Source organism: Streptomyces sp. A18 (assembly GCF_059026065.1).
On the sequence record NZ_JBWLKL010000023.1, the window covers coordinates 1 to 57,188 of the forward strand.

Below are 57,188 nucleotides of genomic sequence, written 5' to 3' on the forward strand. Positions count from 1 at the left end.
GAACGTGGTCTTGCCCACGCCGAAGCCGCCCGCCACCACGATCTTCGCGGAGGTGGTGGAGCGGGCTGTTGCTCCGCTGCTAGAGCTTGCGAAGTCCACTGAGCACCCTTTCGAGCAGTGTCACGTCAGGCTGACCGCCGGCGTTCTCGTCGCCGCCGGGCTGGTGAATGGCGACGAGCCCGGCCTCGGCCAGGTCGGCCACGAGGATCCGGGCCACGCCGAGGGGCATGGAGAGCAGCGCCGACACCTCGGCCACCGACTTGACCTCACGGCAGAGGTGGCAGATGCGCTGGTGCTCCGGGAGCAGCCCCATCAGCTGCGCCGGGTCGGCCGTCGTGCTTACCAGCGCCTCTATCGCGAGCTGGTAGCGGGGCCTGGTCCGGCCGCCGGTCATCGCGTAAGGACGCACCAGCGGCTGGTCGCCTTCAATGCCGTACGACGCGTGAGAGCCGTACGGGTCGTGAGAGGCGTTGGGCGGGGTCATGGATCCTCCGGGCGGGACAGCAGGTGGTCTGCGTGCCGTCTGATAGAGCCGGTGGGGGGCACCAGGTTGGCCGGACGGTGGTCAGTACGTTCGGTCGGTGGGGCGGCCGATGGAGAGAGCTAGTGCAACAGGCTGCCCTGCAGTTCGGCGCGGAGGTCCGGGGTGAGGACGGCGCCCGCGCGGTCGACGAGGAGCGCCATCTCGTATCCGACGAGGCCGATGTCGCACTCGGGGTGCGCGAGCACGGCCAGGGACGAACCGTCGGAGACCGACATGAGGAAAAGGAACCCCCGCTCCATTTCCACCACGGTCTGGGTGACGGCCCCGCCCTCGAAGATCCGGGAGGCCCCGGCGGTGAGCGAGGTCAGGCCCGACGCGACCGCGGCCAGCTGGTCGGCGCGGTCACGCGGGAAGCCCTCGGACATCGCCAGAAGGAGGCCGTCGGCGGAGACCACGACCGTGTGGGACACCCCGGGGGTGTTGTCCACGAAGTTCGTGATCAACCAGTTCAGATTCTGTGCCGCCTGGCTCGGACTCAACTAACGCTCCTGCTGGTGAGTGGGGAAGCTGCCGGTCTGGCCGGTACCGGCCTGGCGACCCTGCTGGATGCCCCGACGGAGATTCGTCAGCCGGCCGCGCACGTCGTCGGGCGCACGCGAGACCTGCGGACCTGTGCTGTCCTGCTGCTGCTGTGCCGTACCCGCGACGAGGTTGGCGCGCGGGACGCGGCGCGGCAGGCCGGACGTGGTGACGCCACCTGCGGACGGCTGCCGGACGCGCTCGGCCTGTCGGCCCAGCTCGTCGTTGGGCGAGGTGCGCCAGGATGCGGCGCTGCCGTTCGTGACGTGGTTGCCGTTCCCGGTTCCGTTGGACGCGGGGGCGGGAGCTGCGGCCGGGCGCTGCGGCGCGGCCGGGTTCTGCGGCTGCTGACCCTGGGGCCGCGACGGAAGCGGCGACGAGGGCTGCGGGCGCTGCGGACGCTGGGGCTGCTGCTGCTCGGGGGTGCCGGGCGCGGGGGTGCCGTTGCCGCCCTGCGGGCTCTGCTGCCCTTGCTGCTGCTGCTGCTGCTGCTGCTGGAACCAGTTGGTCTCCAGCGTGTCGAACAGCGGGGTGCGGCCGTCGCCGGGACCGGCGGGCGGGAGCCCCTCCGGCTGCACGGGCTGCTGGGGCTGCGCGGGCTGCTGGGGCACCGGCGGGAGACCCTGCTGACCCGGGCCCTGACCCTGACCCTGAGCCGGGCCCTGACCACGCCCAGGCGCGTCGCCCGCGTCACGGCCACCGCGCTGCTGCGGGGCATGCGCACCGGGAGTACCGCCGTTGTAACCGGGGGCGCTGGTGCCGGGACGCTGGAACTGCCCCGTACCGGAGGACGAGGAGGCGTCCTGGCCACCGAAGACGTCCGGACGGACGAACTGACCGGTGCCCTGCTGGCCGTCCTGACCCTGACCCTGACCCTGACCCGTGCCGGGCGGCGGCCCGTTGAAGTCGGGCCGCGCGAACTCGGCGGTCGAGCCGGGGCCCTGCGCGCCTGCCGCGGTGTGCGGGAACTGCCCGGTGGACTCCGGCTCCTCGTGCCCGCGCGGGGTGTCGAAGGGCTCGCGCGAGACCTGCGGCTGGGCGTTCTCGTCGCTCCAACTGGGCACGCGCGGCTGCGGGTTGCCCCCGGGAAGCTCGGCACGCGGACCACCGCGCGGCGGCAGCTGCGGCCTGCGCCCCTGGTCACCGGCGTCGTGCGCGGCGGGGTTCACGGGCCCTGCGGGGTTCACCGGATTCGTACGCTGCTGAGGTACGGGAGGCTTCGGCGCGGCACCCTGACCGCGGCCACCGCCCTGCCCGCCCCCGAAGAGACTGCCACCGGAACCGCCTGGGGCACCGGCGCCCTGTCCGGGCGGCCCCTGCCGGGAAGGCTGCTGGCCGGAGGGACCTGCCGGAGCGGACGGCGAACCGGTCCGCGCGCCGGCGTCACGCGCGGGCAGCGCGGCCCGCGGCCCCGAACCCGTGACCTGACCACGGGGCGGAGGACCGGCGCCGAGCCGGCCCGCGGAACCCGCCGAGCCGGGCGCGCCGTTGCCGCCGCCGTTCCCGGCACCGACTCCACGACGCGCTGCCGCGGCACCGGCGGATGCCTGCGCGGCTACGGGGCCACCGCCCTGGCCGGGCGCGGGAGCGCCGGGCTTGTTCGGCGCCTTCTTGCCGCCCTGGGCGACATCGATGGGCAGCATGACGAGCGCGGTGGTGCCGCCGGAGTCCGAGGGACGGAGCTGGATGCGGATGCCGTGACGCTGCGACAGACGGCCGACCACGAACAGACCCATGCGGCGCGAGACCGAGACGTCCACGGTGGGCGGCGACGCGAGCCGCTCGTTGATCGCGGCGAGGTCCTCGGGCGAGAGGCCGATGCCGGTGTCGTGGATCTCGATGAGCACACGCCCGTCGGGCAGCGCGTGACCGGTGACCTTGACCTTGGTCTGCGGCGATGAGAACGACGTCGCGTTCTCGAGCAGCTCGGCGAGCAGGTGCACGAGGTCGTTGACCACGCGGCCCGCGACCTCGGTCGTCGGCACGGCGGAGAGCTCGATGCGCTCGTACTGCTCCACCTCGGACGCGGCGGCACGCAGCACGTCGACGAGCGGAACGGGCCGGGTCCAGCGGCGGCCGGGCTCTTCACCGGCGAGAACGAGGAGGTTCTCGCCGTTACGGCGCATGCGGGTCGCGAGGTGGTCGAGCTTGAAGAGCGAGGACAGCTGGTCCGGGTCGGCCTCGCGCGACTCCAGCTCGGAGATGAGCGAGAGCTGGCGCTGGATGAGGCCCTGCGAACGGCGCGAGAGGTTGGTGAACATCGCGTTGACGTTGCCTCGCAGGAGCGCCTGCTCGGCGGCGAGGCGGACGGCCTCGCGGTGCACGTCGTCGAAGGCCGCGGCCACCTGGCCGATCTCGTCCCGGGAGTGCACACCGACGGACTCGACGGAGGTGTCGACGTCCTGCGGGTCGGCCTCGGAGAGCTGCTTGACCAGCTCGGGCAGGCGGTCCTGGGCGACCTTGGTCGCGGTGTCCTGGAGGCGCCGCAGCGAGCGGATCATGGACCGGGCCACGACGAAGGCGCCGACGAGCGAGACGCCGAGGACGAGCAGGATCAGCGCACCGTTGAGGATGGCGGCCTGCTCGGACTCGTTGCGCAGCTCGCGGGCCTTCTGCTCCATCTCGTTGAGCAGCGTGAGCTCGATCTTGGACATCGCGTCGATCTTGGTGGTGTCCTCGTCCACCCAGTCCTTGTACGACCGCTTGTCCTGGAGCTTGATGCCGCCCTCCTGCTCAAGCACGCGCTTGGCGTAGGAATCGGCGCCCTTGATGGCGGCGTTGCCGCCGTCGATGGGCTTGGTGAGCTCGTCGGGATTGCCCGCGTAGATGCCCTTGAAGGCGTCCAGCTGGGAGTTCTCCTTGTCGAGCGCGGAGAAGCCGTAGCGACGGTCGGTCTCGGAGATCTTGCCGAAGGTCGAGTCGCCCGCCGGAAGTGCCGCCGCGATCACGGCGCGCTGCACCGACGCGTACTCCTTGGCGGAGGAGAAGGCCGTCAGAGCACGGGTGCGCTGGATCATGTCCGGGTTGCTGGTCGCCTGCGCCATGTCCGAGGACAGCGAGAGCAGCTGCTCGATGAGCTGGCTGTAGGCGTCGACCGTCTGGGAGGTGGAGCCCGCGTCGTCGTAGGCGTCCTTGCGGACCCTGTTGATCTGCTGGAGCTGCTGGGTGATCTCGACGGTGTTCGCCCGTACGCCGAGGAGGCCCTTGTCGCCGTCGGTGTTGTCGAGGTCCTGCGTCTCCTGGAGGAAGCGGTTGTAGGCGCGGTCGGTCTTCTGCCGGGCGCCCTTGACCACGTAGTCCGAGGAGTTCGCGCCGTGCGCGAGGGGGCCTGCCGAGCGGTCGCGCTCCTCCTGGAGCGCGGAGGCCAGCTCGGTGGCCCGCTTGGTCATGTCCGTCAGCAGCTTCATGTTGTTGAGCTGCTGGATCTCGTCCATCGACTCGTTGATACGCAGAGCGCCGAGGGAGGTCGCGGTGATCACGGGGAGCGCGAGCAGCGAGACCAGTCGGGTGGAGATGCGCCAGTTGCGCAGGGCTATTCGGGAGCCGGGGCCTGTGGGCGACTTCACCGTGCCCGTCGTGCCCGTCGAGCTGCCGGAGTTCGAGGCGGTCGTGGACAGACTCCCGCCGCCGGCTCCGCGCACGGCTCCGAGGCCGTTGTCGCCGGACGGTACCTGCCCGGGGTTCTGGGCGTGCTGGGGCGAGGAGCCGCGGTCGGTCCCGCCGCGCTCCGGCTCCGCCGCAGCGCTGCTGCCATCCCTCTTGAAACGTCCCTGCACTAGCGTCGCAACCTCTGGACCAGGCGTCCCTCCGCACAAACGGCGGGACGGTGTCGGCGTCGTGGGGCGCAAAGCGCCCCATGGTGGTCGTGAGTGACCGGCGCTGCTCCCCTTTCCCGCCGCCACTCGGCGCTGCGTTGCGCCCCTGCGCGCCGGTTCGATCCCGCGGCGGTCCCGGGAATTCCAGCACAGTGCAGGATCTCCAACAAGGCCCGTGTGTCGCGTCGCGACCTCCGTGACAGGGCGTGAGTGCCGCGTCACGAGACGTAGAAAGTGATCCGGGGCAAAACGGTCGATTGGGCCCAGGAAAGCTATGGGTGTGGGGTGTCCCAGTCTTCATGATCGGGAGCGGAATGATGGGTTCAGTAGTGCAATGTCCGATTCCAACAAGCCCTTCACCGGCCTGAATTGACCCATTTGCCCGCTCGGTCGTGAGCAAACTCACATCAAGATCAAGGCCTCATCCGGGCTTTGGCCGGGAATTGGATGTTTAGCCTGACGCTTTACAGGGATGGCGAATCCGACAACCCGCGTCCTCCGTACGACGCCTCAACTGACAGGGCACGAACAGCAGATGAAGACTGTGAAGTCGGCGATGTTCCGCAACATAGCCAACCCGCGCCGCACCACCCTCGCCCACCTCACGGACGCACAGGAGGTCGCCCCGGCCGCCGAGCAGCCGGACCACGCCCTGGAGCTCCCCACGGTGACGGCGAACCCCCGCCGCACGGTCCTGATGGACGCCCCCGAGGCTTTCAGCCCGTCGGCGGCCTGAGCCTCGACGCGCCGGGGGGCAGCCCGTCCGGAGTCCGAGGACGAGCGCGCGGCGTGATCGACGGCGGTCGAAGCCGCAGGGTCACGGGAGGCTTGGCGGCACACGGCCACGTTAGCCTGGGGTGTCAGACTCTCCCTCCAGCAAAGGGCACCGCTCTTGCGCATCGCCAGGTTCTCCATCGACGGCAACGTCGCCTTCGGCGCGGTCGAGGGCGAAAGTCCCCCCGGAACGACCGATGGGCTCGTCCTCGACATCATCAAGGGCATCCCGTTCGCGGACTTCGAGCTCTCCGGCACGAAGGTCCCGCTGAGCAAGGTCAGGCTGCTGCCGCCGGTGCTCCCCAACAAGGTCGTGGGCATCGGCCGCAACTACGCGGACCACGCGGCGGAGCTCGGCAACGAGGTCCCGGACACCCCGGTCGCCTTCTTCAAGCCGTCCACGTCGGTGATCGGCCCCGGCGACTCCATCGCGTACCCCTCCTTCTCGCAGGACGTGCACTACGAGGCCGAGCTGGCCGTGGTCATCGGCCGCATGTGCCGCGAGGTCCCGCGCGAGCGTGCCCGTGACGTCATCCTCGGCTACACCTGCGCGAACGACGTCACCGCGCGTGACGTCCAGAAGCGCGAGAACCAGTGGGCCAGGGCCAAGGGCTTCGACAGCTCCTGCCCGCTCGGCCCCTGGGTGGAGACCGAGCTCGACCCCTCCGACCTCACCATCCAGTGCACGGTCAACGGCGAACAGCGCCAGCTGGGGCGTACGGCCGAGATGGTCCGCTCCATCGAGGACCTGATCGTGCACATCTCCGAGGCCATGACGCTGCTCCCGGGCGACGTCATCCTCACGGGCACCCCGGCAGGGGTCGGCCCCCTCAACGTCGGCGACGAGGTCGCCGTCACCATCGAAGGCATCGGCACTCTCACCAACAAGGTGATCAAGCGTGGCTAACGCGACCCCCGTACGCGTACGGTTCTGTCCCTCGCCGACCGGCAACCCCCACGTGGGCCTGGTTCGCACCGCTCTCTTCAACTGGGCCTACGCCCGGCACAACGAGGGCTCCCTGGTCTTCCGCATCGAGGACACCGACGCGGCCCGCGACTCCGAGGAGTCGTACGAGCAGCTGCTCGAGGCGATGCGCTGGCTGGGCTTCGACTGGGACGAGGGCCCCGAGGTCGGCGGCCCGCACGAGCCGTACCGCCAGTCGCAGCGCATGGACATCTACCAGGACGTCGCGCAGAAGCTCCTGGACGCCGGCCGCGCGTACTACTGCTACTGCTCCACGGAGGAGCTGGACACCCGCCGCGACGCCGCCCGCGCCGCCGGCAAGCCGTCCGGCTACGACGGCCACTGCCGCGACCTCACGACCGAGCAGCGTGCCGCGTACGAGACGGAGGGCCGCAAGCCCATCGTCCGCTTCCGCATGCCCGACGAGGCGATCACGTTCACGGACCTGGTCCGCGGCGAGATCACGGTCCAGCCGGAGAACGTCCCGGACTACGGCATCGTCCGCGCCAACGGAGCGCCGCTCTACACCCTGGTGAACCCGGTCGACGACGCCCTGATGGAGATCACCCACGTCCTGCGCGGCGAGGACCTGCTCTCCTCGACCCCGCGCCAGATCGCGCTGTACGCCGCTCTGGCCGACCTGGGCATCGCCAAGGAGACCCCGGCCTTCGGCCACCTCCCGTACGTGATGGGCGAGGGCAACAAGAAGCTGAGCAAGCGCGACCCCCAGGCCTCGCTCAACCTCTACAGGGAGCGCGGCTTCCTCCCCGAGGGCCTGCTGAACTACCTCTCCCTCCTGGGCTGGTCGTTCTCCGCGGACCAGGACGTCTTCTCGATCCCGGACATGGTCGCGAAGTTCGACCTCGCGGACGTGAACGCCAACCCGGCCCGCTTCGACCTGAAGAAGGCCGAGGCGATCAACGCCGACCACATCCGCATGCTGGACGTGAAGGCGTTCGCGGCGGCCTGCGAGCCGTGGCTGAAGGCCCCGCACGCCAACTGGGCCCCCGAGGCGTTCGACCAGGCGGCCTGGGAGGCCATCGCCCCGCACGCCCAGACCCGCATCAAGGTCCTCTCCGAGATCACGGAGAACGTGGACTTCCTCTTCCTGGACGAGCCCGTCGAGGACGAGGCTTCCTGGACGAAGGCCATGGGCAAGGGCGACCCGGCCGCCCTCCTGACGACGGCCCGCGCCAAGCTGGCCGACGCCGACTGGACGGACCCGGAGTCCCTCAAGAACGCGGTCCTGGCCGCCGGCGAGGAGCACGGCCTGAAGCTCGGCAAGGCGCAGGCCCCGGTCCGCGTCGCAGTCACCGGCCGCACCGTCGGCCTGCCCCTCTTCGAGTCCCTGGAGATCCTGGGCAAGGAGAAGTCACTGTCCCGCATCGACGCGACCCTGACGAAGCTGGCCGCGTAGGCGCGTAAGCACGTACGCACAGAACGAAGGGCCCGGAAGCCTCCACGGCTGCCGGGCCCTTCGCGTACGTTCAGAGCATGCCGATCAAAGCCGTGGTCTGGGACGTAGACGACACGATCTTCGATTACGCGCACGCCGACACCACCGGCATGCACGCCCACCTCACCGCCGAAGGACTCCTCGAGCGGTACGAGACCGCGGAGCGCGCCCTCGTCCTGTGGAAAGAGATCACCGAGCGCCACTGGGCACGCTTCAGTGCCGGAGGGATCGAATTCGAGGCCCAGCGCCGCGACCGCGTACGCGATTTCCTGGACGCCGTCCTGACCGACGAGGAGGCGGACGCCTGGTTCGGGCGTTATCTCGGTCACTACGAATCCGCCTGGTCCCTCTTCCCGGACACGCTCCCCACCCTGGACGCCCTCGCGGGGGACTACCGCCACGCGGTCCTGTCCAATTCCGCTCTGGTCGTCCAGGAGCGCAAGTTGAGCGTCCTCGGGGTACGCGACCGCTTCGAAGCCGTCCTGTGCGCGGCCGAACTCGGCGTCTCCAAGCCCGCGGCCGAGGCCTTCCTCGCGGTGTGCACGGCGATGGAGCTGCGGCCCGACGAGATCGCCTACGTGGGGGACCAGCCGGAGATCGACGCCCGAGGCGCCCGTGACGCGGGACTTCTCGGGATCTGGCTCGACCGCAACAGCGCATCCCAGGAAGGGCCGTCGGGCGTGCACCGCATTACGCGTCTCGCCGAGCTGCCGGCGCTGCTCCGCGCCGATACCCGTTTTGGAGCGCCGTCCACCTTCGGGTAATGTTCTTCCTGCGCCGCCCGAGAAGGCCGAAAGGTCCGAACAGGAAGCGCAAGTCGAGCAAGACTCCCGCAAGGGGTTGCGTATCGATGGCCTATGGTGTAATTGGCAGCACGACGGTTTCTGGTTCCGTTAGTCTAGGTTCGAGTCCTGGTAGGCCAGCTCGCAGAGCTTATCTGCAACGCCCCCGTTGTGTAGCGGCCTAGCACGCCGCCCTCTCAAGGCGGTAGCGCCGGTTCGAATCCGGTCGGGGGTACAGATCCTTCCCATGGAAGCAGTCCGGGTCGCACCCACTGCTACCGATGCAGGATCGCTAGGGCCCCCGTTGTGTAGCGGCCTAGCACGCCGCCCTCTCAAGGCGGTAGCGCCGGTTCGAATCCGGTCGGGGGTACGCAAGGTCTAGCTGGTCTAGACCACTGTGGGCTATGGTGTAATTGGCAACACGACGGTTTCTGGTTCCGTTGTTCTAGGTTCGAGTCCTGGTAGCCCAGCGCAGTACAGCAGCAAAAGCTAGCCCCCGTTGTGTAGCGGCCTAGCACGCCGCCCTCTCAAGGCGGTAGCGCCGGTTCGAATCCGGTCGGGGGTACGCGAAGTGCAAGGGGCCTTCCCGCAAGGGAGGGCCCCTTCGCCGTTCCCGCTCCCGGTCTTCCGTGTGGTCAACCCTCTTGCCCGTAGCGGCGGTTGGACTCCTCGGCCTGGGCGAGCCTGCGCAGGCTCAGCAGGACCGGTTCGTACAGCACGGTGAGGGCGACCGCCGCCTCCAACTGCTCGTCGGGCGACTCGTACCGCTCCACCAAGTCCAGGTCGGCGACGGCCAGTTGCCCCGCTGAGCGCGCGTAGGGCGCCAAGTCGTCGACGGCGCAGGGGTATCCGAGCCTGCTGAGCGTCGCGACCGCCGTCACGAGCATTCCGTACGCCGGTGAATCGGGCCCGTAGCCCTGTCCGTACTGCCAGCCGATTCGCTCGAGGAGTGCGTCGGCCGTGTGGCGTGCCGTCGTCGTCGCCGGATCGTCCTCGACGGGCTCGGGGCCGTGGGGGAGCGCCCAGACCGCGGTGCCCAGGCGGGAGTTGTGGTCCAGGGAGTCGTCCTCCAGGGCCGTGAGCACCTCCCGGGCGGACGCGATCGGCACCCGGCCCACCTGGATGAGCGCCCGTACGAGGCGCAGCCGCTGCAGGTGCTTCTCGTCGTACTCGGCCTGCGTCGCGCTCACGCGGCGGCCCGGCGGGAGCAGGCCCTCGCGCAGGTAGTACTTGATCGTGGCCGTCGAGATCCCGCTGCGCGTGCTGAGTTCCGCCAGTCTCATCGGCTCGCTTCTCCTCTTTCCCTCTTGCACATCCGCTTGGGTAGTGACACTATCCAATCATGGATAGCGGAGCTATCCAACGCTCTCTGAAGGGGGAACCATCGTGAGCACCAAGCCGATCGAAGGGCGCATGACCGCCGACGCGCAGGGCGGTGTCACCGTCTTCCACATCGGGATGCGCATCAACAACTTCCGTGCCGTGCGCAGCTGGTGGCCCGTCTTCCTGGCGATGCCGCGGATGCTCAAGGAGCTGTCCAAGGACCGGGAGAGCGGCATGCTGGGCTACCGGCTGCTGTTCGGCGGACTGCGGGTGATCTACGTCGTGCAGTACTGGGATTCCTCGGAGAAGCTCCTCGCCTACGCGTCCGCCCAGGGTAAGGAGCACCGGCCCGCCTGGGCCGCCTTCAACCGGCGGATACGGGAAGGCAAGGGGAAGGTCGGCTTCTGGCACGAGACGTATGTCGTGCCGGCCGGCGCCCATGAGGCCGTGTACGTGAACATGCCGGAGTTCGGCCTGGGCCAGGCCATCGGTGTGGTGCCGGTCGGCCGCCGCGGAGACAGGGCCGGTGACCGCCTCAAGGCGGCCTGAGCACGGACAGGGAACGCCCGAGGGGCCGCCGCGGCGTTGAGGCGGCTCCTCGGGCGTTCTGTCTGCGGTCTGTGGGTGGTGCGGTTCAGCCCGTGCGGCGCAGCGCCTCGGACAGTCGCCCCGCGGCGTCGATGATGGCCTGGGCGTGCATCCGGCCGGGGTGGCGCGTGAGGCGCTCGATCGGCCCGGAGACCGAGACGGCGGCGACCACGCGGTTCGAGGGGCCGCGCACGGGGGCGGAGACGGACGCGACGCCCGGCTCCCGCTCGCCGATCGACTGGGCCCAGCCACGGCGGCGTACACCCGAAAGGGCCGTGGCCGTGAAGCGGGCGCCCTGGAGGCCGCGGTGCAGGCGCTCCGGCTCCTCCCAGGCCATCAGGATCTGGGCGGAGGAGCCGGCCTTCATCGTGAGCGTCGAGCCGACCGGGACCGTGTCCCGCAGGCCCGAGAGGCGCTCGGCCGCTGCCACGCAGATGCGCATGTCGCCCTGGCGGCGATAGAGCTGCGCGCTCTCGCCCGTCACGTCACGCAGGTGCGTGAGGACCGGGCCCGCCGTGGCGAGCAGGCGGTCCTCGCCGGCCGCCGCCGCGAGTTCCGCGAGCCGCGGGCCGAGAATGAAACGGCCCTGCATGTCGCGCGCCACCATCCGGTGGTGTTCCAGTGCCACAGCGAGGCGATGTGCCGTGGGTCGTGCGAGTCCGGTGGCCGCGACCAGACCCGCGAGGGTGGCCGGGCCGGACTCCAGGGCGCTCAAGACGAGAGCCGCCTTGTCGAGAACGCCGACGCCGCTAGAGTTGTCCATGCGTCGATACTCGCGTCTCACTCTGTGAAACGCAAGTTCAATTTTCCATGGAACACGTCACCCTGTAGGTGCGATCCGCGGACCAACGGAAAGCGGTCCACGCACGGCACGAGGGGTACGGGCGTGGACGAACAATTCTCTAGTTGGGCCGGCCCAACACAGCCGGTCGGAGGGAAAGCGATGGGTAGGACACTCGCGGAGAAGGTCTGGGACGACCACGTCGTCCGGCGCGCCGAAGGCGAGCCCGACCTCCTCTTCATCGATCTGCACCTGCTGCACGAGGTGACGAGCCCACAGGCCTTCGACGGCCTGAGGCAGGCAGGCCGACCGGTGCGGCGGCTCGACCTCACCATCGCGACCGAGGATCACAACACCCCGACCCTCGACATCGACAAGCCCATCGCGGACCCGGTCTCGCGGGCGCAGTTGGAGACGCTGCGCAAGAACTGCGCGGAGTTCGGCGTGCGTCTGCACTCGCTGGGCGACGTCGAGCAGGGCGTCGTCCACGTGGTGGGCCCGCAGCTGGGCCTGACCCAGCCCGGCACCACCGTGGTCTGCGGCGACTCCCACACCTCCACGCACGGTGCCTTCGGCGCGCTGGCGTTCGGCATCGGCACCTCCCAGGTCGAGCACGTCCTGGCGACGCAGACGCTGCCGATGGCGCCCCCGAAGACCATGGCCATCACCGTCGACGGCGAACTGCCCGACGACGTCACGGCCAAGGACCTGATCCTCGCCATCATCGCCAAGATCGGCACCGGCGGCGGCCAGGGCTACGTCCTGGAGTACCGCGGCTCGGCCATCGAGAAACTCTCGATGGAGGCCCGCATGACCATCTGCAACATGTCGATCGAGGCCGGTGCCCGCGCGGGCATGATCGCCCCGGACGCGACCACCTTCGACTACATCGAGGGCCGCGACCACGCCCCGAAGGGCGAGGAGTGGGACGCGGCGGTCGCGTACTGGAAGACCCTGAAGACGGACGAGGACGCGGTCTTCGACGCAGAGGTCTACATCGACGCCACCAAGCTCGCGCCGTTCGTCACCTGGGGCACCAACCCGGGCCAGGGCGCGCCGCTCTCGGCGCAGGTCCCCGATCCTGCTTCGTACGAAGACGCGTCGGAGCGGTACGCCGCTGAAAAGGCCCTGGAATACATGGGGTTGACCGCAGGGCAGGCGCTGCGCGACATCAAGGTCGACACCGTCTTCGTAGGTTCGTGCACCAACGGCCGCATCGAGGACCTGCGTGCGGCGGCCTCCATCGTCGAGGGCCGCAAAGTCGCCGACGGCGTACGGATGCTGGTCGTTCCCGGCTCGGTCCGGGTCGCTCTCGAGGCCGTCGCCGAGGGCCTGGACAAGGTCTTCACCGCTGCGGGCGCCGAATGGCGGCACGCGGGCTGCTCGATGTGCCTGGGCATGAACCCCGACCAACTGGCTCCCGGCGAGCGCTCCGCGTCGACGTCCAACCGCAACTTCGAGGGCAGGCAGGGCAAGGGCGGCCGGACCCATCTGGTGTCGCCCCAGGTGGCCGCGGCCACCGCGGTGACGGGCCACCTGGCCTCGCCCGCCGACCTGACCGACGCCCCCGCGACCGCCGGAGTCTGAGAGCCATGGAAGCATTCACCACGCACACCGGCCGGGCCGTACCGCTGCGCCGCAGCAACGTCGACACCGACCAGATCATCCCCGCCCACTGGCTGAAGAAGGTCACCCGGGACGGATTTGAGGACGGGCTCTTCGAGGCCTGGCGCAAGGACGGCGAGTTCGTCCTGAACAGGCCCGAACGGCAGGGCGCGACCGTCCTGGTCGCAGGTCCCGACTTCGGAACGGGCTCCTCGCGCGAGCACGCCGTGTGGGCGCTGCAGAACTTCGGCTTCAAGACCGTCATCTCCTCGCGCTTCGCCGACATCTTCCGCGGCAACTCGCTGAAGAACGGCTTGCTGACCGTCGTACTCGACCAGCAGGTCGTGGACGCGCTCTGGGCGCTGACGGAGGCCGACCCGCAGGCCGAAATCACCGTTGACCTGCAGGATCGCCAGGTTCGCGCCGAGGGGATCACCGCCGACTTCGACCTCGACGAGAACGCCCGCTGGCGTCTTCTGAACGGCCTGGACGACATCAGCATCACGCTCCAGAACGAGCCGGCCATCGCCGCGTACGAGTCGAAGCGCCCCTCGTACAAGCCGCGGACGGTGCAGGTCTGACACCCCCGCAACACCCCGGTGTACCCCCAATCGTGGACGGTTGGGGGTACATCTGTGTCTGCCCCCTGTGACCTGCCCGATGACCTGAACGGGTGGTCTCAACTCCCTTGATTCGGCAGGCAGAAGAGGCTTGAAATCCCCTTGTACTCGCATCGACCGGGTACCCTCAGGAGGGCGCCGGATGTGGGTAGTTACCCCCTGCGGAGGCGACAACTCGCCCCAGATGGCACAATCGGTGCATGGAACGTGACAGCCAACTCGAGCTCTACGGGCTTGTTGCGGACCAACTGAAGGAAGCGCACTCAAGGGTGCGTGCACTGCAAGTCCCGGAGGGCGTACGGATGGCGCTGACCCGGAAGCTGCTGGTCATTACGGCCGCGGCCAAACACGATCTCGCCGATGCGGCAAGGCGTCTGGAGCGATTGATGGAGTCCATCGACGAAGCTGACGAGGGCCGATTCCCCGAAGACACCTGAGCCGCAAGGCTCAAACGACCCTTCGAGGAGCCCTTCGAGGAACTCATGGACAGTCGAGTTCGTTGCGGCACAAGGGTGATTAGCCCGTTTCGTGTTTGATTTGCGGTATATATCTGCCTAACGTGCGAAAAAGCCTGGCGAATACGCTCGGGCGAGGTCTCCGAAGGGGAAGACGTGAACAAGGCGCAGCTCGTAGAAGCGATTGCCGACAAGGTGGGTGGCCGCCAGCAGGCCGCCGACGCCGTGGACGCGGTTCTGGACGCGGTCGTCCGTGCCGTGGTCAGCGGAGACCGTGTTTCGGTCACCGGATTCGGCTCGTTCGAGAAGGTTGACCGTCCGGCCCGTTACGCCCGCAACCCGCAGACCGGGGAGCGCGTTCGGGTCAAGAAGACCTCGGTTCCGCGCTTCCGCGCAGGACAGGGCTTCAAGGACCTGGTCAGCGGCTCGAAGAAGCTCCCGAAGAACGACGTCGCGGTCAAGAAGGCGCCCAAGGGCAGCCTTTCGGGCGGTGGCGCTTCGGCGACCGTGAAGAAGGCCGCGGCCAAGAAGGCCACCGCCAAGAAGGCGACGGCCAAGAAGGCCGCCACCGCCAAGAAGGCCACCGCCAAGAAGACGACGGCGACGGCGAAGAAGGCGACCGCCAAGAAGACCACGGCCAAGAAGGCGACGGCCAAGAAGGCGACCACGGCCAAGAAGGCGACGGCGAAGAAGACCACCGCCAAGAAGGCCACCGCCAAGAAGACCGCGCCGGCCAAGAAGGCCACCGCCAAGAAGGCGCCCGCCAAGAAGTCGACGGCGCGCAAGACCACCGCCAAGAAGGCGACCGCCCGCAAGAAGTAAGGGCACGAGGGCACTCACGCGCCGGGCCGGGCTCCCAGTGGGGAGCCCGGCCCGCGGCGTGTGCGGGGCCCGGATGGGGCTCCGAGGAGCCCCGAGGAGCCTTGGCTCAGAACGTCTGCAGCGTCACCAGGGTGATGCGGCGCTGCTCGCCCTCTCCCTCGACCTCGATCCGCACCCGCTGGCCGGGCCTCAGCAGCCGTAGGCCGCCCGCGTCGAACGCCGGGGGGTCGAAGGGCACCGGAGTGCCGTCGTCGAGCAGCACGCTGCCGCTGCGGGTCTCGGGGTCGTACGTGTACGCGGTCGCCTGCATGGGCGAAGCGTACTCAGTCGGCGATCTCAGTCGGCGATCAGCAGCCTCGCGGCGGCCGTCGCCGTGCGTGGTCCGACGCCCAGTGCGAGGGCGGCCCGCAGGTCGTCGCCGGTGTCCACGTCCTGGCGTACGGAGTCGACGCCGTCGAGTGGTAGTTCCACCGCCCCGGAAGCCGCGTGGCGGGAACGGGAAGCCTCTCCGAATGCGGGGCGCAATTCCATGCCGGGGGCCGCGGACAGCAGAGTCGTCCCGATTCCTGCGGCATCCGTGAGGAATGAGCGGGGAAATCGGGCCGCGCCGTCGAGTACCCGGGCCAATTCCAAGGGTCGCAGCGCAGGGAGATCCGCATTCAGTGCCGCGACGGCCGATTCGGGGCGCACGACGCGCACGGCCGCCGTTCCGTGCCGCAGGGCGGCGTTGAGGCCCCCCGAGGGCTCGTCCCGTACGATCCGGGCCCCCAGCGACCCGAGCTCGCGCCCGGCGAGGTGGTCGTCCGTGACGACCACCACATCCCGTACCGCGGGACAGGCGACCGCGGCGGCCACGGTGTCCTGCGCGAAGGCGAGGGCGAGGCCGGGGCGCAGGGTGTCGCCGGTGGTGGCGGTGAGCCTGCTCTTGGCGCGCTCCAGCGGTTTCAGGGGTATCACCAGGGTCCACTGCACGGGTGGCGGCTCCGTCCTTCGCGTCGGGCCCATTGTGACCTGCTGGGCGGGGCACTACCGGGGCCGGGTTGCGGGGGCGGGCGTACGGTGTTCTCGACAGACAGGCAGCCTGGGGCGACACTTGTGCGGCCGACCAGGTTCATGGAGGAAGGTGTCCGAGTGTCCCGCCGCAGAATCGGCTTCTGGTACCGCTTGGCGGCGGTCATCGCCAAACCGCCGCTGGTGGTTTTCTTCAAGCGGGACTGGCGGGGAATGGAACACATTCCGGCCGACGGCGGATTCATCACGGCGGTGAATCACAACTCGTATATCGACCCCCTGTCGTACGCGCATTTTCAGTACAACACCGGACGAGTGCCGCGTTTCCTGGCAAAGGACGGCCTTTTCAAGGACGGTTTCGTCGGCAAGGTCATGAAGGGCACCGGCCAGATCCCGGTCTACCGCGAGACCACGAACGCGCTCGACGCCTTCCGTGCCGCGGTCGACGCGATCGAGCGCGGTGAATGCGTGGCCTTCTACCCCGAAGGCACCCTCACCAGGGACCCCGAGATGTGGCCGATGACGGCCAAGTCCGGTGCCGCGCGGGTCGCCCTGCGCACCAAGTGCCCGGTGATTCCCGTCGCCCAGTGGGGCGCCAACCTCGCGCTTCCGCCGTACAGCAAGAAGCTCAGCCTCTTCCCGCGCAAGAAGCTCCAGGTGCTCGCGGGCGAACCGGTCGACCTCTCGCGCTTCTACGGCAAGGAGCCGACCCCCGAGACCCTGCGCGAGGTGACCGAGACCATCATGGCCGCGGTCACCGAACTCCTGGAGGAGATCCGGCAGGAGAAGGCCCCCGCGACCCCGTACGACCCGCGCAAGGCGCGGCTCGCGCAGCGGCGGAAGGCGGCGGACCGCAGCGGCCGGAGCATCGTGCAGAACATCCCCGAGAACACCACCACCCCCAAGAACACCACCACGGAGGACAGCAAGTGACGAACCCGGTGAAGGCCGCCGTCTTCGGAACGGGCTCTTGGGGTACGGCCTTCGGCATGGTGCTCGCCGACGCCGGGTGCGACGTCACCCTGTGGGGCCGTCGCGCCGAACTCGTCGACGCCGTCAACTCCTCGCGCAGGAACCCCGACTACCTCCCCGGTGTCGAACTCCCGGCGAACATCAGGGCGACCACCGACCCGGCCGAGGCCGCGGCCGACGCCGACTTCACCGTGCTCGCCGTGCCCTCGCAGACGCTGCGCGGCAACCTCGCCGAGTGGGCGCCGCTGCTCGCCACCGACACCGTGCTCGTCTCCCTCATGAAGGGCGTCGAACTGGGCTCCGCGATGCGGATGAGCGAGGTCATCGAGGACGTCACGAAGGTCGCCGCCGACCGCGTCGCCGTCGTCACGGGACCCAACCTCGCCCGCGAGATCGCCGCACGGCAGCCCGCTGCCGCCGTGGTCGCCTGCCGCGACGAATCGATCGCGCAGCGCCTCCAGACCGCCTGCCACACCCCGTACTTCCGCCCGTACACGAACACGGACGTCGTCGGCTGCGAACTCGGCGGCGCCGTCAAGAACGTCATCGGTCTCGCCGTCGGCATCGCGGACGGCATGGGCCTGGGCGACAACGCCAAGGGCTCGCTCATCACCCGCGGCCTCGCCGAGACCACTCGCCTGGGCCTGGCGATGGGCGCGGATCCGCTGACGTTCTCCGGGCTCGCGGGCCTGGGCGACCTGGTGGCCACCTGCTCGTCACCGCTCTCGCGCAACCACACCTTCGGCACGAACCTCGGCAAGGGCATGACGCTGGAGGAGACCATCGCGGTCACCAAGCAGACCGCCGAGGGCGTCAAGTCCTGTGAGTCGGTGCTCGATCTGGCCCGCAGGCACGGCGTCGACATGCCCATCACCGAGACGGTCGTGGGCATCGTGCACGAGGGGACGCCGCCGGTGGTCGCCCTCAAGGAGCTGATGTCGCGCAGCGCCAAGCCCGAGCGCCGCTGACTCCGCGCGGGGCCAGCGGGTACCCTCAAGCCGATATGAGCAGCGAGAACCTCCCCCAGAGCCCCGAGCCGCACCCCGAGCAGAGCTCTGAGCTGCCGCTCCGCAAGCCGCGTGTGGCCGTCGTGTTCGGCGGCCGCAGCTCGGAGCACGGCATCTCAGTCGTCACGGCGGGCGCCGTACTGCGTGCCATCGACCGCACCAAGTACGACGTCCTGCCCATCGGCATCACGACGGACGGCCGCTGGGCCCTGACCGCCGACGATCCCGAGCGTATGGCGATCACCGACCGCCAGGTGCCCAACGTCGACGCGCTCGCCGAGTCGGCGGACGGCGGCGTCGTGATGCCCCTGGACCCGGGCAACCGCGAGGTCGTCTACAGCGAGCCCGGCTCCGTGCCCAAGGCCCTCGGTGAGGTCGACGTCGTCTTCCCGATGCTGCACGGCCCCTACGGCGAGGACGGCACGCTCCAGGGGCTCCTGGAGCTCTCTGGAGTGCCCTACGTGGGCGCCGGAGTGCTCGCCTCGGCCGTCGGCCAGGACAAGGAGTACATGAAGCGGGTCTTCACCTCCTTCGGGTTGCCCGTCGGCCCGTACCTGGTGATCCGCCCGCGCGAGTGGGACCGCGACCAGGAAGGCGCCCGCAAGAAGATCGCGGAGTTCGCCGGCGACCACGGCTGGCCGCTGTTCATCAAGCCCGCGCGCGGCGGCTCCTCGATGGGCATCACGAAGGTCGACTCCTTCGAGGGCCTCGACGACGCGATCGACGAGGCCCGCCGCCACGACCCCAAGATCCTCGTCGAGTCGCTCCTGCGCGGCCGCGAGATCGAGTGCGGGGTCCTGGAGTTCGAGGACGGACCGCGCGCGAGCGTGCCCGCCGAGATCCCGCCGGTGCAGTCGCACGACTACTACGACTTCGAGGCGAAGTACATCGACTCGACGCCCGGGATCGTGCCCGCCCCGCTGACGCCCGAGCAGACCGCCGACATCCAGCGGCTCGCGGTCGACGCCTTCGAGGCGACGTCCTGCGAGGGCCTGGTGCGCGCGGACTTCTTCCTCACCGAGGACGGGCAGTTCGTGATCAACGAGATCAACACGATGCCGGGCTTCACGCCCATCTCGATGTACCCGAAGATGTGGGAAGCGAGCGGCGTCAGCTACCCGGAGCTGGTGGACCGCCTCGTGCAGGCGGCCCTCAACCGCTCCACGGGTCTTCGCTAGCCCTCAGGGGGCCTACGCGATCCCCTTGGGGATCGTCTTCTTGATGGGGGCGGCGAAGTCCGTCAGCGGGCTCACGCCGCTCCCCGCACGCTCATTGGGCAGCGTGACCTCCACGTACGCCTTGCGCAGCGTGGAGGTGAAGCGGAACGAGCCGTCGTCCTGCTCGTCGAGCAGCCAGTTGACGCCGTCCGCCGTCACGCCGTCCGCCTCGGGGTTGTTCATCTCGGTCGGTCTGGCGACACCGCAGCGCAGTATGATCGCCGGGTCTCCCCACCCGGCGGTCAGCTCCGACTTCGGCTCGGGATCAACGCGTCCCAGACCGTCCACCTTCTTCGGCAGCTGCTTGTCCAGGTTCCGGCACAGTTCGGTGACCTTGCTGTCCGGGGTGGGAACCGCAGCCTTCACCGCTTCGTCTGCTGAGGAGCAGCCCGCGGACGCGATCAGCAGTGCGAGAGCGGGGGCCGAGACGAGGCAGCGACGCCGGCGACGGGAAATCTTCACCGGCCAAGGGTAGACGGGGGCTACAGGTGCACGACGGGGCAGGTCAGGGTCCGGGTGATGCCGTCCACTTGCTGGACTTTGGCGACCACCATGCGGCCGAGTTCGTCCACCGTGTCCGCCTGGGCGCGCACGATGACATCGTAGGGTCCGGTCACGTCCTCGGCCTGGATGACTCCTGGGATCTTGCCGATCAGCTCGGCGACGGTCGACGCCTTGCCGACCTCTGTTTGGATCAGGATGTACGCCTGTACCACGGAACCTCCAGGGCGGCCACGAGGATCATGTGGGGAGAAGGGACGCCACGGTACCGCGTCGCCGCTTCTCACGGGGAGACCCGGGTGAGCTGTGGCGCGCACATCGCGGTGGACGGGCAACAGAAGTTGACGGTCATATCGACCGTACCTATGACAGTGACGGCTCGCGACCGCAAGCCGAGCAGCGTGAAAGGGCATGGTGAGTCCCGGTGAAGGGAACCGTCGGCGAGTTGGGGGAGTTCGGGCTCATCAGGGAACTCACATCGCGGCTCACCTCCACTCCGGCCGTCCGGCTCGGTCCGGGTGATGACGCCGCCGTCGTGTCGGCGCCGGACCGCAGAGTCGTGGCCAGTACCGACATCCTCCTCGAAGGGCGGCACTTCCGCCGCGACTGGTCGACCGCGTACGACGTGGGCCGCAAGGCCGCCGCGCAGAACCTCGCGGACATCGCCGCCATGGGCGCCGTACCGACCGCGCTCCTGCTCGGCCTGGTCGTGCCCGCCGAACTCCCCGCGAGCTGGCCCACCGAGCTCATGGACGGCCTGCGGGACGAATGCCAGGTCGCGGGAGCGGCGGTCGTGGGCGGCGACGTCGTACGCGGCGACACGATCACCGTCGCGATCACCGCGCTCGGCGATCTGCGCAACCACGAACCGGTCACCCGCGCGGGCGCCCAGCCCGGCGATGTCGTCGCCGTCACCGGCTGGTTGGGCTGGTCCGCCGCAGGGCACGCGGTCCTCTCGCGCGGCTTCCGCTCGCCCCGCGCCTTCGTGGAGGCCCACCGCAGGCCCGAACCGCCGTACCACGCGGGCCCCGCGGCGGCCGGCCTCGGCGCGACCTCGATGACGGACGTGAGCGACGGGCTCATCGCCGACCTCGGCCACATCGCCGAGTCGAGCAAAGTACGCATCGACATCCGCTCCGGAGACGTCGACGTGCCCTCCCAGATGAACGACATCGGCCAGGCCGTCGGCGTCGACCCCCTGCAGTGGGTGCTCAACGGCGGCGAGGACCACGCGATCGTGGCGACGTTCCCGCCGGACGTGAAACTGCCCGCCCGCTGGAAGGTCATCGGCGAGGTCCTCAACCCCTCGGCGCTGCCGCAGGTGACGGTGGACGGGGCGCCCTGGACCAGCAAGGGCTGGGACCACTTCGGCGACAACCTCGAGGACTGAGCATGACGGTGTCCTCAGCGTCCTCAGCGTCCTCAGCGTCGTCAGCGCCCCCGCGCGTCCTGACCGTCGCCGGGTCCGACTCCGGCGGCGGCGCGGGCATCCAGGCGGACTTGAAGACGATGCTGGCGCTCGGCACGCACGGCATGAGCGTCGTCACCGCCGTCACCGCGCAGAACTCCCTTGGCGTACAAGGCTTTTGGGAGCTGCCGGTGGAGGCGGTGCGCGCGCAGTACAGGAGCGTCGTCGACGACATCGGCGTCCAGGCCGTGAAGACCGGCATGCTGGCATCGGCCGAACTGGTCGAGACGGTGGCCGAGTTGATCGCCGGGACGGACGCCCCCTCGGTCGTCGACCCGGTGGGCGTCTCCAAGCACGGCGACTCGCTCCTCGCCGCATCCGCGCTCGACTCGGTCCGTACGAAGCTGCTCCCGGTCGCCACGGTCGCGACCCCGAACCTCGACGAGGTCGCACAGCTCACCGGCGTCCAGGTCGAGTCCGAGGACGGGATGCGGCGTGCGGCGGCGGCCCTCCTCGCGTACGGCCCGCAGTGGGCGCTCATCAAGGGCGGCCACCTGCGGGGCGACGCGGTGGACCTGCTCACCGACGGCTCCGACGAGCACTGGCTGCGCGCCCCCCGCCACGACAACCGCCACACGCACGGCACGGGCTGCACCCTCGCCAGCGCGATCGCCTCGCACCTGGCGAAGGGCCTGCCGGTGCCGGAGGCCGTCGCGGCGGCGAAGGAGTACGTGACCGGGGCGATCGAGGCCGGGTTCGCGCTCGGGGGCGGGATCGGGCCTGTGGATCATGGGTGGCGGTTCCGGGAGCGGTAAGTACTGGCGGGTGCTTTCGGGCACACAGACGGGTGCTTTCGGGCACACAAAAGAGCCGGTCCCCCGAAGGGGACCGGCTCTTTTAGCAACCAGCTAGGTGGCCGCGCTTACTTGCGTCAGCGCGAGACCTTGCCGGCCTTGATGCACGAGGTGCAGGCGTTGAGCCGCTTCGGCGTCCCGCTGACCACGGCACGAACGCGCTGGATGTTCGGGTTCCAGCGACGGGACGTACGGCGGTGAGAGTGCGAGATGTTGTTGCCGAAGCTCGGCCCCTTGCCGCAGACGTCGCAGTTGGCAGCCACGGGTCACTCCAAGACTTCAGATGCACTTACGGTTAATCCCGGCATGCCGGGATCAGTGCAATGATCGTGGGTGGCGTTGCCAGGAGGAATGGCCCGATGGGTATCGGGCAACCGGAGCAGCATACAACGACTGCTTCGGTAGAACGAAACTACCATGTCTCGCCCCGGCCCCGCCCCGGGCCCTTCGCCCGTCCCGGTCTACGCTGCGTCCATTCCGGATGCCTTTAGGAGGCGAGCAGGTGCCGCAGAACCTCGACGCCGTCGCGGTGCGCGCCTGGTGCGGCCTCGCTCTGGACGCCCTGGGAAGGGCTCGCGAGGAGATCGACGCGATCAACGTCTATCCGGTCGCGGACGGGGACACCGGAACCAACCTCTATCTGACCGTGGAATCGGCTTCCCAGGCGGTCGACGCGGTCTTCACGGGCCTGGAGCCGACCCGCCCCGCCCTGGCCGAGGCCGTGCGGGCGATGGCGCACGGCGCGCTGATCGGGGCCCGCGGGAACTCGGGCACGATCCTGTCGCAGCTGCTGCGGGGGATGGCGCAGGTCCTCGGGGCCGACCACGACACGGAGCACGCCGACGGCCGGGCGCTTGCGCTCGCGCTGCGGCGGGCCGCGGAGTCGGCTTACCAAGCGGTCGTGCACCCCGTCGAGGGCACCGTCCTGACGGTGGCCGCCGCCGCTGCCGAAGCGGCTTCGGGTGTCGGCGGCGACTGCGGGGCGGTGGCGCGGGCCGCGTACGACGGTGCGTGCCGGGCGCTGGACGCGACTCCGGAGCAGCTCGCGGTGCTCGGCCGTGCGGGAGTGGTGGACGCCGGAGGGCGCGGGCTCGTGGCGGTGCTCGGGGCGCTCGTCGAGGCACTGTCCGGCGAGACGGTGCTCCTGAAGGCGACCGCGGGCCTCCACGCGCGCGTGGAGGCCCCGCAGGACGCCGTCGAGTGCCAGGACGTCCCGGCGGACGCCGCGGCCCCCGCCTTCGAGGTCATCTACCTCCTGGAGGCCGACGACGCGGCCGTCACGCGGCTGCGGACGCGGCTCGACGGGCTCGGTGACTCGCTCGTCGTCGTCGGCGGCGACGGGCTGTGGAACGTCCACGTCCACGTGGACGACGCTGGCGCCGCCGTCGAGGCGGGCGTCGAGGCGGGGCGGCCCCACCGCATCCGCATCACCCACTTCGGGGTGGGCGACGCGCACACCGCGGGCGCCGCGCAGCCGCCCCGGGAACGGGTGCAGCGCGGCATCGTCGCCGTCGTACCGGGGGAGGGGCTCGCGGGTCTCTACGCCGATGCCGGTGCGACGACCGTGCCCACGCGCCCCGGGGAGCCGCCCGCCAGCGGAGAGCTCGTCGACGCGATCCGGCGGGCCCACGCGCGCGAGGTGGTGCTCCTGCCGAACGACGCCGAGCTGCGCCACACCGCTGCCGCCGCCGCGGAGCAGGCCCGCACCGAAGGGGTGCGCGTCGCGCTGATCCCCACCCGGTCCGCGGTTCAAGGCATCGCGGCGCTCGCCGTGCACGAGCCGGACCGCCGCTTCGACGAGGACGTCGTCGCGATGACATCGGCGGCCGGCGCGACCCGGTACGCGGAGCTGGCCGTCGCCGAGCGGCAGTCGTGGACCATGGCGGGCATCTGCCAGGCCGGTGACGTCCTCGGCCTGATCGACGGCGATGTCGCGCTGATCGGCGACGACACGACGCGCACCGCGCGCTCCGTCCTCGACCGGATGCTGGCCGCGGGCGGCGAGATGGTCACGCTTGTGCTCGGCGACGACGTCCCGGACAGCCTCGGCGACGAGCTGGAGAAGCATGTGCGCGAGACGCATCTGGCGGTCGACACGGTGGTCTACCGCGGCGGACGCCAGTCGGCCCTGCTCCTGATCGGCGTGGAGTAGCCGCGGGACCGGCGCGCGGCAGTCGACGCTCACAACCATCCTGACCAGCTGATTTCACAGACGTACGCTGAATTGTCAGTGGTGTGGTGTGCAATGGATCTCGTGCCCGCGCTCGAAGAACCCCTGAAGAAAGTGGTCGGTCCCGCCACCGCGAAGGTGATGGCCGAGCACCTGGACCTGCACACCGTCGGCGACCTGCTGCACCACTACCCGCGGAGGTACGCGGAGCGTGGCGAGCTCACCCGCCTCGCCGACCTGCCCCTCGACGAGCACGTCACGGTGGTCGCCCAGGTCGCGACGGCGCGCATCCTCACGTTCAACGGCGGCAGGGGTCAGCGCCTCGAAGTGACGATCACCGACGGCAGCGGCCAGCTCCAGCTGGTCTTCTTCGGCCGCGGCATCCACAAGCCGCACAAGGACCTGCTGCCCGGCACACGCGCGATGTTCGCGGGCAAGGCGTCCGTCTTCAACCGCAAGATGCAGCTCGCCCATCCCGCGTACGAACTGCTGAAGGGCGACGCCGACACCGCGGACGATGCGGTGGACTCCTGGGCCGGAGCCCTCATCCCGATCTATCCGGCCACCGCGAAGCTGGAGTCCTGGAAGATCGCCAAATCCGTGGACGCGGTCCTGCCCAGCGCCCAGGAGGCCCTGGACCCGCTGCCGCCGAGCCTGCGCGACGGCAGGGAGCTGATTCCGCTCCCCGAAGCGCTCCTGAAGATCCACCGCCCGCACACCAAGGCGGACATCGCCTCTGCCCGTGACCGCCTGAAGTGGGACGAGGCCTTCGTCCTGCAAGTGGCCCTGGCCCGCCGGAGGTACGCGGACGCGCAGCTCCCCGCGATCGCCCGCCGCCCCCGCGACGGCGGTCTGCTCGACGCCTTCGACGCCAAGCTGCCCTTCACCCTCACCGAGGGCCAGGAGAAGGTCTCCAAGGAGATCTTCGACGACCTGGCGACCGAGCATCCGATGCACCGCCTCCTCCAGGGAGAGGTCGGCTCCGGTAAGACGATGGTCGCCCTGCGCGCCATGCTCGCCGTCGTGGACGCGGGCGGGCAGGCCGCGATGCTCGCGCCCACCGAAGTCCTCGCCCAGCAGCACCACCGCTCGATCACCGAGATGATGGGCGAGCTCGCCGAGGGCGGCATGCTCGGCGGCTCTGACCAGGGAACCAAGGTCACGTTGCTCACCGGCTCGATGGGCGTGGCCGCCCGGCGTCAGGCCCTGCTCGACCTCGTCACCGGCGAGGCCGGGATCGTCATCGGCACGCACGCGCTGATCGAGGACAAGGTCCAGTTCCACGACCTGGGCCTGGTCGTCGTCGACGAACAGCACCGCTTCGGGGTCGAGCAGCGCGACGCCCTGCGCGGCAAGGGCAAGCAGCCCCCGCACCTCCTGGTCATGACAGCCACGCCCATCCCGCGCACGGTCGCGATGACGGTCTTCGGGGACCTGGAGACGTCGGTCCTCGACCAGCTCCCCGCGGGCCGTTCGCCGATCGCCAGCCATGTCGTGCCGGCCGAGGACAAGCCCCACTTCTTGGAGCGCGCGTGGGAGCGCGTGCGCGAGGAGGTGGAGAACGGCCACCAGGCGTACGTGGTCTGCCCCCGGATCGGCGATGAGGACGACGACCCGAAGAAGGCCAAGAAGAAGGCCGAGGAAGAGGCCACCGCCGAGAAGCGGCCCCCGCTCGCCGTCATCGAGGTCGCCGAGCAGCTCGCCCGCGGTCCGCTGAGCGGCCTCAAGGTCGAGATCCTGCACGGCCGTATGCAGCCCGACGACAAGGACGCGGTGATGCGCCGCTTCGCCGCGGGAGAGACCCAGGTCCTGGTCGCGACGACGGTCATCGAGGTCGGCGTGAACGTCCCGAACGCCACGGCAATGGTGATCATGGACGCTGACCGTCTCGGCGTATCGCAGCTGCACCAGCTGCGTGGCCGCGTCGGCCGTGGCTCGGCCCCCGGACTCTGCCTCCTGGTCACCGACATGCCGGAGGCGAGCCCCGCACGCGCCCGCCTCGGGGCCGTGGCCGCGACGCTGGACGGCTTCGAGCTCTCCCGGATCGACCTGGAGCAGCGCCGCGAGGGCGACGTACTGGGCCAGGCGCAGTCCGGTGTCCGCACCAGCCTGCGCATGCTCGCGGTCATCGAGGACGAGGAGATCATCGCCGAGGCCCGCGAGGAGGCCGTCGCGGTGGTCTCCGCCGACCCGGAGCTCGAGCACCTGCCCGAGCTGCGCACGGCCCTGGACGCCCTCCTGGACGACGAGCGCGAGCAGTACCTCGACAAGGGCTGACAGGCAGCGGGTGCACAAGGGCTGAGAGACTGAGGCCGGATCTTCCCGCACGTTCGTTCACCGACAAGGACTCAGATGACCCGCGTGATCGCCGGTGCGGCCGGCGGACGTCGCCTCGCCGTCCCGCCAGGAACCGGCACCCGGCCCACGACCGACCGCGCACGCGAGGGCCTGTTCTCCACCTGGCAGGCCCTGCAGGGCACGCTGGACGGGGCGCGCGTCCTCGACCTGTACGCCGGGTCCGGAGCCATCGGCCTCGAAGCGCTCTCGCGCGGCGCCGGTCACGCCCTGCTGGTGGAGGCCGACGCCCGCGCGGTGCGCACCGTCAGGGAGAACGTGAAGGCGATCGGCCTGCCCGGCGCCGAGGTCAGGGCGGGCAAAGCGGCCCAGATCGTCCTGGGCGGCGCCCCCACGGCCCCGTACGACCTGGTCTTCCTCGACCCTCCGTACGCCGTCACCGATGACGATCTTCGCGAGATCCTGCTCACACTCCGCGCGGGGGGCTGGCTCACGGGCGATGCGCTCGTCACCGTTGAACGCAGTACCAGAGGCGGAGAATTCGGCTGGCCCGACGGCTTCGAAGCACTGAGGTCCCGTCGCTACGGCGAAGTTACGTTTTGGTACGGTCGCGCCGCCTCTACGTGCGACGACTCAGTGATCGCGCCATGACCGGACCGGAGAGCGAGGGACTTCAGTTGCGCCGCGCCGTCTGTCCGGGGTCATTCGACCCCATCACCAATGGACACCTCGACATCATCGCCCGCGCCTCCAGGCTGTACGACGTGGTGCACGTCGCGGTGATGATCAATCAGTCGAAGAAGGGCCTGTTCTCCGTCGAGGAGAGGATCGAGCTGATCCGCCAGGTCACCGCCGACTTCGGGAACGTCGAGGTCGAGTCCTTCCACGGCCTCCTCGTCGACTTCTGCAAGCAGCGCGACATCCCGGCCATCGTCAAGGGCCTGCGCGCGGTCAGCGATTTCGACTACGAACTGCAGATGGCCCAGATGAACAACGGCCTCTCGGGCGTCGAAACCCTGTTCGTGCCCACCAATCCCACCTACAGCTTCCTCTCCTCCTCGCTGGTCAAGGAGGTGGCGGCCTGGGGCGGTGACGTCGCCCACCTGCTGCCTCCGGTGGTCCATGAGGCGCTGGCGGAGCGCATCGGCAAGAAGTGACGCACCACCGGGTCAACTGACAGTCCGTCACCCGGTGTCGGACGGCCGCCGACTGGCCTTACAGTCGTGCCGTCCGTCTCCAATCAGCTGTAGAGAGTGGCGAGCACACGGTGGACGTGCAGAAGAAGATCGACGAGATCGTCGAGGCGGTCGGCAGCGCCCGGTCCATGCCCATGTCGGCCTCGTGCGTGGTCAACCGCGCCGATCTGCTGTCGATGCTCGAAGAGGTGCGCCAGGCGCTGCCCGGCTCCCTCGCCCAGGCCCAGGAGCTCATCGGTGGCCGCGAGCAGCTGGTCGAGCAGGCCCGCCAGGAGGCGGACCGGATCATCGAGACCGCACACGCCGAGCGCGGCTCGCTGATCTCCGACACGGAGGTCGCCCGCAACTCCCAGGGCGAGGCCGCACGCATCCTCGCCGAGGCCCGCCAGGCCGCCGACGAGGTCCGCGTCGAGGCCGACGACTACGTGGACAGCAAGCTGGCCAACTTCGAGGTCGTCCTCACCAAGACCCTCGGCTCGGTCGGCCGCGGCCGCGAGAAGCTCCTCGGCACCGGCCCCGGCCTCGACGAGCAGGGCTACGAGGACGAGGACGCCCCGCAGCGCAGCCATGACCCCGAGACGCTGCGCCGGGACGCGGACGCGTACGTCGACGCCAAGCTCGGCGCCTTCGAGGCGGTCCTGGCCAAGACCCTGGAGGCGGTCGGCCGCGGCCGCCAGACCCTGCACGGCCGTGCGCCCGCCGATGACCTCGCGGGCCTCGCCGAGGGCCTCGGATCCCAGGCGCACACCACGGACGCCGAGTACCTCGCGGGCCTCACCGACCCCACGGCGCCCGCGACCCCCGCCCCCGCGGCCCCGCAGCCGCCGCAGGCGCCCCCGCAGATCCCCGCACAGCAGCCGTACGCCCCGGCCCAGCAGGAGCCGGAGCCGTACGCCCAGGAGCCGGACCCCTACGCGTACCAGCAGCAGGACCAGTACGCCTACCAGCAGCAGTACGCCCAGCAGGACCCGTACGGCTATCAGCAGCAGGGTCCGTACGGCTACCCGCAGCAGGGGTACGACCAGACCCAGCATCAGCAGGGGTACGGGGATCCGCAGCAGCAGCCCGCCTCCGGGGTGCTCGACGAGACCAGTCTCTTCGACACCGGCATGATCACCGCGGAACAGCTGCGCCAGTACGAACAGGGCCGCTGACCCCCGATCCCAATCCGGTCCGGGACCGGATTGGGCCGAGAGCGAATGGTCCAGTATCCTGGCTCTTCGGTCGCGCGTACGTCCGCGATCCAGGCTGCCCGGCTAGTGAGCGAAGCTCACGACGGGGGCGGCCCTCCTTGAACTTCCAGGATTCGAAAGCAGGAAAAGCCCTGAGTGCTCGCCTTGACCACCGAAACCCACTCGTGTTCGACACACACGAGCTGGGTCGGCGTCCCGGTGCGCTGCAGCGGCTGACCCGTTCCATCGAGGCACCCGGTTCGCCGGACGTCCTCGGTATCGACGGGGTCATCGGAGTGCCGCAAGGCGCCCCGGTCGAGCTGGAGATCCGTCTTGAGTCGGTCATGGAAGGTGTGCTTGTCACAGGCACCGCCCGTGCGTCGGCCGAGGGGGAGTGCGTAAGGTGTCTGGAGCCGCTGAAGCTTGAGGTGGAAGCGGACTTCCAGGAGATGTTCTCGTACCCTGACGCCGACGACCGGGGCCGCACAGCGGAACCGGCCGACGACGCCGAGGACGACGAGGACAGGCTCTATCTCGAGGACGGCTTGTTCGACCTCGAACCCGTGCTGCGTGACGCGGTAGTGCTCGCACTGCCGATGCAGCCGGTGTGCCGGGACGACTGTCCGGGTCTGTGTTCCCAGTGTGGAGCACGGCTCGCGGACGACCCGGACCACCACCATGACGCCGTCGACATTCGTTGGGCGGCATTGCAGGGACTCGCCGGGACCATCCAGGACGGCGAGAAGGACGACGTGAGCGGCGCCGAAGCCGGCGTCGACGAGAAGCAGGAGAAGTAGCCGTGGCTGTTCCGAAGCGGAAGATGTCGCGCAGCAACACGCGCCACCGCCGGTCGCAGTGGAAGGCTGCGGTCCCCACCCTGGTTTCGTGTGAGCGTTGCCAGGAGCCGAAGCTGCAGCACATCGCGTGCCCGAGCTGCGGCACGTACAACAAGCGCCAGGTCCTCGAGGTCTGAGCGGCTGGTGAGAGGCACCGTGTCTAGCCACAAAACGGCGGAAGACGCCAACGCTGAAAAGGCTGCAAACGCCAAGAAGCAGGCGGAAAACACGGCCTCGTCCCACACGCTTTTGGAAGGGCGGCTCGGGTACAGACTCGAGTCCGCCCTTCTGGTGCGTGCACTGACCCACCGTTCGTACGCGTACGAGAACGGCGGTCTGCCGACGAATGAACGGCTCGAGTTCCTCGGGGACTCGGTGCTCGGACTCGTCGTCACGGACACGCTCTATCGCACCCACCCCGACCTGCCCGAAGGCCAGCTGGCCAAGTTGCGGGCCGCGGTGGTCAATTCGCGTGCGCTGGCGGAGGTCAGCCGTGGCCTCGATCTCGGCTCCTTCATCCGGCTCGGCCGGGGCGAAGAGGGCACGGGTGGCCGGGACAAGGCTTCCATCCTCGCCGACACCCTTGAAGCGGTGATCGGCGCGGTCTATCTGGACCAGGGTCTGGACGCGGCGGGCGAGCTGGTGCACCGGCTCTTCGACCCGCTGATCGAGAAGTCCTCGAACCTGGGAGCGGGCCTGGACTGGAAAACCAGCCTCCAGGAGCTCACCGCGACCGAGAGCCTCGGCGTTCCCGAGTATCTCGTCACGGAGAGCGGCCCGGACCACGAGAAGACCTTTACTGCTGCCGCCCGCGTCGGAGGCGTCTCGTACGGCACCGGCACCGGCCGCAGCAAGAAGGAAGCGGAGCAGCAGGCCGCGGAGTCCGCATGGCGCGAAATTCGCGCTGCCGCGGATGAGCGGATCAAGGCGGCGGAGATTGCAGCCGCCGAGCCGGCTGCTGCTCCCGCTGCCGCGGAGGTCGACGGGGCTGCCGAAGCTCCGTCTGCCTGAACCGCTTTATTGTTGGTGCCGGTCGCCCCTCGGGTGGCCGGCACCAGCTTTTTCTCCGCTTCGCCGCATTCTTTCCCGCCCACCCGCCCGATTACCCGGAGTAATCAAAAATGCCCGAGCTGCCCGAGGTCGAAGTCGTCCGGCGTGGGCTCGAGCGGTGGGTGGCTCATCGCACCGTCGCCGATGTCGAAGTGCTGCATCCGCGTGCCGTGCGGCGGCACATCGCGGGCGGTGACGACTTCGGGCACCGCCTCAAGGGTCACCGCGTCGGTACGGCGATGCGGCGCGGGAAGTATCTCTGGCTGCCGATCGAGGACAGCGGCACCTCGATCCTGGCCCATCTCGGCATGAGCGGACAGCTGCTCGTCCAGCCCCAAGAGGCGCCCGACGAGAAGCACTTGAGGATCCGGATGCGGTTCGCCGACGAGCTCGGCACCGAGCTGCGCTTCGTCGACCAGCGCACCTTCGGCGGACTCTCGCTGCACGCGACCACCCCGGACGGACTGCCGGACGTCATCGCGCACATCGCACGCGACCCGCTCGACGAGGAGTTCGACGACGCGGCCTTCCACGCCACGCTGCGCCGACGCCGTACGACGATCAAACGCGCCCTGCTCGACCAGTCGTTGATCAGCGGAGTCGGCAACATCTATGCGGACGAGGCCCTTTGGCGGGCGAAGCTGCACTACGAGCGGCCCACCGCCACGTTCACCCGCCCGCGCACGGCCGAACTCCTGGGCCACGTACGGGATGTGATGAACGCGGCCCTCGCCGTCGGCGGTACCAGCTTCGACAGCCTGTACGTGAACGTGAACGGCGAGTCGGGGTACTTCGAGCGGTCGCTCGACGCCTACGGACGTGAGGACGAGCCGTGCCGCCGCTGCGGTACGCCGATGCGCCGACGCCCCTGGATGAACCGCTCCAGCTACTTCTGCCCGCGCTGTCAGCGGCCGCCGGTCGCGCGGTTGTCGTAGCACTCGCGTGCTTCGAGCACGCCGTCCATCCTGCCCTCCACGAAGTGGATGAGGTTCAGCAGGCGGTCGGCGATCTCCCGTCCCAGTGGCGTGAGTTCGTAGTCCACGCGCGGCGGGTTGGTGGGCTGTGCCTCGCGGTGGACCAGGCCGTCGCGCTCAAGGGCGTGCAGGGTCTGGGACAGCATCTTCTCGCTCACGCCGTCGACGCGGCGGCGCAGTTCGTTGAAACGGAACGTCCCGTCGTGCAGCGCGCCCAGGGTGAGCGCGCCCCAGCGTCCTGTGACGTGCTCCAGGGTGCCGCGTGAGGGGCACTGCTTGGCGAACACGTCGTATGAATCCATGCCGACAGCATACTCCTGCGCAGCGCTGACCAATGGGTGGCGCTAACTGGCAGTTAGCGCTTGCCGTGGCTCCCGGTGCGCGCGGTGTGTGCCTAGAAGCCGAAGTCCTGCGTCCACCAGGGGCCGCCCGGCGCGAAGTGCGCGCCGACGCCCATGGTCTTGTAGTCGCAGTTGAGGATGTTGGCCCGGTGGCCGGGGCTGTTCATCCAGGCGTCCATCACGGACTGGGCGTTGGCCTGGCCCCGGGCTATGTTCTCGCCGCCCAGGTCCGCGATCCCGGCCTGCTCGGCGCGGTCCCACGGGGTCGCGCCGCTCGGGTCGGTGTGGTCGAAGAAGTCACGCTCGGCCATGTCCGAGCTGAAGTCTCCGGCGAGCGAGGCCAGCGCGGCGTCGGCGCGCACGGGGGAGCAGCCCACCTTGGCCCGCTCCGCGTTGACCAGGGTGAGCACCGCGGCCTCGGCCGCGCTCTCCGCGGACGGCGACTTTGACCCGGTGGCCGGCGGAGCCTTGGGCTTCTCGGCGGGGGTACGCGACGGGCTCGGGGGCTTCGTCGTCCTCTTCTCGTCCGGCTTGGGCGCGGGCGCCTGCGTCGACGGCTTCTTCGAAGGCTCGGCCGAGGGCTTCTCGGTGGTCTTCGAGGGCGTCGGGGTCGGGCTCGGGGCCTCGGGGCGCTCGGAGCCGCGGCTCGGCGGGGCCGTCTCGCGCTCGGCGGTGCCGGTGTCGCCGCCCTGGGGCGCGACGTCGCTGGGGGTGGTCGCGGCACGCACCTTGTTCGAGTCGCCGCCACCGCCCAGGGAGTAGTTCCCTGCGCCCGGGACCAGGCCGGTGGCGACGGCGACCGCGCCCATCGCGACGGCGGCCGACACACCGAGCAGGCCGGTGCGCACGGGTGCGGCGCGGCGGCCCTTGCGGCGGTGCGACACGGTGGCGGGGCGGGGCTCCGGGGCGCCGGCGTACTCGCCCGCGTATGTGTCGGAGACCCCAGTGGCGCGGCCGGTGGCGGCTGCCCCTGCGCCGGAGCGTCGGTGGCGTCCCATCTCCTGGCCTTCCTCGTCCTCAGCGGTCAACGTGGCTCACCCATACGAGTGAGGCTCATCGAGTCGGGACTGTACGCGATGGCGCATGGGGACGAAGTGCTCCGAGAGCAATTGGCCGGTTAGCGTGCACCCATGAACGAAGAAGTCAGACTCACGGCCTGGGTCCGTGGCCAGGTGCAAGGCGTGGGTTTCCGCTGGTTCACGCGGGCCAAGGCCCTCGAGATCGGTGGCCTGAGTGGTTTTGCTCTCAATCTGGACGACGGTCGTGTGCAAGTCGTCGCCGAGGGGCCGCGTGCGGGCGCCCAGGGGCTGCTCGACTGGCTCCGCGAGGGCGACACACCCGGCCGCGTCGACGGTGTCACTGAGATCTGGGACACTCCGCGCGGCATCTACGAAACGTTCGCGATTCGCTGACGGAGTGGCGCCGGGCGGACCCGCTCCGGAGTGGTCATGGCAACTGCCCGGGGCAGGAAAGACCTGGTGGTTGCCAAGAACCGCCCGTCGTGGCAGGCTCCCAGGTGAAGGATGATCGACACGCCCCCAGGGCCCCGCAGCAGAGGCAGCGCCGCCGTTTCTACGGCCGCAGGCCCCCGGGTTGCCCGTCAATACGGGGCGTGATCGTGTTGACCGTCAAACTTTTTGGTGAGACTCTGGAAGCCCCGCGCACCTTAGCTGTTTGGCATGTGAGAACGGCCAGCAAGACCCAGCAGGAAACAACGAGTGCCAAGCACCGCGGGTGCGATATCCCTCACGACCCACACCGCTTCGGTCGGTCACTCATTGTGGAGGACCATCCATCATGGCAAAGGCGCTTCTCGGTTACGTCGGCGGTTCCGACCCGCGACTTCTCGCCGAGATGCGACGGCTCCAGCAGCGCGTTCAGGACCTGGAATCTGAGCTTGTGAAGATCCAGGCCGAGAACGACGCGCTCGCGGCTGCCGCTTCTCACGAATCGCTCCTGGAGAGCATCGACGTACCCCAGGCGGAGCCTGCGCTCACCTGACCACCATCTTCTAGTAAGGCGCTCATCTCACACGGCCTCACATAACGCCTGAAGGCGTCACGTGTTCCTGGGCCCGTGAGATGCCTGTTAACGCACATGGTCAGGCTGCCCAAGTCAGCCGCTTGTCCAGATCTGCAAGGGACGCTTCGGCGTCCCTTCTTTCTTGCCGCACCCGTAGTCTGTTTCCTTTACAGCTGATGTGCCCTGCATCTTCCTGGGTGAAACGGTCAGTGAAAGGTAGAGTCCGGCTGCGTGCACCTCAAGGCCCTGACACTGCGCGGTTTCAAATCCTTCGCGTCGGCCACGACGCTGAAGTTCGAGCCGGGCATCACCTGCGTCGTCGGACCGAACGGCTCCGGCAAGTCCAATGTCGTGGACGCGCTGTCCTGGGTCATGGGCGAGCAGGGCGCCAAGTCGCTGCGCGGCGGCAAGATGGAGGACGTCATCTTCGCCGGCACCACCGGGCGTCCGCCGCTCGGCCGTGCCGAGGTGTCCCTCACGATCGACAACTCCGACGGCGCCCTGCCCATCGAGTACGCCGAAGTCACCATCACGCGGATCATGTTCCGCAATGGCGGCAGCGAGTACCAGATCAACGGGGACACCTGCCGGCTGCTCGACATCCAGGAACTGCTCTCCGACTCCGGCATCGGTCGCGAGATGCACGTCATCGTCGGGCAGGGCCAGCTCGACGGCGTACTGCACGCCGACCCCATGGGGCGCCGCGCCTTCATCGAGGAGGCCGCGGGCGTACTCAAGCACCGCAAGCGCAAAGAGAAGGCGCTGCGCAAGCTCGACGCGATGCAGGCCAACCTCGCCCGCGTCCAGGACCTGACCGACGAGCTCAGGCGTCAGCTCAAGCCGCTCGGCCGACAGGCCGCAGTGGCGCGCAGGGCCGCCGTCATCCAGGCCGATCTGCGCGACGCCCGGCTGCGGCTGCTCGCCGACGATCTCGTACGCCTGCGGGACGCGCTGCGGACGGAGATCGCCGACGAGGCGGAGCTCAAGCGCCGCAAGGACAGCGCCGAGGCCGAGCTGAAGAAGGCGCTCCAGCGGGAGGCGGAGCTCGAGGACGAGGTGCGCCGCCTCACTCCGCGGCTCCAGCGGGCTCAGCAGACCTGGTACGAGCTGTCGCAGCTGGCCGAGCGGGTGCGCGGCACGGTGTCGCTGGCCGATGCCCGCGTGAAGAGTGCGACCGCCGCGCCCCCGGAGGAGCGGCGTGGCCGCGACCCCGAGGACATGGAGCGCGAGGCCGCGCGGATCCGCGAGCAGGAGGCGGAGCTGGAAGCCGCCTTTGAAGCGGCCGAACACGCCCTTGAGGACACCGTCGGCCACCGTGCCGATCTGGAGCGGGAGCTGGCGGTCGAGGAGCGCCGCCTCAAGGACGTGGCGCGGGCCATCGCCGACCGGCGTGAGGGGCTCGCGCGGCTGAACGGCCAGGTCAACGCGGCGCGGTCGAGGGCGGGTTCCGCGCAGGCCGAGATCGACCGGCTCGCCGTGGCGCGTGACGAGGCGGGGGAGCGCGCGGTCGCCGCCCAGGAGGAGTACGAGCAGCTGAAGGCGGAGGTCGACGGGCTCGACGCCGGTGACGCGGAGCTCGGCGCGCGGCACGACGAGGCGAAGCGTTCCCTCACGGAGGCTGAGGGCGCGCTGACCGCCGCGCGGGAGGCGGCCACCGCCGCCGAGCGCAAGCGGGCCGCGGTCGCCGCCCGGCACGAGGCGCTGGCGCTGGGCCTGCGCCGCAAGGACGGTACGGGGGCGCTGCTCGCGGCGAAGGACCGCCTCACGGGGCTGCTCGGTCCGGCGGCCGAGCTGCTCTCGATCGCACCGGGGTATGAGGTCGCGATCGCTGCGGCGTTCGGTGCGGCGGCGGACGCGATCGCCGTGACCACACCGGCGTCGGCGGCGGAGGCCATCCGGCTGCTGCGCAAGCAGGACGCGGGGCGGGCCGCGCTGCTCCTCGCGGGGGCGCCGGAGGCGGACTGCGACGTACGCCCCGCGGGATCCGAAGGGCCACCGCCGGTCGCCGAACTGGTGCGCGGGCCAGAGGAGTTGATGCCCGCGGTGCGGCGGCTGCTGCGGGGCATGGTCGCCGTCGGCACCCTGGAGGACGCCGAGGACTTCGTCTACGCCCACCCCGAGCTCACCGCCGTCACCACCGAAGGCGACCTGCTCGGCGCGCACTTCGCGCAGGGCGGGTCCGCCGGGGCGCCGAGCCTGCTCGAAGTGCAGGCTTCGGTCGACGAGGCGGCGACCGAGCTCGAACAACTCGGCGAGCAGTGCGAGGAGTTGGCACGTTCGCAGCAGGAGGCGGGCGAGCGGCGCAAGGAAGCCGCCGCGCTCGTCGAGGAGCTGGGGGAGCGCAGGCGCGCCGCCGACCGCGAGAAGTCCTCCGTGGCCCAGCAGCTCGGCGCGCTCGCCGGACAGGCGCGGGGTGCCGCGGGCGAGGCCGAGCGCAGTGCGGCGGCGGCGGCCAAGGCGCAGGAAGCGCTGGACAAGGCGGTCGAGGACGCCGAGGAGTTGGCCGAGCGACTCGCTGTCGCGCAAGAGGCTCCGGCCGAGGAGGAGCCCGACACCGCCGTACGCGACCGGCTCGCCGCCGACGGGGCCAATGCCCGGCAGACCGAGATGGAGGCCAGGCTCCAGGTGCGTACGCACGAGGAGCGGGTCAAGGGGCTCGCGGGGCGTGCCGACTCGCTCGACCGGGCGGCGCGCGCCGAACGCGAGGCACGCGCGCGTGCCGAGCAGCGCAAGGCCCGGATGCGGCACGAGGCGGCGGTCGCCGATGCTGTCGCCCGTGGCGCGCGGCAGTTGCTCGCGCACGTCGAGGTCTCGCTCGTGCGGGCCCAGGAGGAGCGTGCCGCGGCCGAGCGGGCCAAGGAGGTGCGGGAGCGGGAGCTGACCGCAGAGCGGGGTCAGGGGCGCGACCTCAAGGCGGAGCTCGACAAGTTGACGGATTCAGTCCACCGCGGCGAGGTACTCGGTGCCGAGAAGCGGCTGCGCATCGAGCAGCTGGAGTCCAAGGCGCTGGAGGAACTCGGTGTGGAACCGGCAGGACTCGTCTCCGATTACGGCCCCGACCAGCTCGTGCCGCCCTCGCCCGCGGCCGAGGGCGAGGAGCTCCCCGAAGACCCGGAGCACCCGCGCAACAGGCCCGTGCCGTACGTCCGCGGTGAGCAGGAGAAGCGGCTGAGGTCAGCCGAACGGGCGTACCAGCAGCTCGGAAAGGTGAACCCGCTGGCCCTGGAGGAGTTCGCCGCTCTGGAGGAACGCCATAAGTTCCTGAGCGAGCAGCTGGAGGACCTGAAGAAGACGCGAGCCGATCTCCTGCAGGTGGTGAAGGAGGTCGACGAGCGCGTCGAGCAGGTCTTCACCGAGGCCTACCGGGACACCGCCCGTGAGTTCGAGGGCGTGTTCTCGCGGCTCTTCCCCGGCGGCGAGGGGCGGCTCATCCTGACCGATCCCGACAACATGCTCGCCACGGGTGTCGACGTCGAGGCGCGCCCGCCGGGCAAGAAGGTCAAGCGGCTCTCGCTGCTCTCCGGCGGCGAGCGGTCCCTGACGGCCGTCGCGCTGCTCGTTTCGATCTTCAAGGCACGGCCCAGCCCCTTCTACGTGATGGACGAGGTCGAGGCCGCGCTCGACGACACCAACCTGCAGCGGCTCATCCGCATCATGGAGGAGCTGCAGGAGGCCTCGCAGCTCATCGTGATCACGCACCAGAAGCGGACGATGGAGGTCGCGGACGCGCTGTACGGCGTCTCGATGCAGGGCGACGGCGTCTCGAAGGTGATCAGTCAGCGGCTCAGGTAGCCGCTGCACAGCTCTTCACCGCCTCCCCTCAATAACTTCAAGACTTGAACGAAGCGAGCCTCACGCATGCCTGAAATTCACAGGAACCCAGGTCTTGACTTCGAAACTTGAAGGCATAGTCTCTGCAACGTTGCTTTTACCTTCAGGTGGTGGGCGGCGTGAAGTTGTGCGCCACTTGAAGTGCTCACCCCCACCCCCGGCGATGCTGCCGGTGGCCCGAGGAGTCCATGTGACCAGCACAACGAAGGCGCCGCAGCCCGAAGGCAGAGAGGCCAGGCCGGACCATCTCGGCCACGTCATCTTCATCACGGCGGCCGCCGCCATGGGCGGCTTCCTCTTCGGCTATGACAGCTCGGTGATCAACGGCGCGACCGTCGCCATCCAGCACCGTTTCGACGTCGACGCGAACATGCTCGGCTGGATCATCGCGACCGCGCTGCTCGGCTGTGCCCTCGGCGCGGCGATCGCCGGGCGTATCGCCGACCGCATCGGCCGCATCCGCTGCATGCAGATCGCCGCCGTCCTCTTCGCGGCGAGCGCCGTCGGTTCCGCCCTGCCGTTCGCGGCGTGGGACCTGACGATGTGGCGCTTCATCGGCGGCATCGGCATCGGCATGGCCTCCGTCATCGGCCCGGCCTACATCGCCGAGGTCGCCCCGCCCGCGTACCGAGGCCGGCTCGCCTCCTTCCAGCAGGCCGCGATCGTCATCGGCATCGCCGTCTCCCAGCTGGTCAACTACGGCATCCTGAAGCTGGCGGACGACGACCAGCGCGGCAAGCTGATGGGCCTGGAGGCCTGGCAGCTGATGCTTGGCGTCATGGTCATCCCGGCCGTCCTGTACGGCGTGCTCTCCTTCGTCATCCCCGAGTCGCCGCGCTACTTGATCTCGGTCGGCCGTGACGTCGAGGCGAAGAAGGTGCTCGGCGAGGTCGAGGGCCACAAGATCGACCTGGACGCGCGCGTCCACGAGATCGAGGAGGGCATGCGCAGGGAGCACAAGCCGTCCTTCAAGGACCTGCTCGGCAAGGTCGGCTTCCTGCCGATCGTCTGGGTCGGCATCGGCCTCTCGGTGTTCCAGCAGCTCGTCGGCATCAACGTGATCTTCTACTACTCGAACCAGCTGTGGCAGTCGATCGGGCACGACCCGGGCAGCTCGTTCCTGTACTCGTTCGAGACGTCGATCGTGAACATCGTCGGCACCGTCATCGCGATGATCTTCGTCGACCGGATCGGCCGCAAGCCGCTGGCCCTGATCGGGTCCGCCGGTATGGCCTTGGCGCTGTCCACCATGGCCTGGGCGTTCTCGTACCGGACCGGCTCCGGCGACAACGTGTCGCTGCCGGACGCTCAGGGTCTGACCGCGATCATCGCCGCCAACCTCTTCGTGCTCTTCTTCGCCCTCTCCTGGGGCGTGGTGGTCTGGGTGCTTCTCGGCGAGATCTTCCCGAACCGGATCCGTGCCGCCGCGCTCGGTGTGGCCGCGTCGGCACAGTGGCTCGCCAACTTCGCGATCACCAAGACGTTCCCGAGCATGTCCGAGTGGAGCCTGACCGGCTCGTACATCATTTACGGCGCCTTCGCGGCGATCTCGATCCCCTTCGTCATGAAGTTCGTCAAGGAGACGAAGGGCAAGACCCTGGAGGAAATGGGCTAATCCCCGCTGCCCCTCCTCTGAGGATGCTGCCCCGGCCCAAGGACCTATTCCTTGAGCCGGGGCAGCACGTTTTCGCAGAAGTGGTGCAGGCTGCGCCAGCCCTCGTCCACCGGCATCCCGCCGGAGAGCGGATGCAGGATGAGGTTGGCGGCGCCGTTCTGCACGTAGGCCACGCACTCGTCGGGCGTGAGGACGCGGTAGACGCCCTCGGCGCGCAGTTCCTCGACCGTGGTCGCGGCGGACCTCACGGCCGAGCGGATGTCCTTGGACTGCCAGGAGGCGTAGGTGCGGGCCTCGTGCAGGAAGTGCACGCCGTGCTCGGCCCAGGTGCGGTCCGGGTCGTCGGCGATGTGCAGGAGCGGGGTCTCGGCGGCGGGCATCATCGTCCAGCCCTCGGTGCCGTATTCCGCGAGGCGTTCGTTGTAGTACGCCTCCAGGTCCGGCAGATGGGCGCTGGGGAAGAACGGCAGACCGAGCCGGGCCGCGCGTCGGGCGGCGGCCTGTGACGAGCCGCCGACCAGGAGCATCGGATGGGGCCGGGTGAACGGGCGGGGGGTGACGCGCACGGTGCGGCCGCGGAACTCGAAGGGTTCGCCGGTCCACGCCTGCACCAGGGTCTCCAGGAGCTCGTCCTGGAGCTTGCCGCGCCGCTTCCACTCGACGCCGAACGCCTCGTACTCCTCGGGCCGGTAGCCGATCCCCGCCACCGTGACGAGGCGGCCGCCGCTGAGCAGGTCGAGTACGGCGATGTCCTCGGCGAGCCGCAGCGGATCGTGCAGCGGGCCGATGATCGCGGAGACCGTGACCGCGATGCGCCGGGTCGCACCGAACACCGCGCCGGCGAACGTGAAGGGCGAGGGCAGCCAGTTGTTGCCGACGCCGTGGTGCTCCTCGGTCTGCACGGTGGAGATGCCCCGGTCGTCGGCGTACGTGGACATCTCCAGGGCGGCTTTGTAGCGCTCGCTCAGCGAGGTGGGCGTGGCATCCGGATCGACGAGGTTGAATCGTACGACTGTGACGGGCATGGGAAACGTCCCCCTTCACCGTGGGCGGGCGAAGAGGGACGTTAGATGACGCGGTATCAGATGACCAGTGTCCGGGGGCAGTTGCTCCGGATCAGGCGCAAAGGGATGTCAGGCGGAGGCGCCAAGGGATGTCAGGCGGAGATCAGCTCGGTCTCGCCCTCGCCCTTCGACCTGCCCTCGGGGGCTCCGACGGCCGGGGTCCGCGGCAGCACCGCGTACAGCGCGGCGGCGATGAGGATCGTGGCCAGCCAGCCCAGGCCGTTGCGCCCGATCCAGGACGTGGCGAGCGGGCCGCTGAACCAGTCGACCTTCGTGAAGAGCAGGCCCGCCACCAGGGCGATCGCCCACGCGGTCATGGCCTGCCAGGCGAAGCCCGCCTTGTACCAGTAGGCGCTGGTGCGCTTGGTGTCCATCAGGGCCTCGCCGTCGTACGTCTTCCTGCGCAGCATGTCGATGCCGAAGACGCCGATCCAGGCGGAGAACGCGACCGCGAGCAGGGTCAGGAAGGAGATGAACGAGCCGATGAAGCTGGTGGCCACGTTCATCAGGAGGTAGCCGAAGATCAGGCTGATGAGGGCGTTGATGGAAACGGCCCAGGTGCGCGGGACCTTGATGCCGAGCGTCATCGCGGTGAAGCCCGCGGAGTACATCGACATCGAGTTGATCAGGAGCATGCCGATCAGGGCCATCACCAGGTACGGAACCGCGATCCACGTCGGAAGCAGCTGGCCGAGGAAGGAGACCGGGTCCGATGCCTTCGACAGGCTCGGCGTGCTGACCGCCATGACCGCGCCCATCAGGACCATCGGTACGACGACGATGCCCGCGCCGCCGATGGCGTTGCCCACCAGGGCCTTGCTGGATGCCTTGCGCGGGAGGTAGCGGGTGAAGTCCGGTCCGGTGGGGACCCAGCTGATGCCGCCCGCGGCGATCACACCGACGCCCGCGATCATCGCCGCGGTGGAGCCCGCGGGCCGCGAGAAGACGTCCGACCAGGGGGTGTTGGCCACCAGGTAGACCAGGACGAGGACGCTGAACGCGCCGAAGAGGTACGTCGCCCACGTGTTGCAGATGTGCAGGACCTTGCGGCCCAGGCCGCTGATGATGAACGTACACGCGACGAAGGCGACCAGCGTGACGATCGTCAGCCACGTGCTGGACTTCACGCCGAAGCAGATGTCCAGGACGGTGATGATCGCGTACGCGCCCGTCACCGCGTTGATCGTCTCCCAGCCCCAGCGGGCGATCCAGATCAACGAGCCCGGAAAGAGGTTGCCGCGCTGGCCGAAGACCGCACGCGAGAGCGTCATGCCGGGGGAGCCGCCGCGCTTGCCCGAGATCGAGATCAGACCGACCATGCCGTAGCTGAGGAGCGGCGAGACCAGGGCGACGACCAGGGCCTGCCAGAAGTTGAGGCCGTTGGTCACGATGAGGCCGGCGCCCATGGTGAGCAGCAGGACGCTGATGTTGGCCGCCACCCAGGTGGGGAACAGTTCGCGGGTCTTGCCGGTGCGCTCGGAGTCGGGGACGGGCTCGAGGCCGCGTGTCTCCAGGGCGCCTTCGGTTTCGGCGGTGGTGCTCATGGGGTGGGGTCCGTGCCTCTCGCTCGGATCGCAACGTCGCGATCCGTCCGTGGGGGTGATCGCGTTGGACTCTACGCGCGTTGATGCGGGGAGCTCCATCGTACTTTAGTCCGAGTAGTGCCCTCTATGAGCTTATGTTCTTTGGAGGAAGCTACAGCCTGGGCCCTGGTTGCCCTCATGGCTGATACTGGGTGGGTTATGGAAATCGTCATCCTTGCTGTAGTCATCGCCGTGGTCGTGATCGGCGCGCTCGGCGGGCTCGTGATCGGCAGCCGCAAGAAGAAGCAGCTGCCGCCGCAGGCACCGTCGTCCACGCCCACCATCACCGCCCCTCCGGCCGAGCCGCACGTCGGCGACGAGGCCGAGACGCCGCGCGACGAACCGCGCCGCACGATCGAGGAGGTGGAACTCCCGCTCGCCGAGCCCTCGGCGTCGGCCCCTGTCGTCATCGAGGAGCCGGCCGCGCCGGAGATCGAGACCCCGGAGCCCACGGCAGGCCGCCTGGTCCGTCTGCGCTCCCGGCTCTCGCGCTCGCAGAACGCGCTCGGCAAGGGGCTGCTCACGCTCCTCTCGCGCGAGCACCTGGACGAGGAGACGTGGGAGGAGATCGAGGACACGCTCCTCACCGCCGACGTCGGTGTCGCCCCCACCCAGGAACTGGTCGAGCGGCTGCGCGAGCGCGTCCGCGTGCTCGGCACCCGCACCCCGGACGACCTGCGCAACCTGCTGCGCGAGGAACTCGTCGCACTGGTCGGCCCGGACTTCGACCGCACGGTCAAGACCGAGTCGGGCCTGGAGACGCCCGGCATCGTGATGGTCGTCGGCGTGAACGGCACCGGCAAGACCACCACCACCGGCAAGCTCGCCCGCGTCCTCGTCGCCGACGGCCGCTCGGTGGTCCTCGGCGCCGCGGACACGTTCCGCGCGGCGGCGGCCGACCAGCTGCAGACCTGGGGCGAGCGCGTCGGCGCGCGTACGGTCCGCGGCCCCGAGGGCGGCGACCCGGCGTCGATCGCCTACGACGCCGTCAAGGAAGGCATCGCGGAGGGCGCCGACGTCGTCCTCATCGACACCGCTGGCCGGCTGCACACCAAGACCGGCCTCATGGACGAGCTCGGCAAGGTCAAGCGCGTCGTGGAGAAGCACGCGCCGCTCGACGAGGTGCTGCTCGTCCTGGACGCCACGACCGGGCAGAACGGCCTGGTGCAGGCGCGGGTCTTCGCCGAGGTCGTCGACATCACCGGCATCGTCCTGACGAAGCTGGACGGCACCGCCAAGGGCGGAATCGTTGTCGCGGTCCAGCGGGAGCTGGGTGTGCCGGTGAAGTTGGTGGGGCTCGGTGAGGGTGCGGATGATCTTGCGCCGTTTGAGCCCGAGGCTTTTGTGGATGCGCTGATCGGCGACTAGCGCTTTGGCGGTGGGTCGGTCGGTCTGTCACCCGCGGAGCCGCACGTACGAGAGAAATGCCCCACCCCGGGGTGCAGCCGGGGTGGGGCATTTCCGTGTGTGGGCGGCGGCGATTACGCGGGTGAGCGATGCGCCACGTAAGCCAGCGTCCCGAGGATCAGCCGCGCCTGCGGCGGATGCGTCGCCGAGTCGAGGTCCGGCGCGCGGAGCCAGCGGACCGGGCCGAGGCCGCCGCGGTCGGACGGCGGGGCCGTGATGTGCGTGCCGGGGCCCAGGCCGTGCAGGTCGATGCCGGCGTCGTCCCAGCCCATGCGGTAGAGCAGCTTGGGGAGTTCGGCGGCGGCTCCGGGGGCGACGAAGAAGTGCGCGCGGCCGTCCGGGGTGGCCGCCACGGGGCCGAGGGGCAGGCCCATGCGCTCCAGGCGGACCAGCGCCCTGCGTCCGGCTGCCTCGGCCACCTCGATGACGTCGAAGGCGCGCCCCACGGGCAGCAGTACGGCGGCCCCGGGGAACTGCGCCCAGGCCTCGGTCACTTCGTCGAGCGTCGCCCCGGCGGGGACCTCCGGAGCGAACTCCAGGGGGTGGGCGCCGGGGGCCGCGCAGTCGGCGACGCCGCAGGAGCAGCGGCCGTCCAGGGCGCGTGCGCCGGGGACCGCGGCCCATCCCCACAGTCCGGTGTACTCCGCCACCGCGGTGCAGTCCGACGTGCGGCCCCGCCGCCGTGAACCGGTGCGAGGCTTGTCGGTCCCCCGGATGCCGCCGATCGTGAAGCCCATGCCCCCTCCAACGGGTCGAGCGCGGTGTGGTTACGTGACGGAATCGGATCGTGACCCTGTGCTTTTGTGTGGCGCTCGGTGATCTCGGGGGAGTGCGCTCGGTCATGCACGCCCCCAAGTGCTCCCTTCCGCCCACCTTCAGGCGGCCTCTGTCAAGTCAATCGCTTGTAGCGGGCGGGGAGTTCATTCGAAGGGGTGGCGAATGGTGGCGTTTCCGCGATCGCCCTCGCCGGAGGGGTGATCGTAGGATTACTTTCAGTGCACGGACCCTGAGTGTTGTGCACTCGTGGGTATGCCGGAGGCAAGTCGGTTTCCTGTTCGATGGGTGACGTTCTCCGGACGGAGAGCCGCAACGCGCGGCATTCTGGTAGGGCTTGGCGTGAGACCGCGCGTAAGTGTCTTGAGGGATGGGGGCGTTCCAGTGGGCGGCAACGGCGGAAGTGGTGCGAACGCTGAGAAGCACCCCAACGAACTGCTCAATTCCTGGTTCGTGCGCAGTGGCTGGTCGAAGGGCGAGCTGGCGCGGCAGGTGAACCGCAGGGCACGGCAGTTGGGCGCGCACCACATCTCCACCGACACCTCGCGCGTGCGGCGCTGGCTGGACGGCGAGAATCCGCGCGAGCCCATCCCGCGCATCCTCTCCGAGCTCTTCTCCGAGCGCTTCGGCTGTGTCGTCGCGGTCGAGGATCTCGGGCTGCGCGCCGCGCACCAGTCGCCCTCCGTCTCGGGCGTCGACCTGCCCTGGACCGGGCCCCAGACCGTCGCCCTCATCAGTGAGTTCTCGCGCAGTGACCTGATGCTGGCCCGGCGCGGCTTCCTCGGCGCCTCGCTCATGCTCTCCGCGGGCCCCGCCCTCATCGAGCCCATGCAGCGCTGGCTGGTCCCCGGCCCGACGGCCCCGGTCGGCGCCCCCGAGCCGCCCGCACCCCCCCGCAGGCCGGGACGGCTCTCCAAACCGGAGCTCGACCTCCTGGAGTCCACGACCGTGATGTTCCGGCAGTGGGACGCCCAGTGCGGCGGCGGGCTGCGCCGCAAGGCGGTCGTCGGCCAACTGCACGAGGTGACGGACCTGTTGCAGGAGCCCCAGCCCGAAGCCACCTCCAAGCGGCTCTTCAAGGTCGCGGGCGAACTGGCGGAGCTGGCCGGCTGGATGAGCTACGACGTCGGCCTCCAGCCGACCGCCCAGAAGTACTTCGTGCTCGCGCTGCACGCCGCGAAGGAAGCGGGCGAGAAGCCCCTCGGTTCGTACATCCTCTCCAGCATGAGCCGCCAGATGATCCACCTCGGACGGCCCGAGGACGCGCTCGAACTCATCCACCTCGCGCAGTACGGAAGCCGGGACTGTGCGAGCCCTCGCACCCAGTCCATGCTGTATGCGATGGAGGCCCGCGCGTACGCCAGCATGGGCCAGCCCGGCAAGTGCAAGCGGGCCGTGCGCATGGCCGAGGACACCTTCGCCGACGCCGCCGACATCGACGAGCCCGAGCCCGACTGGATCCGCTTCTTCTCCGAGGCCGAGCTGAACGGCGAGAACGCCCACTCGTTCCGCGACCTGGCCTACGTGGCGGGCCGCAGCCCCACGTACGCCTCGCTCGCCGAGCCCGTCATGGAGCGCGCCGTCGACCTCTTCGGCAAGGACTCCGAGCACCAGCGCTCGTACGCCTTGAACCTCATCGGGATGGCCACCGTCCACCTGCTCCAGCGCGAGCCCGAGCAGAGCACGGTGCTCGCGGGCCAGGCCCTGAGCATCGCCAAGAAGGTCCGCTCCGAGCGGGTCAACACCCGCCTCCGCAAGACCGTGGACACCGCCGTGCGGGACTTCGGCGACGTCGCCGAGGTCGTGCGGCTGACCGACCAGCTCGCCATCGAAATGCCGGAAACCGCGGAGGCGGTCTGACGGCGCCCCACCGGACTCCGGCCGCGGCCGGCCCATCCCGAACTGCCCGACTCGGCTCCCCTACGCCAGGTCAATCGGATGGCCGCCGCGGCCGGTTCTTGTGGTGTGCGCAGGGTATGAAACCGCGCCCCGCCTGACCCGGCAGTTCATGGACGCGTAACACGCACGACCTCTTCGTCACTGCGGCGAAACATCGAGGGGCGCCCCCTGAAACGGCGCTGGGCCAATCTCGTGGCCCATAACGGCCCACCCCTCTTGCCCCCGCCCGCACGGGCCGCATACGACGACGAGGAGACGCCGATGCCCCCAGGCATCACGATCGCCGCAGACGCCCCGCAGCTGTCTGCCGCCAACACAGGGTTCATGCTCATCTGTTCCGCCCTGGTGATGCTCATGACGCCCGCACTCGCCTTCTTCTACGGAGGCATGGTCCGCGTCAAGAGCACCCTGAACATGCTGATGATGAGCTTCATCAGTCTGGGGATCGTCACCATCCTCTGGGTGCTGTACGGCTTCTCCATCGCGTTCGGCACCGACCACGGCAGCCTCTTCGGCTGGTCGTCCGACTACGTCGGCCTCAGCGGCATAGGGCTCACCGAGCTGTGGGACGGCTACACCATCCCGGTCTATGTCTTCGCGGTCTTCCAGCTGATGTTCGCGATCCTCACCCCCGCGCTGATCAGCGGTGCGCTCGCCGACCGCGTGAAGTTCACTGCCTGGGCGCTGTTCGTCGCGCTCTGGGCCACGATCGTCTACTTCCCGGTCGCGCACTGGGTATGGGGCACGGGCGGCTGGGCCTTCGAGCTCGGCGTCATCGACTTCGCCGGTGGTACGGCCGTGCACATCAACGCCGGAGCCGCGGCGCTCGGCGTGATCCTGGTCATCGGCAAGCGTGTCGGCTTCAAGAAGGACCCGATGCGGCCGCACAGCCTGCCGCTCGTCATGCTCGGCGCCGGTCTGCTGTGGTTCGGCTGGTTCGGCTTCAACGCCGGATCGTGGCTGGGCAACGACGACGGCGTCGGCGCGGTGATGTTCCTGAACACCCAGGTCGCCACCGCCGCCGCCATGCTGGCCTGGCTCGCCTACGAGAAGATCCGGCACGGCGCGTTCACCACCCTTGGCGCCGCTTCGGGTGCCGTCGCCGGTCTCGTCGCGATCACCCCGTCCGGCGGCTCCTGCTCGCCGCTCGGCGCGATCGCCATCGGAGCCATCGCCGGTCTGCTCTGCGCCATGGCCGTCGGACTCAAGTTCAGGTTCGGCTACGACGACTCCCTCGACGTCATCGGCGTCCACCTCGTCGGCGGTGTCGTGGGCTCGCTGCTCGTCGGCCTCTTCGCCACCGGTGGCGTCCAGTCCGACGCCAAGGGCCTCTTCTACGGCGGCGGACTCGAACAGCTGGGCAAGCAGGCCGCGGGTGTCGGCGGCGTCCTCGCGTACTCCCTGATCGCCTCCGCGATCCTCGCCTTCCTGGTCGACAAGACCATCGGGATGCGGGTCAGCGAGGACGAGGAGGTCGCGGGCATCGACCAGGTGCAGCACGCCGAGACCGCGTACGACTTCAGCGGAGCGGGCGGCGGCACCGCGCCCCGCACCGCCGCCGTGCCAGGCCCGCCGGCCCAGGACGCCGGTAAGGCTGCGAATGAGAAGAACAAGAGGGTGGACGCATGAAGCTCATCACCGCGGTCGTCAAGCCGCACCGGCTCGACGAGATCAAGGAGGCCCTCCAGGCCTTCGGCGTCCAGGGCCTGACCGTGACCGAGGCCAGCGGCTACGGCCGTCAGCGCGGGCACACCGAGGTCTACCGTGGCGCGGAGTACACCGTCGACCTCGTGCCGAAGATCCGGATCGAGGTCCTGGTCGAGGACGACGACGCCGAACAGCTCGTGGATGTCGTGGTGAAGGCCGCCCGAACCGGCAAGATCGGTGACGGCAAGGTCTGGAGCGTGCCGGTCGATACGGCGGTGCGGGTACGGACCGGCGAACGCGGGCCGGATGCGTTGTGAGCTCTGTCGGGCAGGGCAGGGCTGAGCTGAGCCGACAGAACTGTGAACTGAGCGGGACTGAGCGGGACTGACAGGAGCTGCTGGGTGACGAGTGTGGACGTACGTACTGAATCGGACTCGGAAGACTCCGGACCCAGCGGCTATGCGGCGGCCCGGCTGCGCCTCCTTCAAGGGGAGGCGCAGTCCGGGCCGCCGCGCCGTTCGGCCCTCGCCGACCTCACGGACGACTGGCTGACCGGTCTCTTCACGGGGGGCGGCGCCCCGCGCGGTGTCTCGCTGGTCGCCGTCGGCGGCTATGGACGAGGCGAGCTCTCGCCGCGCAGCGACCTCGATCTGCTGTTGCTGCACGACGGCAGCGCGGACGCGAGCGAGGTGGCTGCCCTCGCGGACCGCATCTGGTACCCCATCTGGGACCTCGGGCTCGCGCTGGATCACTCCGTGCGTACGCCGGTGGAGGCGCGCAAGACCGCGGGCGAGGATCTCAAGGTGCAGCTGGGGCTGCTGGACGCGCGGCACGTCGTGGGGGATCTCGGTCTGACCGCCGGGCTGCGGACGGCGGTGCTCGCCGACTGGCGCAACCTCGCGCCCAAGCGGCTGCCGGAGCTGCGCGAGCTGTGCGAGGAACGGGCCGAGCGGCAGGGGGAGTTGAGCTATCTCCTGGAGCCGGACCTGAAGGAGGCGCGGGGCGGGCTGCGGGACGCGACCGCGTTGCGTGCGGTGGCCGCCTCGTGGCTGGCCGACGCGCCCAGGGAGGGGCTCGCCGATGCCCGGCGGAGGCTCCTGGACGTGCGGGACGCGCTGCATCTGACGACGGGACGGGCCACGGACCGGCTCGCACTTCAGGAACAGGACCAAGTCGCGGCCGAGTTGGGCCTGTTGGACGCCGACACCTTGCTGCGCCAGGTCTACGAGGCGGCGCGCACGGTGTCGTACGCGAGTGACGTGACGTGGCGCGAGGTGGGCCGCGTGCTGCGGTCCCGGTCCGTGCGGCCTCGGCTGCGGGCCATGCTCGGGGGCGGCAAGGGGGCTGCGGCCGAGCGGTCGCCGCTGGCCGAGGGTGTGGTGGAGCAGGACGGGGAGGTGGTCCTCGCGCGGGCGGCCCGCCCCGAGCGGGATCCCGTGCTGCCGCTGCGGGCGGCTGCCGCGGCTGCTCAGGCCGGGTTGCCGCTGTCGCTGCACGCGGTGCGGAGGATGGCGGCGGCCGTACGACCGCTGCCGACGCCGTGGCCCGCGGAGGCGCGGGAGCAGTTGGTGACGCTGCTGGGGGCGGGGCGTCCGACGGTCGAGGTGTGGGAGGCGCTGGAGGCAGAGGGCATGATCACTCGGCTGCTGCCGGACTGGGAGCGGGTGCGGTGCAGGCCGCAGCGCAACGCCGTGCACACGTGGACGGTCGACCGGCATCTGGTGGAGACGGCGGTACGGGCCGCTGACCTGACCCGGCGGGTGGGCAGGCCCGACCTGCTGCTGGTGGCCGGGCTGCTGCACGACATCGGCAAGGGCTGGCCGGGGGATCACTCGGTGGCCGGGGAGATCATCGCCAGGGACGTGGCGGCGCGGATCGGTTTCGACCGGGCGGATGTCGCGGTCCTCGCGACCCTCGTACGCCAACACCTGCTCCTGATCGAGACGGCCACGCGGCGGGACCTCGACGACCCGGCCACGGTGCGGGCCGTCGCGGACGCGGTGGGTTCGGCGGGGACGCTGGAGCTGCTGCACGCGCTGACGGAGGCGGACGCCCTGGCGACGGGCCCCGCGGCCTGGTCCACGTGGCGGGGCTCGCTCGTCGCGGACCTGGTGAAGCGGGTGGGGGCGGTTCTTTCGGGCGAGGAACCGGAGGCGGTGGAGGATGTGGCGCCGACCGCCGAGCAGGAGCGGTTGGCGGTGGAGGCGTTCCGTACGGGCGGGCCGGTGCTCGCGCTGCGGGCGCAGACGGAAGGGGCTTCGGCGGAGGATGCTTCGGGGGACCCGGAGCCGCTGGGCGTGGAGCTGGTCATCGCGGTGCCGGACCAGCCCGGCGTGCTGTCGGCTGTCGCGGGGGTATTGGCGATGCACCGGCTCGCGGTGCGGACGGCGGAGCTTCGGGGGGTGGAGCTTCGGGGGGTGGGGCTGCCGTCCGGTCCGGAGGACTCGGTGCTGCTCCTGAACTGGCGGGTCGCGGCGGAGTACGGGTCGTTGCCGCAGGCGGCGCGGCTGCGGGCGGATCTGGTGCGGGCCCTTGACGGCTCCCTGGACATCGCGTCGCGCCTGGCGGAACGGGACGCGGCGTACCCGAGGCGCCGGGGAGTGGTGGCACCGCCGCCGCGCGTGACGGTGGCATCGGCGGGCTCACGGCTCGCGACGGTGATCGAGGTACGGGCCCAGGACGCACCGGGCCTGTTGCACCGGATCGGGCGGGCGCTGGAGTCGGCGGGGGTGGAGGTGCGGAGTGCGCACGTGTCGACGCTGGGGGCGAACGCGGTGGACGCGTTCTACGTGACGGGGGAGGGGACTCCGTTGTCCGGGGAGCGGGCTGCGGGGGTGGCTCGGGCGGTGGAGGGGGTGTTGCGGGGGTAGGGGGTGCGGGGTCCCCTCGCGAGCGATGCCGGCTACCGGGTGGGCGGGAAAGGCTCGTTCGTCCGGGGTCGGATGCGGGGTAACGGGTGGGTGGGCGGGAAAGGCCTGTTCGGCAAGGGCCGGATGCGGGGTGACGGGCGGGTGAGTGGGAGAGGCCCGTTCGGCAGGACGCCGCAGGGCCACCGCAGAACCGCTCCAGCCCGCCGCAGGCACCCGCGGAGCCCCGCCCAGACACTGCGCACCCACACGCCCAGTGGGGCAGATACCCTGGAGGGCGACCTATCCGCCCTCCCCCACGCTCAGCTCCGCGCGAGCGGGGGGCGCCCCCTTCGACCCGAGGATTCGCGACCGCCGTGTTCGACACTCTCTCCGACCGCCTCGCAGCGACATTCAAGAACCTCCGGGGCAAGGGCCGCCTGTCCGAGGCGGACATCGACGCCACGGCGCGCGAGATCCGCATCGCCCTGCTCGAGGCGGACGTCGCCCTCCCCGTCGTCCGGGCCTTCATCAAGCAGATCAAGGAGCGCGCCGCTGGGGCCGAGGTCTCCCAGGCCCTGAACCCCGCCCAGCAGGTCATCAAGATCGTAAACGAGGAGCTCATCGGCATCCTCGGCGGCGAGACGCGACGCCTGCGGTTCGCCAAGAACCCGCCGAGCGTCATCATGCTCGCCGGTCTGCAGGGCGCCGGTAAGACCACCCTCGCCGGAAAGCTCGGCCTCTGGCTGAAGGGGCAGGGCCACTCCCCGCTCCTGGTCGCGTGCGACCTGCAGCGGCCGAACGCCGTGAACCAGCTGGCCGTCGTCGCCGAACGCGCAGGCGTCGGCGTCTTCGCCCCGGAGCCGGGCAACGGCGTAGGCGACCCGGTCCGCGTGGCCAAGGACTCGATCGAGTTCGCCAAGACCAAGCAGTACGACGTCGTCATCGTCGACACCGCGGGACGCCTCGGCATCGACCAGGAGCTGATGCAGCAGGCCGCGGACATCCGCGATGCCGTCAGCCCGGACGAGGTCCTCTTCGTCGTCGACGCCATGATCGGTCAGGACGCCGTCAACACGGCGGAGTCCTTCCGTGACGGCGTCGGCTTCGACGGTGTCGTCCTGTCGAAGCTCGACGGTGACGCCCGTGGTGGTGCCGCGCTCTCCATCGCGCAGGTCACCGGGCGCCAGATCATGTTCGCCTCCAACGGCGAGAAGCTGGACGACTTCGACGCGTTCCACCCGGACCGCATGGCGTCCCGCATCCTCGGCATGGGCGACATGCTCACGCTGATCGAGAAGGCCGAGCAGACCTTCTCCCAGCAAGAGGCCGAGCAGATGGCCTCCAAGCTGGCGAGCAGCAAGGGCAAGGACTTCACGCTCGACGACTTCCTGGCCCAGATGGAGCAGGTCCGGAAGATGGGCAGCATCAGCAAGCTGCTCGGGATGATGCCCGGCATGGGGCAGATCAAGGACCAGATCAACAACCTGGACGAGCGGGACGTCGACCGCACCGCCGCCATCATCAAGTCGATGACGCCGGGCGAGCGCCATGAGCCCACCATCATCAACGGCTCGCGCCGCGCTCGTATCGCCAAGGGCTCCGGCGTCGAGGTCAGCGCCGTGAAGAATCTGGTCGAGCGTTTCTTCGAGGCGCGCAAGATGATGTCGCGGATGGCCCAGGGTGGCGGAATGCCGGGCATGCCCGGGATGCCGGGCATGGGTGGCGGCGCCGGCAAGCAGAAGAAGAAGCAGAAGCAGGCCAAGGGCAAGCGGAAGTCGGGCAACCCGATGAAGCGCAAGCAGGAGGAGCAGGAGGCCGCCGCCCGCCGCGAGCAGGCGGCTCAGGAGGGTGGCGCCCTGGGCCTCCCCGGGGGCCAGCAGCCGCAGAACTTCGAGCTGCCGGACGAGTTCAAGAAGTTCATGGGCTGACGCCCGCATTTCGTACGTCGCCTGGGGCGCCCCTCTGCCGAGAGGGGCGCCCCAGGCGTTTTCGGAGCAGGTGCCCGACCCCTGTTTGTGTCGTAACGTCCGAATATGAGCAACCCTGTGCCGCCGCGCCGGGCGCCCGACAAACCATGGCGCTCCGAGGGCGCGCCCGAGCCCGAGCCCAAGCCGCCGCCGAAGAAGAAGATGCCGGGTGGCTGGGGCGGGCTCATCCTCACCGCGCTCATCGTCTACCTCATCGCCAACCTCGTACTCTCCTTCTTCAACGAGGGCGACGAGCCGACGATCTCGTACACGGAGTTCAGCAAGCAGGTCGACTCCGGGAACGTCACGAAGATCTACTCCAAGGGCGACGCGATCCAGGGGCAGCTCAAGAAGGAGCAGGAGAAGCCGGGCGACGAGAAGGGGAAGTACACCAAGTTCACCACTCAGCGCCCCGCCTTCGCCGACGACAAGCTCTGGGACGACCTCACCAAGCACGACGTCACCGTCACCGCCGAGCCGGTCGTCCAGGAGCGCAGCTTCCTCTCCAACCTGCTCATCTCACTCGCCCCGATGCTGCTCCTGGTCGTCCTGTGGATCTTCATCGCGCGGCGGATGAGCTCGGGCATGGGCGGCGCGGGCGGCATGCTCGGGCGCAAGGCGCCGCCGAAGCCGGTGGAGCTCGAACCCGGCGACAAGCGCACCACCTTCGACGACGTCGCGGGCATCGACGAGGTCGAGGGCGAGCTCAGCGACGTCGTCGACTTCCTGAAGAATCCCGGGGCCTATCGCGAGATGGGCGCCAAGATGCCCGGAGGCGTGCTGCTCGCGGGCCTGCCCGGCACCGGCAAGACGCTGCTCGCGCGGGCCGTCGCCGGTGAGGCGGGGGTGCCCTTCTTCTCGGCGTCCGCCTCGGAGTTCATCGAGATGATCGTGGGCGTCGGCGCGTCGCGCGTACGTGAACTCTTCGCCGAGGCGAGGAAAGTCGCGCCGTCCATCATCTTCATCGACGAGATCGACACCATCGGACGGGCGCGTGGCGGCGGCAGCGGGATGGGCGGGCACGACGAGCGCGAGCAGACGCTGAACCAGATTCTCACCGAAATGGATGGTTTCTCGGGCTCCGAGGGCGTCATCGTCCTCGCGGCCACCAACCGCGCCGACATCCTCGACCCGGCCCTGACCCGCCCCGGCCGCTTCGACCGGGTCGTCACCGTCAGCCCGCCCGACCGCGGCGGACGCGAGGCCATCCTCAAGATCCACACCCGCGAAATCCCGATGGCGAGCGACGCCGACCTCGCCCAAGTAGCGCGTACGACACCGGGGATGACCGGCGCGGAACTCGCCAACCTGGCCAACGAAGCCGCCCTGCTCGCCGTCAAGCGCAAGCAGAAGGAAGTGACGCAGTCCGACCTCTCCGAGGCCCTGGAGAAGGTCCAGCTCGGCGCCGAACGGCCGCTGGTCATGCCCGACGAGGAGCGGCGGCGCACGGCGTACCACGAGAGCGGACACGCTCTCCTTGGCATGCTCCAGCCCGGCGCCGACCCGGTCCGGAAGATCACCATCGTGCCCCGGGGACGTGCCCTCGGCGTCACGCTGTCGACGCCGGACGTCGACAAGTACGCGTACACGGAGGAGTACCTGCGCGGCCGGATCGTCGGCGCCCTGGGTGGCATGGCGGCCGAACACGTCGTCTTCGAAGTCATCACCACGGGCGCGGAGAGCGACCTCGAACAAGTCACCAACATCGCCCGCGGCATGGTCGGCCGCTGGGGCATGAGCGAGCGCGTCGGCAGGCTCTCCGCGCTGCCGAACGACGCCCAGCAGGCCTACGGGCTCTCGGCCGCCCCCGGCACCCTCGACGTGATCGACCACGAGATGCGCCGCATCGTCGACGAGTGCTACGAGAGCGCGTGCCGACAACTGAGGGACCACCGCGACCAGTTGGACGCCCTGGCCACCGCGCTCCTGGACAACGAGACGCTGGAGGAGGAGGCGGCGTACCGGATCGCCGGCATCACCCGGCTCACCAAGGATGCCGACTAGAGGGCGGAAGCCGGCCCGCTACCGCGTACGCGCGATCAAGTACCGGAAGACGTTCGGCATCCAGATGGTTCCGTCCCGTCGCTTGTGCGGATGTAGGGCCTCCGTCAGCTCCTTGTCGACCTGTACCTGATCCGTCGCACCCACCGCGGCGTCGAACAGTCCCGTCGAGAGCAGACCGCGGGCCGCGCTCTCCGTGTCCGCGTACCCGAAGGGGCACGCGACGCGGCCCGAGCCGTCCGGCTTGAGGCCCGCCCGCTGGGCGACCTCCTCCAGGTCGTCGCGGAGCGCGGGACGCCAACTTCCCGTACTACGGAGGGGGTCGGCGAGTTTGGTCGCCACCCTCAGTACAGAAGAGGTCGTGCAGCGCTCCGGCGGACCCCATCCGGCGAGGACCACGGGCGTGCCGTGGCCGGTCAGTGGGACGGTGGCCTCCAGAAGGCCGGAGAGGCCCTCGGAGTCGCCCGCCGTGCAGCCGATCGGCTGGAACGCGGTCACCAGGTTGAACGCGGGCACATCCGGCCCCGAGACGTCGTCGGGGCCGCCCTCCACGAGCCGGGTGTCACCGTGCGGTCGCATGTCCGAGCCCGTGACCGGCAACAGGCGTTCGCGCGCCAGGGCGAGCCGTTCGGGCGCCGAAGGGTCGACGCCGGTGACCGACGCACCCCGTGAGGCCGCCATCAGGAGGGCGAGTCCGGAACCGCAGCCGAGGCCGAGAAGCCGTGTTCCGCTGCCTACTTCGAGTCGTTCGTACACCGCTTCATAGAGCGGAACCAGCATCCGTTCCTGGATCTCCGCCCAGTCACGCGCGCGTGCGCACCGGTCCACACCACGGGGGGTCGTGCCCGCGCGGGGGAGGTGCGACTGCGCGAGTGTAGGTGTCATCGAAAGCGCCCCAATCCGCCGAGAGTTGCAGGAGTGTCGTATTCAAACGGTTCGTCCGCCCCCGTGCAGTGCGCTCGCACTCCCCCCGTATGCCAGAGAACTCCGCATCCGTCGTGGAGTCCAGAGGTTGTGGGGCAATGCTTGCGTGCCACCGTCGTGCGCCCCCTGGAGGAGCCCCGGAGGAATTCAATTCACGCTCTCCGGAGGCCCGCCGTACCATGCGCGCCATGGCTAAGGCACCCGTTCTCACGCCCCGGGCGGAAGACTTTCCGCGCTGGTACCAAGACCTGATCAACAAGGCCGAGCTGGCCGACAACGGGCCGGTGCGCGGCACCATGGTGATCCGGCCTTACGGCTACGGCCTGTGGGAACGCATGCAGCAGGACATGGACGCCCGCATCAAGGAGACGGGCACCCAGAACGCGTACTTCCCCCTCCTCATCCCCCAGTCGTACCTGACCAGGGAAGCCGAGCACGTCGAAGGCTTCGCCCCCGAACTGGCCGTCGTCACGCACGGAGGCGGCAAGGAGCTGGAGGAGCCGGTCGTCATCCGCCCCACCTCCGAGACGATCGTCAACGAGTACTTCTCGAAGTGGGTGCAGAGCTACCGGGACCTGCCGCTCCTGATCAACCAGTGGGCGAACGTGGTCCGTTGGGAGCTGCGGCCCCGCCTCTTCCTGCGGACCTCGGAGTTCCTCTGGCAGGAGGGCCACACGGCCCACGCGACGTACGAAGAAGCACGCGACTTCGCGGCCCGCATCCACAAGGACGTCTACGGAGCCTTCATGCGGGACGTCCTCGCGATGGACTTCGTCCTGGGCCGCAAGACCGCCCAGGAGCGCTTCGCGGGCGCCATCAACACCCTCACCCTCGAAGGCATGATGGGCGACGGCAAGGCCCTTCAGCTCGGCACGAGCCACGAGCTCGGCCAGAACTTCGCCAGGGCCTTCCACACCCAGTACCTCTCCAAGGAAGGCAAGCAGGAGCTCGTCTGGCAGACCTCCTGGGGCAGTACGACGCGGATGATCGGCGCCCTGGTGATGATGCACGGCGACGACAGCGGCCTGCGGGTCCCGCCGCGCCTGGCGCCCGTCCAGGCCGTCGTCCTCGCCATCAAGGGCGACGACGCGGTGCTCGCCAAGGTCCACGAGATCGGCGAGCGCCTGAAGGCTGCGGGCGTACGCGTCCAGGTCGACGACCGCACGGACACCCCCTTCGGGCGACGCGCCGTCGACTGGGAGCTCAAGGGAGTGCCGGTCCGCGTCGAGGTCGGCCCGCGCGACCTGGAGAACGGCACCGCGATGCTGGCCCGCCGCATCAAGGGAGGCAAGGAGCCGGTCGCGATCGACTCCCTGGCGGCGCTGCTGCCCACGGTCCTCGAAGAGGACCAGAAGCTGCTCCTGGACCAGGCCCGTGAGCGCCGGGAGGCCCGCACCGCGGACGTCACCACCGTCGACCAGGCCGTTGAGGCCACGGCCGCCGGCGGCTGGGCGCGCATCCCGTGGGCCGCGCTCGGCCCGGAGGGAGAGACGGAGCTTGCCGAGCACTCCGTGTCCGTACGGTGTCTGGTCACGGAGGACGGGGCGGTGCCG

Annotated in this window: 51 protein-coding genes, 5 tRNA genes and 1 pseudogene (1 of these 57 running past the window's edge); 40 read left to right on the top strand and 17 right to left on the bottom strand. The window is 69.8% G+C overall.

The genetic code is table 11. The features are described from left to right. The 4 genes and pseudogenes from AC5P1C_RS28590 to AC5P1C_RS28605 form a co-directional block, all read right to left on the bottom strand. A pseudogene (locus AC5P1C_RS28590) lies at positions 1–99 on the bottom strand (ATP-binding protein); the annotation flags it as partial. Beyond that, positions 80–484 carry a DUF742 domain-containing protein gene (locus AC5P1C_RS28595; RefSeq protein ID WP_190084712.1) on the bottom strand — a complete coding sequence of 135 codons (405 nt, stop codon included), beginning with the start codon at positions 482–484 and terminating at the stop codon, positions 80–82. The gene AC5P1C_RS28595 and the pseudogene AC5P1C_RS28590, both read right to left, overlap by 20 nt. Positions 485–603: 119 nt before the next feature. Then, the gene (locus AC5P1C_RS28600; RefSeq protein ID WP_098244998.1) at positions 604–1,023 is read right to left on the bottom strand and encodes a roadblock/LC7 domain-containing protein; all 420 of its coding nucleotides are present in this window, start codon (positions 1,021–1,023) and stop codon (positions 604–606) included. Continuing rightward, positions 1,024–4,839, bottom strand: a complete 3,816-nt coding sequence (locus AC5P1C_RS28605) for a sensor histidine kinase (RefSeq protein ID WP_493868830.1) — start codon at positions 4,837–4,839, stop codon at positions 1,024–1,026. Positions 4,840–5,413: 574 nt separating this feature from the next. Between AC5P1C_RS28605 and AC5P1C_RS28610 the strand changes: the two genes are divergently transcribed. From AC5P1C_RS28610 to AC5P1C_RS28650, 9 genes are all read left to right on the top strand, one after another. Further along, positions 5,414–5,614, top strand: a complete 201-nt coding sequence (locus AC5P1C_RS28610; protein WP_493868831.1) for a hypothetical protein — start codon at positions 5,414–5,416, stop codon at positions 5,612–5,614. A gap of 156 nt (positions 5,615–5,770) precedes the next feature. After that, the gene (locus AC5P1C_RS28615) at positions 5,771–6,559 is read left to right on the top strand and encodes a fumarylacetoacetate hydrolase family protein (RefSeq protein ID WP_493868832.1); all 789 of its coding nucleotides are present in this window, start codon (positions 5,771–5,773) and stop codon (positions 6,557–6,559) included. Further along, on the top strand, positions 6,552–8,033 hold the full coding sequence (gltX, locus tag AC5P1C_RS28620) for a glutamate--tRNA ligase (RefSeq protein ID WP_493868833.1): 1,482 nt from the start codon (positions 6,552–6,554) through the stop codon (positions 8,031–8,033). The genes AC5P1C_RS28615 and gltX overlap by 8 nt, the downstream gene beginning before the upstream one ends. Positions 8,034–8,110: 77 nt before the next feature. Beyond that, positions 8,111–8,836, top strand: coding sequence for an HAD family hydrolase (locus AC5P1C_RS28625; RefSeq protein WP_493868834.1), 726 nt, complete (start codon positions 8,111–8,113; stop codon positions 8,834–8,836). An 87-nt stretch (positions 8,837–8,923) separates the two neighbouring features. Continuing rightward, positions 8,924–8,995, top strand: a tRNA-Gln gene (locus AC5P1C_RS28630). Positions 8,996–9,016: 21 nt separating this feature from the next. Further along, positions 9,017–9,089, top strand: a tRNA-Glu gene (locus tag AC5P1C_RS28635). Positions 9,090–9,151: 62 nt separating this feature from the next. Further along, a tRNA-Glu gene (locus tag AC5P1C_RS28640) sits at positions 9,152–9,224 on the top strand. A 28-nt stretch (positions 9,225–9,252) separates the two neighbouring features. Continuing rightward, positions 9,253–9,324: transfer RNA gene (locus AC5P1C_RS28645), tRNA-Gln, on the top strand. 22 nt (positions 9,325–9,346) lie between these two features. Next, a tRNA-Glu gene (locus AC5P1C_RS28650) sits at positions 9,347–9,419 on the top strand. 70 nt (positions 9,420–9,489) lie between these two features. On the opposite strand, the gene AC5P1C_RS28655 is transcribed toward AC5P1C_RS28650, so the two are convergent. After that, a complete protein-coding gene (locus AC5P1C_RS28655; protein ID WP_493868835.1) occupies positions 9,490–10,137 on the bottom strand; it encodes a MerR family transcriptional regulator in 648 nt (215 codons plus the stop codon). A gap of 130 nt (positions 10,138–10,267) precedes the next feature. Here AC5P1C_RS28655 and AC5P1C_RS28660 point away from each other — a divergent pair, with 130 nt between their 5' ends. After that, positions 10,268–10,726 (top strand): DUF4188 domain-containing protein, encoded by a 459-nt coding sequence (locus tag AC5P1C_RS28660; RefSeq protein ID WP_493868914.1) that lies wholly within the window; start codon positions 10,268–10,270, stop codon positions 10,724–10,726. Positions 10,727–10,811: 85 nt separating this feature from the next. On the opposite strand, the gene ndgR is transcribed toward AC5P1C_RS28660, so the two are convergent. Next, on the bottom strand, positions 10,812–11,528 hold the full coding sequence (ndgR, locus tag AC5P1C_RS28665) for an IclR family transcriptional regulator NdgR (protein ID WP_053137572.1): 717 nt from the start codon (positions 11,526–11,528) through the stop codon (positions 10,812–10,814). 180 nt (positions 11,529–11,708) lie between these two features. On the opposite strand from ndgR, the gene leuC reads away from it, so the two are divergent. The 4 genes from leuC to AC5P1C_RS28685 all read left to right on the top strand — a co-directional run bounded on the left by leuC (position 11,709) and on the right by AC5P1C_RS28685 (position 15,048). Continuing rightward, a complete protein-coding gene (gene leuC / locus AC5P1C_RS28670; RefSeq protein WP_493868836.1) occupies positions 11,709–13,133 on the top strand; it encodes a 3-isopropylmalate dehydratase large subunit in 1,425 nt (474 codons plus the stop codon). A gap of 5 nt (positions 13,134–13,138) precedes the next feature. Further along, positions 13,139–13,732 (top strand): 3-isopropylmalate dehydratase small subunit, encoded by a 594-nt coding sequence (gene leuD / locus AC5P1C_RS28675; RefSeq protein ID WP_493868837.1) that lies wholly within the window; start codon positions 13,139–13,141, stop codon positions 13,730–13,732. Between the two features lie 239 nt (positions 13,733–13,971). Continuing rightward, a complete protein-coding gene (locus AC5P1C_RS28680) occupies positions 13,972–14,208 on the top strand; it encodes an SCO5555 family protein (RefSeq protein WP_493868838.1) in 237 nt (78 codons plus the stop codon). Between the two features lie 174 nt (positions 14,209–14,382). Then, positions 14,383–15,048, top strand: a complete 666-nt coding sequence (locus AC5P1C_RS28685) for an HU family DNA-binding protein (RefSeq protein ID WP_493868839.1) — start codon at positions 14,383–14,385, stop codon at positions 15,046–15,048. A 106-nt stretch (positions 15,049–15,154) separates the two neighbouring features. Here the strand turns inward: AC5P1C_RS28685 and AC5P1C_RS28690 are convergent, their stop codons facing one another. Further along, complete coding sequence (locus AC5P1C_RS28690) at positions 15,155–15,358, bottom strand: hypothetical protein (RefSeq protein ID WP_361194181.1); 204 nt, start codon at positions 15,356–15,358, stop codon at positions 15,155–15,157. Between the two features lie 26 nt (positions 15,359–15,384). Beyond that, on the bottom strand, positions 15,385–16,020 hold the full coding sequence (gene cofC, locus AC5P1C_RS28695) for a 2-phospho-L-lactate guanylyltransferase (protein ID WP_493868840.1): 636 nt from the start codon (positions 16,018–16,020) through the stop codon (positions 15,385–15,387). A 159-nt stretch (positions 16,021–16,179) separates the two neighbouring features. Between cofC and AC5P1C_RS28700 the strand changes: the two genes are divergently transcribed. Genes AC5P1C_RS28700 through AC5P1C_RS28710 form a run of 3 tightly spaced genes read left to right on the top strand, consistent with a single transcriptional unit; the run spans position 16,180 to position 19,216 of the window. Beyond that, positions 16,180–16,992 (top strand): lysophospholipid acyltransferase family protein, encoded by an 813-nt coding sequence (locus AC5P1C_RS28700; protein ID WP_493868841.1) that lies wholly within the window; start codon positions 16,180–16,182, stop codon positions 16,990–16,992. After that, on the top strand, positions 16,989–17,999 hold the full coding sequence (locus AC5P1C_RS28705) for an NAD(P)H-dependent glycerol-3-phosphate dehydrogenase (RefSeq protein WP_493868842.1): 1,011 nt from the start codon (positions 16,989–16,991) through the stop codon (positions 17,997–17,999). Before AC5P1C_RS28700 ends, AC5P1C_RS28705 begins: the two co-directional genes overlap by 4 nt. Before the next feature lie 35 nt (positions 18,000–18,034). Then, positions 18,035–19,216 carry a D-alanine--D-alanine ligase family protein gene (locus AC5P1C_RS28710; RefSeq protein WP_493868843.1) on the top strand — a complete coding sequence of 394 codons (1,182 nt, stop codon included), beginning with the start codon at positions 18,035–18,037 and terminating at the stop codon, positions 19,214–19,216. A gap of 12 nt (positions 19,217–19,228) precedes the next feature. Here the strand turns inward: AC5P1C_RS28710 and AC5P1C_RS28715 are convergent, their stop codons facing one another. Further along, positions 19,229–19,711 carry a DUF3515 domain-containing protein gene (locus tag AC5P1C_RS28715; RefSeq protein ID WP_493868915.1) on the bottom strand — a complete coding sequence of 161 codons (483 nt, stop codon included), beginning with the start codon at positions 19,709–19,711 and terminating at the stop codon, positions 19,229–19,231. A 26-nt stretch (positions 19,712–19,737) separates the two neighbouring features. Next, entirely contained in the window at positions 19,738–19,971 is a 234-nt protein-coding gene (locus tag AC5P1C_RS28720; protein WP_016642988.1) for an Lrp/AsnC family transcriptional regulator, read from the bottom strand. Positions 19,972–20,180: 209 nt separating this feature from the next. Here AC5P1C_RS28720 and AC5P1C_RS28725 point away from each other — a divergent pair, with 209 nt between their 5' ends. Together AC5P1C_RS28725 and thiD are read left to right on the top strand one after the other, a co-directional pair. Continuing rightward, complete coding sequence (locus tag AC5P1C_RS28725; RefSeq protein ID WP_453400973.1) at positions 20,181–21,146, top strand: thiamine-phosphate kinase; 966 nt, start codon at positions 20,181–20,183, stop codon at positions 21,144–21,146. A 2-nt stretch (positions 21,147–21,148) separates the two neighbouring features. Further along, positions 21,149–21,979, top strand: a complete 831-nt coding sequence (thiD, locus tag AC5P1C_RS28730) for a bifunctional hydroxymethylpyrimidine kinase/phosphomethylpyrimidine kinase (RefSeq protein WP_493868844.1) — start codon at positions 21,149–21,151, stop codon at positions 21,977–21,979. Positions 21,980–22,095: 116 nt separating this feature from the next. Here the strand turns inward: thiD and rpmB are convergent, their stop codons facing one another. Further along, positions 22,096–22,281: a 50S ribosomal protein L28 gene (rpmB, locus tag AC5P1C_RS28735; RefSeq protein WP_160507429.1), complete on the bottom strand. Its 186-nt coding sequence runs from the start codon at positions 22,279–22,281 to the stop codon at positions 22,096–22,098. Positions 22,282–22,499: 218 nt separating this feature from the next. Here rpmB and AC5P1C_RS28740 point away from each other — a divergent pair, with 218 nt between their 5' ends. The 9 genes from AC5P1C_RS28740 (at position 22,500) to mutM (ending at position 31,672) form a co-directional block, all read left to right on the top strand. Continuing rightward, positions 22,500–24,170 carry a DAK2 domain-containing protein gene (locus tag AC5P1C_RS28740; protein WP_493868845.1) on the top strand — a complete coding sequence of 557 codons (1,671 nt, stop codon included), beginning with the start codon at positions 22,500–22,502 and terminating at the stop codon, positions 24,168–24,170. 93 nt (positions 24,171–24,263) lie between these two features. Next, positions 24,264–26,465 carry an ATP-dependent DNA helicase RecG gene (recG, locus tag AC5P1C_RS28745; protein WP_493868846.1) on the top strand — a complete coding sequence of 734 codons (2,202 nt, stop codon included), beginning with the start codon at positions 24,264–24,266 and terminating at the stop codon, positions 26,463–26,465. A 75-nt stretch (positions 26,466–26,540) separates the two neighbouring features. Further along, the gene (rsmD, locus tag AC5P1C_RS28750; protein ID WP_493868847.1) at positions 26,541–27,134 is read left to right on the top strand and encodes a 16S rRNA (guanine(966)-N(2))-methyltransferase RsmD; all 594 of its coding nucleotides are present in this window, start codon (positions 26,541–26,543) and stop codon (positions 27,132–27,134) included. 26 nt (positions 27,135–27,160) lie between these two features. Then, entirely contained in the window at positions 27,161–27,640 is a 480-nt protein-coding gene (gene coaD / locus AC5P1C_RS28755; RefSeq protein ID WP_493868916.1) for a pantetheine-phosphate adenylyltransferase, read from the top strand. Between the two features lie 110 nt (positions 27,641–27,750). Further along, positions 27,751–28,833 carry a F0F1 ATP synthase subunit B family protein gene (locus AC5P1C_RS28760; protein WP_493868848.1) on the top strand — a complete coding sequence of 361 codons (1,083 nt, stop codon included), beginning with the start codon at positions 27,751–27,753 and terminating at the stop codon, positions 28,831–28,833. Positions 28,834–29,003: 170 nt separating this feature from the next. Beyond that, the gene (locus tag AC5P1C_RS28765; RefSeq protein WP_453443732.1) at positions 29,004–29,648 is read left to right on the top strand and encodes a YceD family protein; all 645 of its coding nucleotides are present in this window, start codon (positions 29,004–29,006) and stop codon (positions 29,646–29,648) included. A 2-nt stretch (positions 29,649–29,650) separates the two neighbouring features. Then, positions 29,651–29,824, top strand: a complete 174-nt coding sequence (gene rpmF / locus AC5P1C_RS28770) for a 50S ribosomal protein L32 (RefSeq protein WP_003965982.1) — start codon at positions 29,651–29,653, stop codon at positions 29,822–29,824. A gap of 7 nt (positions 29,825–29,831) precedes the next feature. Further along, the gene (gene rnc, locus AC5P1C_RS28775) at positions 29,832–30,698 is read left to right on the top strand and encodes a ribonuclease III (protein WP_493868849.1); all 867 of its coding nucleotides are present in this window, start codon (positions 29,832–29,834) and stop codon (positions 30,696–30,698) included. Positions 30,699–30,808: 110 nt separating this feature from the next. Then, positions 30,809–31,672, top strand: coding sequence for a bifunctional DNA-formamidopyrimidine glycosylase/DNA-(apurinic or apyrimidinic site) lyase (gene mutM, locus AC5P1C_RS28780; RefSeq protein WP_493868850.1), 864 nt, complete (start codon positions 30,809–30,811; stop codon positions 31,670–31,672). On the opposite strand, the gene AC5P1C_RS28785 is transcribed toward mutM, so the two are convergent. Together AC5P1C_RS28785 and AC5P1C_RS28790 are read right to left on the bottom strand one after the other, a co-directional pair. Further along, positions 31,642–32,013: a winged helix-turn-helix transcriptional regulator gene (locus AC5P1C_RS28785; RefSeq protein WP_493868851.1), complete on the bottom strand. Its 372-nt coding sequence runs from the start codon at positions 32,011–32,013 to the stop codon at positions 31,642–31,644. The genes mutM and AC5P1C_RS28785 overlap by 31 nt on opposite strands. 92 nt (positions 32,014–32,105) lie before the next feature. Beyond that, positions 32,106–33,050, bottom strand: a complete 945-nt coding sequence (locus AC5P1C_RS28790; RefSeq protein WP_493868852.1) for a CAP domain-containing protein — start codon at positions 33,048–33,050, stop codon at positions 32,106–32,108. Between the two features lie 132 nt (positions 33,051–33,182). On the opposite strand from AC5P1C_RS28790, the gene AC5P1C_RS28795 reads away from it, so the two are divergent. The 4 genes from AC5P1C_RS28795 to AC5P1C_RS28810 all read left to right on the top strand — a co-directional run bounded on the left by AC5P1C_RS28795 (position 33,183) and on the right by AC5P1C_RS28810 (position 39,520). Next, entirely contained in the window at positions 33,183–33,464 is a 282-nt protein-coding gene (locus AC5P1C_RS28795; protein ID WP_493868853.1) for an acylphosphatase, read from the top strand. A 385-nt stretch (positions 33,465–33,849) separates the two neighbouring features. Continuing rightward, positions 33,850–34,053 (top strand): hypothetical protein, encoded by a 204-nt coding sequence (locus AC5P1C_RS28800; RefSeq protein WP_135333243.1) that lies wholly within the window; start codon positions 33,850–33,852, stop codon positions 34,051–34,053. Between the two features lie 252 nt (positions 34,054–34,305). Then, positions 34,306–37,866, top strand: coding sequence for a chromosome segregation protein SMC (smc, locus tag AC5P1C_RS28805; protein WP_493868854.1), 3,561 nt, complete (start codon positions 34,306–34,308; stop codon positions 37,864–37,866). A gap of 202 nt (positions 37,867–38,068) precedes the next feature. After that, on the top strand, positions 38,069–39,520 hold the full coding sequence (locus tag AC5P1C_RS28810) for a sugar porter family MFS transporter (protein WP_493868917.1): 1,452 nt from the start codon (positions 38,069–38,071) through the stop codon (positions 39,518–39,520). Positions 39,521–39,564: 44 nt separating this feature from the next. Here the strand turns inward: AC5P1C_RS28810 and AC5P1C_RS28815 are convergent, their stop codons facing one another. Next, the gene (locus AC5P1C_RS28815) at positions 39,565–40,545 is read right to left on the bottom strand and encodes an LLM class flavin-dependent oxidoreductase (RefSeq protein ID WP_493868855.1); all 981 of its coding nucleotides are present in this window, start codon (positions 40,543–40,545) and stop codon (positions 39,565–39,567) included. 131 nt (positions 40,546–40,676) lie between these two features. Further along, entirely contained in the window at positions 40,677–42,128 is a 1,452-nt protein-coding gene (locus AC5P1C_RS28820; protein ID WP_493868856.1) for a purine-cytosine permease family protein, read from the bottom strand. Positions 42,129–42,326: 198 nt separating this feature from the next. On the opposite strand from AC5P1C_RS28820, the gene ftsY reads away from it, so the two are divergent. Continuing rightward, positions 42,327–43,535: a signal recognition particle-docking protein FtsY gene (gene ftsY / locus AC5P1C_RS28825; RefSeq protein ID WP_493868857.1), complete on the top strand. Its 1,209-nt coding sequence runs from the start codon at positions 42,327–42,329 to the stop codon at positions 43,533–43,535. 113 nt (positions 43,536–43,648) lie between these two features. On the opposite strand, the gene AC5P1C_RS28830 is transcribed toward ftsY, so the two are convergent. Then, positions 43,649–44,311, bottom strand: a complete 663-nt coding sequence (locus AC5P1C_RS28830; protein ID WP_493868858.1) for a bifunctional DNA primase/polymerase — start codon at positions 44,309–44,311, stop codon at positions 43,649–43,651. Positions 44,312–44,732: 421 nt separating this feature from the next. Between AC5P1C_RS28830 and nsdA the strand changes: the two genes are divergently transcribed. From nsdA to ftsH, 6 genes are all read left to right on the top strand, one after another. Then, on the top strand, positions 44,733–46,208 hold the full coding sequence (gene nsdA, locus AC5P1C_RS28835; RefSeq protein ID WP_493868859.1) for a transcriptional repressor NsdA: 1,476 nt from the start codon (positions 44,733–44,735) through the stop codon (positions 46,206–46,208). Between the two features lie 300 nt (positions 46,209–46,508). Beyond that, on the top strand, positions 46,509–47,876 hold the full coding sequence (locus AC5P1C_RS28840) for an ammonium transporter (RefSeq protein ID WP_493868860.1): 1,368 nt from the start codon (positions 46,509–46,511) through the stop codon (positions 47,874–47,876). After that, positions 47,873–48,211 (top strand): P-II family nitrogen regulator, encoded by a 339-nt coding sequence (locus tag AC5P1C_RS28845; protein ID WP_150493276.1) that lies wholly within the window; start codon positions 47,873–47,875, stop codon positions 48,209–48,211. The genes AC5P1C_RS28840 and AC5P1C_RS28845 overlap by 4 nt, the downstream gene beginning before the upstream one ends. 84 nt (positions 48,212–48,295) lie before the next feature. Next, complete coding sequence (locus AC5P1C_RS28850) at positions 48,296–50,764, top strand: [protein-PII] uridylyltransferase (protein WP_493868861.1); 2,469 nt, start codon at positions 48,296–48,298, stop codon at positions 50,762–50,764. A 353-nt stretch (positions 50,765–51,117) separates the two neighbouring features. Next, positions 51,118–52,671 (top strand): signal recognition particle protein, encoded by a 1,554-nt coding sequence (gene ffh / locus AC5P1C_RS28855; protein WP_493868862.1) that lies wholly within the window; start codon positions 51,118–51,120, stop codon positions 52,669–52,671. 105 nt (positions 52,672–52,776) lie between these two features. Next, complete coding sequence (gene ftsH / locus AC5P1C_RS28860) at positions 52,777–54,714, top strand: ATP-dependent zinc metalloprotease FtsH (RefSeq protein WP_493868863.1); 1,938 nt, start codon at positions 52,777–52,779, stop codon at positions 54,712–54,714. An 18-nt stretch (positions 54,715–54,732) separates the two neighbouring features. Here ftsH and AC5P1C_RS28865 read toward each other — a convergent pair whose 3' ends face one another. After that, entirely contained in the window at positions 54,733–55,596 is an 864-nt protein-coding gene (locus tag AC5P1C_RS28865; protein ID WP_493868864.1) for a class I SAM-dependent methyltransferase, read from the bottom strand. 227 nt (positions 55,597–55,823) lie between these two features. On the opposite strand from AC5P1C_RS28865, the gene proS reads away from it, so the two are divergent. Next, on the top strand, positions 55,824–57,188 hold the 5' portion of the coding sequence (gene proS / locus AC5P1C_RS28870; protein WP_493868865.1) for a proline--tRNA ligase. It continues 51 nt past the right edge of the window; the window shows 1,365 of its 1,416 coding nt (coding positions 1–1,365); the start codon lies at positions 55,824–55,826; the stop codon falls past the right edge of the window.

Coding starts and splice junctions, on each gene's coding strand:
- AC5P1C_RS28595 (WP_190084712.1), bottom strand. CDS start 484: ATGACCCCGCCCAACGCCTCTCACGACCCGTACGGCTCTCACGCGTCG.
- AC5P1C_RS28610 (WP_493868831.1), top strand. CDS start 5,414: ATGAAGACTGTGAAGTCGGCGATGTTCCGCAACATAGCCAACCCGCGC.
- AC5P1C_RS28625 (WP_493868834.1), top strand. CDS start 8,111: ATGCCGATCAAAGCCGTGGTCTGGGACGTAGACGACACGATCTTCGAT.
- AC5P1C_RS28655 (WP_493868835.1), bottom strand. CDS start 10,137: ATGAGACTGGCGGAACTCAGCACGCGCAGCGGGATCTCGACGGCCACG.
- AC5P1C_RS28660 (WP_493868914.1), top strand. CDS start 10,268: ATGACCGCCGACGCGCAGGGCGGTGTCACCGTCTTCCACATCGGGATG.
- ndgR (WP_053137572.1), bottom strand. CDS start 11,528: ATGGACAACTCTAGCGGCGTCGGCGTTCTCGACAAGGCGGCTCTCGTC.
- leuC (WP_493868836.1), top strand. CDS start 11,709: ATGGGTAGGACACTCGCGGAGAAGGTCTGGGACGACCACGTCGTCCGG.
- leuD (WP_493868837.1), top strand. CDS start 13,139: ATGGAAGCATTCACCACGCACACCGGCCGGGCCGTACCGCTGCGCCGC.
- AC5P1C_RS28680 (WP_493868838.1), top strand. CDS start 13,972: ATGGAACGTGACAGCCAACTCGAGCTCTACGGGCTTGTTGCGGACCAA.
- AC5P1C_RS28690 (WP_361194181.1), bottom strand. CDS start 15,358: ATGCAGGCGACCGCGTACACGTACGACCCCGAGACCCGCAGCGGCAGC.
- AC5P1C_RS28710 (WP_493868843.1), top strand. CDS start 18,035: ATGAGCAGCGAGAACCTCCCCCAGAGCCCCGAGCCGCACCCCGAGCAG.
- thiD (WP_493868844.1), top strand. CDS start 21,149: ATGACGGTGTCCTCAGCGTCCTCAGCGTCCTCAGCGTCGTCAGCGCCC.
- AC5P1C_RS28740 (WP_493868845.1), top strand. CDS start 22,500: ATGCCTTTAGGAGGCGAGCAGGTGCCGCAGAACCTCGACGCCGTCGCG.
- recG (WP_493868846.1), top strand. CDS start 24,264: ATGGATCTCGTGCCCGCGCTCGAAGAACCCCTGAAGAAAGTGGTCGGT.
- rsmD (WP_493868847.1), top strand. CDS start 26,541: ATGACCCGCGTGATCGCCGGTGCGGCCGGCGGACGTCGCCTCGCCGTC.
- mutM (WP_493868850.1), top strand. CDS start 30,809: ATGCCCGAGCTGCCCGAGGTCGAAGTCGTCCGGCGTGGGCTCGAGCGG.
- AC5P1C_RS28785 (WP_493868851.1), bottom strand. CDS start 32,013: ATGGATTCATACGACGTGTTCGCCAAGCAGTGCCCCTCACGCGGCACC.
- AC5P1C_RS28790 (WP_493868852.1), bottom strand. CDS start 33,050: ATGGGACGCCACCGACGCTCCGGCGCAGGGGCAGCCGCCACCGGCCGC.
- AC5P1C_RS28795 (WP_493868853.1), top strand. CDS start 33,183: ATGAACGAAGAAGTCAGACTCACGGCCTGGGTCCGTGGCCAGGTGCAA.
- AC5P1C_RS28800 (WP_135333243.1), top strand. CDS start 33,850: ATGGCAAAGGCGCTTCTCGGTTACGTCGGCGGTTCCGACCCGCGACTT.
- AC5P1C_RS28810 (WP_493868917.1), top strand. CDS start 38,069: ATGCTGCCGGTGGCCCGAGGAGTCCATGTGACCAGCACAACGAAGGCG.
- AC5P1C_RS28815 (WP_493868855.1), bottom strand. CDS start 40,545: ATGCCCGTCACAGTCGTACGATTCAACCTCGTCGATCCGGATGCCACG.
- AC5P1C_RS28820 (WP_493868856.1), bottom strand. CDS start 42,128: ATGAGCACCACCGCCGAAACCGAAGGCGCCCTGGAGACACGCGGCCTC.
- ftsY (WP_493868857.1), top strand. CDS start 42,327: ATGGAAATCGTCATCCTTGCTGTAGTCATCGCCGTGGTCGTGATCGGC.
- AC5P1C_RS28830 (WP_493868858.1), bottom strand. CDS start 44,311: ATGGGCTTCACGATCGGCGGCATCCGGGGGACCGACAAGCCTCGCACC.
- AC5P1C_RS28840 (WP_493868860.1), top strand. CDS start 46,509: ATGCCCCCAGGCATCACGATCGCCGCAGACGCCCCGCAGCTGTCTGCC.
- AC5P1C_RS28845 (WP_150493276.1), top strand. CDS start 47,873: ATGAAGCTCATCACCGCGGTCGTCAAGCCGCACCGGCTCGACGAGATC.
- ftsH (WP_493868863.1), top strand. CDS start 52,777: ATGAGCAACCCTGTGCCGCCGCGCCGGGCGCCCGACAAACCATGGCGC.
- AC5P1C_RS28865 (WP_493868864.1), bottom strand. CDS start 55,596: ATGACACCTACACTCGCGCAGTCGCACCTCCCCCGCGCGGGCACGACC.